Below are 57,671 nucleotides of genomic sequence, written 5' to 3' on the forward strand. Positions count from 1 at the left end.
TTTGCGTTTAAAGCAAACCAAATCTAAAGCCCGCTAATCAATAAAAAAACGCTAGCACGCAACGGATCTTAAACCGAATACTGAAAATCATGTGGTTCTCTGTATTTGAAGTGTTGAAAACAGCGCTTTGGCCGGTCCTAACGTCACATTTCCCGAAATAGCCTAATCTCATTCACCAATTAACTTACCTTGCAGCGCTTACTTTTGGGCCAGCAGTGCACAGTAACTGAGGGAATGGGATGTATCGTATTGCCAGTGAGTACCATATGGTGAGGTCGTGGGTATCCCGCCTGGATCGATCAGCGCGCCTGCGTTGATTATTATCTTTATAAGGGCAACAGCGTAAGCAACCGTGGAAGACAACTGAATGGTGTAATTGAGTCCCGCCCGCTCGTGTCTATCGGGACGTACTTCCTGCAGAACACAGGTTAGAAGATGTGGCTTTGCAATACCGGCACTCAGACCGATTACAATCAACTACAGATCGAGAAAAGAACAAACCCGCTCCGGTGCTGCTCATTAAGACAAGAACGTATAAAGTTCACATACTCATTGGTTGAAGAATGGAGCTGATGATGGGCGCGCGTCAGATACCGCAATCAGACGCTTCTGAGCTTACAATCAATCCAATATTCCACCCCGCAGCCAAATGGCGTTTGGTTGTGCAACAATTCTGGAAAGAGTGGAGTGTAAATTCCACCACTGGTGACGGTCATTGTCAACAGTACCATTGTGGTTCATAAAATCGCAGATCTAACGAATATGCATTGAGCGTCACCAACTCATTTTTGTGATTACAACACGCTTAGGCCTATTAGAGTATCAGTTCGTTTAGAGCTGGCCATAGTTGTCAACGTTCAGAATCGGTAGTTTGGTGCGCGTTGCACTAAGATGGATTTAGGTGTCCAGTTTAACGCAGACTTTCAAAGGTGTTTTCAAATGCGCTTATATCTCGGCATTGCACTCGTTTTGTTGCCTAATATTGCTTTCGCTGAAAGCGACAAAGACAACATCTCCTATGTTTGCGACCATGATAACGTGATTGAGATCATCACGTCACAGGACGATCCGGACCGTATTATTCTAAATGCCTTTGGCCGCGAACGCACGCTCAAGAGGAATACATCCGCTTCACAGAATAGCTTTGTGGGGGAGGGTTATGAGATTTCATTCGCAACAAGCCTCGAGAAGATCGCCGTTACGTCCGACGGCGCAACATTGAACTGCAATGTGGATGCAGTTGACTAAAGTTTGCCGCGCAAGCGCGTGGGATCAAACCCCAGTGGATTGAATAGAAAGTGCTCCTCCAGCTCGGCGGAGCACTGAAGAGCAATGATTGTATTGCAGGTTTATGGCCAAGTGTATTCAATGTGAAACTGATATTATCAATATATTTCAAAGAGATGGATAATCACATCCCGCGCTCGGAAATAATGGTCTCAGTCTGAATTCACTTTGAGATGATTTTCCAATCCATAGCCGCCATTTTCCTTGTGTCACTCGCAGCATTGATCCGCATCGACGGAACTAGAACAGCGAGAAATGCGGCGCTCCCAAGCGCCACCAGCACAGAAGGTTTGGCGTCAATGTCGATTGTTGAATATAGGAACTCCCATAGCGATTTTGACGTCTCGGCAGACCTTGAGTTTGCAAATACCGAAAAATTTGCTCCCCAAATTCTTATTCCAATCTGGCTGATGATGGTTCTTGGCTGCCTAATATTCTGGATTGCCGCCATCCGGTTTGGCATATCCGCACTTTAACATGAGAACTGATATTCCGCTGCTGTAAGAGCGGGATAGTCGAGATGGTTGCTACAACAACCAATGAGCGAGGTCTCAGATCCCTCAAACGGCTGAGGTCTGGTACTCCCGACCGGCATAGGCAAGCCCCGCAACCCCGTCGGTCTGGAGGCATTTTTACCGTCGATTTGTTCGACCCTGATCATGCGCTGACAACGCAAACGGAAGGAAGTCAAAATGAAAAAGTTGATCGTATCTGCAATCGCAACTTTGGTTCTTGGTACTGCCACTGTGTCGGCTGCCGAACTGGAAGAGAAAAACATTTCGCTGGCAACCGCCAACGAAATAGCAAGCGAGGCCGTTAAGGCTTGCGCAGCTAAGGGCTATAACGTCTCTGTTTCGGTCGTTGATCGTGCTGGGCTGCTCCGCTCTCTGATGCGCGCAGACAATGCCGGGCCACACACGGTTGAAGCATCGAAGGCAAAGGCATTTACCGCTGCTTCATCGCGTGTTCCAACCAGCATGATGGCTGAGAATGTTCAGAAGAACCCTGGTGCAGCTCAGCTTGTGTCAATTCCTGGCTTCCTCGTTCTGGCTGGCGGTGTGCCTATCAAGATCGGTGATGAAACCATTGGTGCGGTTGGCATCGGCGGCGCACCTGCAGGCAACATCGACGAAGCCTGTGCAGTTGAAGCCCTTGATATGATTAAGGACAAGCTGAAGTAAAACTTGACGACATAGAAGGTAGCATATGACGTGCTGCCTTCTGGGTTCAAGGCGGACTAAATCTGTTAAGCACGTATTCCTATCAGTCCCGAAGCAATGTCTCGTCGCGATGGCGATATCGACCTGGCGGGAGAAAGTCTGATGACTAATATTGTTACGCTTCTTGTTCTCTCCTCGTTTTTCTGGGGCGCGTCCACTGATGATAGTGTCGAGTATACCAGCACAATAGAGCTGCAGAAGCTTGAAGAAACACTACTTCGCAGCTTGCCAGCCTCTCGTCACAACCAGTTCCACGAAGCAAAATCTGCATGGCAGACCTATAGCGATATTGAATGTCTCTATAGAGAGTTAAATTTTCCGATGTTGACTACGGTTGAAGAATGCAACCGTTCAATGGTGCATAAGCGGGCAATAGAAGTGCGCCATCACTTGCGATGGTTGCATGGCTTGCCCGGCAATGTGCAGTGAGAATCCGATGTTGTTGCGTTTCATTTGTTAGTAATTTTACTGTTTACTGCCTATCTCAGAAATGCCTGATCTCGGGAGACAGATGGAACGTCTGACCAAAATCGATCACCGGACGATGCGAACCTATTGGTTTGCTGCGGCATTTGTCATTCTGATTGCATCGCTTGGCGCAACGACGATCATTTATCGTGACTACACAAATCGTATAGATAGTGCAGGCCAGCAGGTCATGTCGTTGGCGCAGGCCCTCGCCGAGTATACAACGCAGGTCTTCGCGAAACTTGATGCGCTCAGCCGAGCAGTTATGGAAGATCGGGCTGACAGAATTGTCCACGAGGGGCTGTTGTCCGAAGTCATGCGCCGCCGCGCTGCCGCCGAGCCAGCTGCGATGGGAATTGCAATCGTAGACAGGACCGGTCGTGTATATGCGAGCGGCATGGACGAATATCCGATCGGCCGAGATCTAAGCCGTACAGTGGATTTTGAAGTGCTGAGCAGGCTGGGTGCTGCTGATTTTTACATCAGCAAGCCTTACAAATCCGATTTGAGTGTGCCTGGCGATTTTAGCGGATGGGCGATGAGCTATGCTCGCCGTATTAGCGACAGCAACGGCAATTTCCATGGTTATGTTCTCATTATCGTGGATGAAGCCTATCTTAACGGTTTCTATAGCCAACTTGATCACCAACCAGGCATGGTCTTCGGATTGATGGGAACGGACGGCACAATTCGCGCGTCGAGTTCACCTGCTGTGGTCGGGCAAAACGTTGCATCCTTTATTCCAGAGCAGTTGGCCGCCGGTAAGGGCATCAGAATTAACCCTTCAGTCAAAACAGGCATGGAGCGCATCTTTGCCTATTACCGTTCATCGGCCGCACCTTTGGTAGCTTACGTCGGCCTGCCAACTGAACCGATCTATAAAGCCTGGTTGACTGCATCCTCTGTTATCGTTGCGGCACTTGTGGCTCTCTTTGCTGCCCTCGGTGTTCTCGGCGTCATTCTCGGCAAATACATGCGCAACAAGAGCTCACTTATGAATGTGATGATCGAAGCAGCGCACCAACGGCGAGAAAAGGAATTTCTGGAAACTATCGTCAACACTGGCGGTGTTTTGATGGCTGTAACGGATGTCGCAGGGCGTTTTATAGTCGCCAACCAAGCTATGCATGAACTCTTCCCTGAAACCGAAATGTCGAAACTGGAAGAGGGGGCGATTTCACAACCGCTTGGTGAAAAGCTGTCCGTCGTCACTGACAACCTTCCTTGGCAAGCTGTGAAAAACATTGTTCTGGCAGATGGGCGAAAGCGAGCTATTTCCTGGTCTGTCTCACCAATTACAACCAGTGACGGTACGATCAAGAATCTTGTGGCGGTTGGTCTGGATATTACCGAGCGTCGAGATGCGGAGTTGTCGATTTATCAGGCGGGAAAGCTCGTTACGCTGGGTGAGGTCGCGACCGGCATCGCCCATGAAATCAACCAGCCTCTCGCGACGCTTGCAATGGCAGTCGACAATCTTCACGCACGTGTTTCCGGCGGCAATCTTGATCAGACGATGATTGTTGATGGTCTTGATATTGCGAGTAAACAGATCGACCGCGCGGCCAATATCGTCCGTCATATGCGTATTTACGGGCACCGCAGCGATGGATCGCTGCGTGCGGTTGACCCTGCGGAAGCTATCGAAGGGGTGCTTACCATTGCCGGTACACAAATTGAAAATCAGGGCATACTAATCCGGAAAGATTATCGCGCCGGTGATTACCGGATGATGGCTGATCTTGTTCTCATAGAGCAGATTGTTTTGAACCTGCTTCTTAATGCGAGAGACGCTATTCTCGAAAATCGCCTACACAATGATACTCTGAAGGATAAAAGTGGCGACGACTTTATTGCCATCAGCGTTGAGAAATCCGTAGATAATATGATTGCAATTGTTGTGGAGGATTCTGGTCCAGGTATTCCTGCGGCTAATCTGGATCGCTTGTTCGAACCATTTTTCACGACCAAGCCTGTTGGCAAGGGAACAGGGCTAGGCCTTTCACTCAGTTATGGCATGGCGCGTGATATGGGCGGTCGGCTGGAAGCAAGCAACGGTGCCGAAGGTGCAGAGTTTCGGCTTATCCTTCGTGTCGCTAAGCACGATGAGGGTGAAGGAAGTAGAGAATGAACAATACACCTGCCAACATCACCGTGCTTTTAATCGATGACGAAGAAGCCTTGCTCGACGTTTTAGGCACAGCATTGACAGACGCGGGATACAATTGCCTGCGTGCGTCTGCGGCCATGGCTGCCCTCAAACTACTCGATAGAACACCAGAGATTGACGTTATTGTAAGCGACATTCGCATGCCGGGGATGGACGGTATAGAGTTACTCCGGAACATTCGCGAGCGATATGCGGATCGAAACTGGCTGCAGGTTATTTTCGTGACCGGCCATGCGACGCTCGATAACTCGGTCGAAGCCTTGCGGCTGAATGCGGTCGATTTCTTGCATAAGCCAGTAAGGCGCGTGCCGTTTCTGGAATCCGTGGGGAGGGCGGCTGCAAAAGCTTTTGAGCAGCGGGAAAAAGCTTCTCAATGGTCGCAAGGTCATGAGCGGCTGTCGCGGCTGATGCAGGAGGCACAACAGCTGGGTGCCATGTTGGAAACCTTCCAGCCACAGCCGGCAAATAATACGTTGTTGGGGGATCGATCAACGCTGGTGCTGTCCGATAAAGCGCCGGAAGAACTTGCAAATGTCCCGTCGAAAGAGAGAATGCTGGAGCTTCTTCGCATTAGAGATATCAAAACCCGCTATTTTTCAGACAAGCTATTTGTCGATCCTGCCTGGCACATGCTGCTCGATTTGATGGAAAACCATCTTCAGGATAAGCAGGTTTCAGTTTCCTCGCTCTATATAGTGTCGGGTGTTTCCGCTGCGACGGCATCGCGCCGTCTCGAAGAAATGGATGCCGTTGGCTTGGTTCGCCGTTGGCTTGATCCTGACGATGGAAGACGCCAGTTCGTAGCTTTGTCTGAACGTTCTGTGGAACTTATGACATCGTATCTGTCTGCTCTCGATCAGCAGATGCAGGGAAAGCCGCAGTAAGGCAGCATTCTTATTCAAGTTGAACTGAAAAACATCATTGAATATCAATTGCATGATGAAAGTTCACTCGGAATTTCCCTTGTTCCCTTTCATTCTGAAACCATCTTGGCATGAAGTTTAGGCTTTTCGCAGCCATTTACGCTGTGACCGGTAAGTTCATGTGAAATTACTTTTCCCAAAATGTGCACTTTCGGTCGATGGTGGACGATGTGCTGGACAGGGCTCGAATTACTTCACACCTGGCTCCGATGCTTGTCTCTCGTAGAACCAGATCGATGGTGGTCTGAAATGTTTCCGCGGGAATGCGGACATGCGAAGGATTTTGAAATGCTGAAGCAGTTCAACACACTGATTGCAGGCGCTACTCTGGCAGCTGCCAGTGCTGGCGCGGTATTTGCAGCTGATGACAAGATGGCGGCGTCGCTCGGCAAGGGTAAGGTGATTACCGTAAAGACCGTGTCGGATGATGGAAAGGGCGCAGACTTCTCCATCTCGTTCAACGGTTTCCAAAACACGATGAACCGCGTCAATGAACTGATGAATTAATCAATTCAGCTTCCGTCCTCTTGAGGACGGACAGCGGCTGGAAGGGCCGAATTCCCGCCGGTTTGCGGTGCTTCCAGTTCGCAGAATTCAAAAACCTCACAGGCAGAGACTGTCAACCGCTCTCCGAACGGCTCGGAATGGGACGGCTTGCGCCTGATTGTGCCGGAAAGACCGGCATCTCCCGAAAGGAATTACAAAATGCCAATCTCCCATGGCTCATTAGAACCCCTTCGTCTTGGTCGCGTAACTGGCAGGTTCATTTCGGCAAGCGTTGCGCTTTTTGCTGCTTCTACCGTTTTGTCGGGTCCGTCGCATGCCGGTAACGTCGCACCAGGCGACACTGTCACGGTTGGTGCAGGCGATACAGCTGAAACCTGGGACATACAGAACGATGCAACCCTAAACGTCACTGTCGGTGGTATGATTCAGCAAACGGGTGTTTTCGGTACGCTCAACATGAGCGGTGCAACCGCTACACCAACCGCGGCACCAAGCGGCTACACGATTAATGTATTCGGCGGTAAAGCCAACATTGTAAACTCGACTATCACCGGTCCTGGCGGTCTTGGTATATCCGGATTCTTCGGGGTGCCGGGTTCAGCTGCTGTCACTGACAGCGCGATTGAGGGTACATCTCAGGCAGTTCTGGTTCAGCATGGCAGCACGCTCGATATGACCGGTGGCACAGTCAAGGGCGGTACGCACGGTTTCGAACTGATTAACGGCAGTGATGTCACCATCGACGGCACGACCATCACGTCGGGCGGCGTGGGCATTCTGGCTTATGCAGGAACATCACCGGGCGCCATCGGTTCTTCTGTCGATGTTCGCAATGCAAAAATCGAAGCAGTACGGATTGGGGTCGATCTTCAAGATGGTTCCAATGCTGATATCCGCAATACAGAAATCACGACCACCGGCAGCGATGGGTTTGGCGTCCGCAGTGTGGCCAGCGCCGCCAATCTTGTTGATACAACAGTTAGTACGCAGAATGCGCACGGCATTGTTGTACAAAACGGCGGATCGGTTAATGCGACTAATGTGACAGTGATGACCACGGGGTATATTGCCCACGGCGCAACCGCGATTGGTGCTGGTTCGACTATCCGTGCTTTCGGCGGAACTTATTCGACATCCGGGATTAACGCGGCTGGTATCGAAGCACGCAACGGTGGCCACGCGGTTATTGGTTATGACCCTCGTACGGGTGCTGGCACGGTTATCCATACGACTGGAAACAGTGCTGTCGGGGTTCTGCTGCAAAATGGAAGTTCAGCCGAGATTACTGGCGCGAGCATTGAAACCAATGGTAGCCATGAACAGCCATACTGGGCTGCGGCCGGCGTTCTGGCCATAGGCGGCAGCACGGCAACCATTACCGATACAGATGTTAAGACGACGGGAGATAAGGACGCCGGTGGTGTTGTCGCTGAAGGCGTTGGTTCTCATTACGACATGGTTCGCGGTAGTATTCATACCACAAGCGCGACGGCAGCAGGTGCGGTGACCTTTGATGGTGCTACAGCAAATCTGACCGATGTCACAATTGTTTCGGAGCAAGGACGTGGCATTACCGCTGGCGATGCAGGATCGGTTTTGACCATGAATGGCGGCAGCATTCTGGCTAAGGGAAGCGGGAATGAACAGTCGGCCGTTCTGGCTGTACGCGGAGCGACAATCAACGTAAACGGCGTATCAGTGCGATCTGAAAATTCCAATGCGCGCGGTTTGCATGCTTTCAATCCCGGTTCAGCCGTTAATGCCGTCGGCTCTGTCATCACGACGCTGGGTACGGGTTCGCATGGCGGGTTTGCAAGTGGCGGTGGCTTTGTCGCAGTGACGAATAGTAATGTGATCACTGAAGGCGTCGGCTCTCATGGTCTGGTTGCGCAGAATGACAGCTCTGTTGCGGCGACCGGCTCTGTAATTAAGACGACGGGTGCTGACAGTGCGGGGGTCTATCTGCTGAACGATAGTTCGGCGGTTCTGGACAAGACCTCTGTCGTTTCAGAGCAGGGCCCTGCACTGCAAACAGCTGGCGGCAGTGTCGTTTTTGACTTGAAGAACGGCACACAGGCAATTGGCGGCAATGGCACGGTTTTGACGGCGGCATCTGGCACGACGACGACCTTGACGGCGGATGGAAAGTCCTATCTTGGCGGCGACATGGTTGCGGAAGCAGAGGATGCGGTGATCGATGCCTCGTTGTCGAACGGCAGCCTGTGGCAGGGGGCGGCCAAGGGCCTGACGAGCGCTTCGGTTGACGGCACCTCGCATTGGCTGATGACAGGTTCGTCTGATGTAGGCTCACTTACCAATGACGGCACGGTGGAGTTCGACGCTGCCAATCCCTACAAGACGCTGACTGCAGCTACGCTTAATGTGAATGGCGGTTCGTTTATTCTCAACACTAAGCTGAATGAGGGCGGTGCTGCGAGTGAAACGGATAAGATCGCTGTGACCGGTGATGCGAATGGCATTGGCATGATCAATATTCGCAACAATGGTGGAACAGGCGCTTTTACTGGCACTGGTACGGCCGATGGTATTCAGGTTGTTCAGATTGGGGGTGCAAGTGACGCGGAATTCCAGCTTGGTTCAGCAGCGGTCGTTGGTATCTATGACTATCAGCTGAAGAAGGCCGACGGCCAGAACTGGTATCTGCAGACTGAAGGCAACGATGTCGTTGACCCAGGTGATGGCAGCGGTGGAAATCCGGGCACGGGTCACGTGGTCGATATCGTTCCCGGTTACAACATTGCTCTGTCTGCTGCACAGAACCATGTGTTGACCACGCTCGATACTTTCCATGAGCGTTTGGGCGAACTGCGCTCGGAAGACTTAGAGGATGGTTTTCATGCCTGGATGCGCGGTATCGGCAAGACTGGTTCTTATTCGCCAAAAAGCATCACTGGTTATAATGGCCATGGCTTTGACATGACCACTGCCGGTGTGCAGATCGGTGCCGATTATTCAAAGGGTGATGTCTTTGTGGCTGGCGATAAGCTCACAGTCGGCATCTTTGGTGAATATGCGAATTCCAGCTTCGACGTCCGTGGCCGCACAGCCGATGGTTCAATTTCCTCCAAAGGTCTGGGCGGCTATGTAACATGGCAGGAGAAAGCCCCGACGGATCGCAAGCCTGGAGCGGGCGCCTATGTAGATGCCGTCGTCAAGCATGACTGGCTCGACTTCGGCGTGAATGCCAAGTCTGTATCGGGTTTTGATTTGCGAAATGGCTATAAGGGCAAGGCAACCTCCGCGTCTATTGAAACAGGCTATGGCTTTGATCTTGGCAACAATGTTGTGCTTCAGCCACAGGCACAGCTCACCTATTCAAAGATCAGGGCAAACGGCTTTACCGACAATTACGGCATTGCCGTGCATGGTCAGGAAGCGGAATCGCTGATCGGTCGTGTTGGTGTGCGCCTTGAAAAGACCTTCTACTTCGGTGACGAGGAAGAGATGTTTGAAGTTGCCCCTGCCAAACCGATAAAGCCTGCAAATAGCGCGAAGGGTAAAAAGGGCGCAAAGGCAAAGACGGTTATTGTTCCTCTGCCGGAAACTCCGAAAAAGAAAAAGTTTGTGAAGTCGGTCACAACCTTCGCCGACGCCAATGCCAAGCATGAATTCAAGGGCAAGAATGGCCTGGTGGCTTCAGGCACGGGGATCGGCAATGATATGGGCGGCGCACGTTATGACGTCGGTGTTGGCGTGGTTGCCCGTGTTTCGGAAAATGTCAGCCTGTTCGGTCGCGGCGCAGTCGAGTTCGGTGGTTCCACCAATGTCGCCGGCAAGGTTTCGGGTGGTCTCAAGATTACCTGGAAATAAGCCGAGGCTTTGTTTTCAAGATATAAAAAGGGCGCTCTACCCAATGGGGAGCGCCCTTTTCTTACCCGGACGACTTCGAACACTGCATGACTAGTGCAGCAGGAAGCGTCATAACGGGAGGTGTCCATTAATTGGTATTGGACTTGGTGAGTTTCAAGACCTCAAAGATCGAACGGCTTACATAACGGCCAAGGCATCAAGAAGGACCGTTTCAGTTCCGGTCTTACCGGACTTGAAAAAGAACCGGGTCTGTTGATTATCATCACTCTCGCAAAAACCCGTTCCGATGCCATTATCAGGGAAAGCGCGAAGCCGCTTCAAGCCAAGGCGCTTTATGACGCCGCCGGATGTTTCGCCGCCCACCACAATAAGCTTGTCTATGCCAAGTTCGGAGACGGCTGCAGCCAGTTCCGATATCAGCCGCTCGCCTTTTTCACTGGCGCCGCGAACACCCAACTCCGCCTGAATTTCTTTCACGCGCGTGTCGTGCACTGTAGTGGATATAAGATAAGGCTGTTTTCCATGGTGAGCTCTCGCCCATTGTATCGATTTTGAAACCATCTCTTCAACGCTGCCATCCTTTATGAGGTCAAGCGTTAACACTGGATACTTGGCGGCAAAGACGGCAATCTGCCCATCTGCAATAGGACCAACGGTTCCAACCAGTACGGCTGCCGTGCCGTTACTCGGTGATGGCGGAGCAACAGATATGGCTGGTTTAGGCGCAAAACGGTCGATACCAAGCTGGATGAGAACGGCATCGGAACTGACCATTGTCGGTTGCATCCGCGCCAGTTCTGCAGCGATTTTTACATCGCCATCATCGCTTGCATCGACGACGCAGTAGCAGGTGCCTTCTGTTGCCATCGCATCAAGATGTGCTTGTGCTGTCTCTTTGCCTTTGAGTAGAACGGAGTGGGGCAGAAGGCCGACCGGTTCGGCTGTCTGCTTGCCGATGAAGCGAACCATGTCGGGATCGTTCATCGGGGTGGCAGGGTCATAGCGTTTGACAGATTCGGAGATGAGACGGCTTCGGTAGAAGAGATAGCCATGATGTACCGTAGCATTGAATTTTGGGAAGCCGGGGCAGAACAAAAGACTGCTTGGATTGTAGCGCGCACGCAATGTGTCAGCAGCAGGCCCCACATTTCCCTGTTCCGTTGAATCGAAACTGGCGCAGACTTTGTAAATGACCTGATCACATCCAATCGCATCGAAAGCGTCGGCGGCGCGGGTAATCTGCAAACATGCCTCTTTCGGATCGGCGAGGCGTGTTCTTCCAGCCCATATGACGACAGTTTCACCTTCACATTCCCGGATTGCGTCGATTTCGGTTACTACCGCAGTTTTGATGCCTGCTGTCTCGTAATAGGCTGCGACCATCAACGCGCCAGTCATGTCGTCGGCAATGATACCTAGAGTGGCTGTGTTCCCCATTTTTATCCTCATGTAAGGCCATACCCAACGCTGCTTCTATAATAATGAAATTTAATTCCAAATAAGTATCATTTTGATAGACCACGTCAATTGCCGGGATTATGAAGTTGGAGCACATCCCGAAAAGTGTGAGGCGGTTTTCGGATAAGAGTGCGTAAAGCCGAACAATGAGAGCGCCGATCTGATTTAATCAGATCGAAACGCGCTCTACGCATCATCAAAAATTCTTGGCTGCAAACAGATGGGGAATACACGATGCCAACCGACTACGACCAGAACCTTACTGCGCGCCGCGCAATTGTGGATGCGATGCGCCATATGGAAAACAAGGGTTTTAATCACGGTAGCAGCGGCAATATCAGCATTCGTGAGGGCGAGCATGTTTGGGTGACGCCAACAGGCGCCACATCGCTTATGAAGCCCGAAGATATGAGCCTTGTGTCGGTCGAAGGCGAGCATCTGGCAGGCAAGGTTCCATCCAGCGAATGGCGCATTCACACAGAGATCATGCGCAATCACCCCGAAGCGGGTGCCGTGATCCACTCGCATGCAGATAATTGCGTTGCGCTCTCTTGCTTGCGTAAACCGTTGCCAGCTTTCCATTACATGATCGCTTCTTTTGGCGGCAGTGAGGTACCCTGCGCTGACTATCGTGTGTTCGGATCTGATGCTCTGGCCTATGAAATCGTTCGTGCTATGGGCAATCATCGCGCCTGTCTGATGGCAAGTCATGGGATGGTCGTTTGGGGCCGGGATATGGCTCACGCGACGCTTCTGGCTGAAAAGCTTGAAACTCTGGCGCGTCAGTATATTTTGGCCTGTCAGGTCGGAGATCCGGCTCTTCTGAGCGAAGACGAGCTTGATGAAGTGCGTGCACGCTATGGATATTATGGCAGCAAACCGATGCCTCGTTGATAAGCAATCGCGACAGGCCCGAATGCAACATTCGGGCCTGAATTGATTTATCAGTTACGCCGCAGCTGGTCCCGTTTCCTGAAACCGGTCGAGCACATTGCGGGTAATGGTGGTTGTGTAGGCGCAGTTGCGCTTTAGGCCCATCACCCACTCACAAAGCCCTGCGGTTACCACTTCCCCATCGCCCTGCTTCATTGATACGAGCATTCCAGCGCCGTGGGCCAATCGCTTTCGCGCGGATTCATAGCCATCAGGAGCCATTTCGCAGATGCCTTGCAGATCGCTATCCCGAACGTAGTAACGATGTCCCTGGCCGTCGAGTTCGTACTCGTAGATCGAAGCCGGTGTCATGGCCAGAATCTCGATCTTCTCGGTCGGCACACCATGTTCTTCCACGGCATATGGGAAGCCATTCTTGAATGAATAATTGAGGCCATCGACTTCATATCCGAAGATCTGTGCCTCGTGGCCGAAGATGTCGGCATAGCGCAGATGTGTGCCTTCGAAGATCCAATGCTCGGGTTGATAGACAGTAAGTCCGCGTGAGCCCCGTGGAGAGAAGCCACCCCAGCTGCCGTACATTCCGTTTTCGCCGTTAACGCCAACTGTTGATGCGCCGGGCCAGTTTACGGCGCCGCTTGCCCAGTTTGCCGTGCACAAGTGTTTCTGATCGGTCTGCATGATGGGGTCTTGCGTGGGTGCTTTGGTCTTCCAGCACACTTGCGTCTGCCCATCGTTCTCAAGCCGGATTTGCCAGAGAAAGTTGCCACCAAAGCGTGCGAAATTCCCGCCGCGTGCGACAAATTCTTCGACGGTCTTGCGCATGTCCCACGACCAATATTCATCATGGCCAATGGTCACAAGACAATTGTAATCATCGAGGATTGAAGGATTGTAGTGGAGGTCGGTTTGAGTGATGTAGTCTATCTGGTAGCCCGCTGCTTCAGCCCATGTCACGAAATACCGCTCGTATTGCGCATAGCCAGCAGAAGAATAAAACTGTGAGAAGCCCATCGTATAACCCCATTCCTTGGATGGGTAACGAGTTGCATCGCCCATGTCCTGCCAGACTGGATTACAAACGCGCGCGGCTCCCTCCGGTAGCCAGAACATCCCTTTGGACCATGGCCGGCGCAGGCTCAAGATAGGTGAACCCTCGTTCTTTTGGGGACCCCATGTGCCAAAATAGTGGTTGGCACCGCCCCAATCATTATAGGCTGTCCAGGTGCCGGTTGCGAACATGAGAAGAATGCGACCCGAGCGGGTTTTCGTCGTGGGGCGCACAACGACAAAATGATGCTGGACGAAGTGTTCGCCATCCGGGCGCATACATGTCGAGACAACGCGATAAAAACCGGAGCGAGCATCTTCGGGAATCTTCCAGCGATAAAGAACCGGCCAGTCGCAACCATCCATATAGGCGGTTTCCGATGTTTTGGTGAAGCTTCCGGGAAGGTCGAAAGCTTCGTCCATCATCTGGGGCTCATGGCTATCCCGATATATCTGGATAGACCATGTCTTGGCAGTGGTGGAGCCATGAAATTCGACGGTTTCGCCGGGATCGTAAGACATTTTTTCGGTATAGACGAAGACTTCGGGAAGGTTCGGGTCTTCACGCGGAAACTGATAGCGATAATCGGAGAGGAAGTGCTCGTCCGCATAGCCTTTGCGAACTGCCCAAGGCTTGATCGCGTGTGGTCCCATCTCAGGAAATTTAAACTTGTCGCGCGGCATTTCGGACTTCCTCCTTCAATCACAAATTTTGATGGCTGTTCAATATCGAACGATCACCCGCTAAATCGGCTTCGCCGAGATTTTCTCGTTCGTATTGCAGAAGGCGCTTCAAAAGTGCGGCGCCTCCTTCGATGAGGTCAAGCTGGACGGCGAGACGCAAGGCGTAACTATCGCGATTACTCAAAGCCGTGATGATATTTTCGTGCTGATGACGCCCCGGATAGGTTGGCTTGGCTGTAGGGTAAAGTTCCGACACAAGCGGACCAACCCTGATCCAGAGGCTTTCAAGCACATCGATAAGATGCGCCATGCCGCTTTGCTTATAGAGCGCAAAATGGAAATCCGAGTTGATCTGCAAGGCCGCTGGCCAATCCCCGTTGCGCTCGGCTTCGGTCAGCTCACGATGGATGGCCTCCAGCTTTGCGATGGTTTCGTCTGAGATATTCGTCAGCGCGTGTTCCGCAGCGAGAGGCTCAAGGACGAGCCGCATTGCACGGATTTCTTTGTATTCTGCAAGGCTCAGGCGTCGTACGCGAATATAAAAACGCGGTTTGATTTCAATCGCGCCTTCGCGTGACAATTGCATCAGCGCTTCGCGGACAGGCGTTTCCGATGTGCCCAGCGACAAAGCCAGTTGACGAACCTTGAATCGCTGATGCGGTTTGAACTGCGCGCGCAGCAGCCCCGATTTGAGCTGCTGATACACAATGTCAGAAAGGTTGTCTCGATCGTCGCCCGCCTGTTCGCTCACGCTTTGTCCTTATCTGACGGAGATTGCCTTGAAGGCATCCTCCGTTCGCGAGAGAGCATCATCGATCACCGCATCCGTGTGCGCGCAAGATATGAACATGTTGTGCTTGTGGTGCAGATAGACACCACGGTTTAAAGCTTCGCGGCAGAAGCGAGCACCAAGTTGCGCATCTGTGTCGCCGACGAATTGCACGAGAGGCATTGCGGCAGGTCCGGTTTGCAGAAGTTCAAATCCGTGAACACGGGCTTGTGCATCCAGTCCGTTGCGGAGGCGTTCGCCCGCATGTTTCATGAGCGCTGGGCCATCAATGCGCTTTAGTTCTTTAATGGTAGCAACCGCGGCAGCCATAGATGCTCCCGCATACCAGAACGAGCCGGTCATATAGGCCTGTCCCGCAGCTTCGCGAAAGCGGTTGGTGCCAGTGATGGCTGCAAGCGAATAACCATTGGCAATTGCCTTGGAATAGGCCGCCAGATCCGGCTCAACGCCTGTGCCACGCCAGCTTCCGCCAAGATCGATGCGGAAGCCGCCACGAACGTCATCGAGAATGAGTGCTGCACTCACTGCATCGCACAGTGCGCGTGCCGTCTTTGCAAATTCAGATGTCGGGAGTTCCTGCGGAATGGCAAGGTCGTGCTTGAAAGCAGAAACAATGATTGCGGCCAGATCATCGCCGGCTTGTTTGGCTGCCGCTGTCAGGCTTTCAACATCGTTATAAACATAGTGGATGAGATGCGCGCGGTCTTCCGCTGTTACGCCCACAATCGATGGTGTGCACCATGGCACAGCACCGTGATAAGCGCCTTTCGCAACCAACACCTTGCGGCGCTTGGTGGCACCACGTGCAATGGTAACGCAGTTGGTCGTGGCATCTGTTCCGTTCTTTTGGAGCAATGCCCAATCTGCATGCGGCACTGTCTCAACGAGAAGTTCTGCAAGTTCGACTGCGTGGGCCGTCGGACCGTTGAGGCAGTCGCCTGCTTGTATCTGGCTGAGCGCTGCTGCATCCACGAGCGTGTTGCGATGACCCAGTATGATTGGGCCCCAAGCACACATGAAGTCGATATAGTTGCTGCCATTGACGTCGGTGACATGGGCACCTTCACCAGACGCAAAATATTGAGGGTAGCCCTCTGGGAGAGATGATGCGCGCTGATGTCCCCACATGCCGTTGGGGATGACGCGTTCGGCGCGCTCGCGCAGCTCAGCATCGAGATTGTGTGCGTTCAAGGTTTGGGCCGAAGTGGAATGCGCATGCATTGGTTGTCTCCCATTTGACGACGTTTTTACGCTCGTCACGTCGAATTATGATATATCAAAAATGATCCCGACAACGAAGATATGTCAAGATGGAATCCGTAAAGAGGCGCAAATATTATTGTAGTAGCGCATTTCGCGGAATATCTTGCGAAAATATCGGAGTATCGCGACGAAAAGAGGCGATTTCCGAGAGAAAACAGCAGGAAGATTGCGGTCTGGCCGATAAGTTTGATAAATTTGATATATCATTCTAGACAATGAAGTGGAATGCGGGTTAAGCTCACCCAACAACAAAAACATCAGGGGAAAGCATGGCTAGCCATAAAAGCACGCCCGATTCCGGGCTGGGCATCAGCATTCAGGGTGTGAGGAAGAGCTACGGAAGTTTCACGGCTGTTGACGATCTCGATATGGAGATTGCACCCGGTGAATTTCTTGCCTTGCTTGGGCCGTCTGGTTCCGGAAAATCGACAATCCTCATGATGCTGGCCGGGTTTGAGCGTCCCGATAAGGGACGTATCTTATTCGGTAGCAACGACTATACGCGCGTTCCACCGCATAAGCGCAATATTGGTATGGTGTTTCAGCATTACACGCTGTTTCCCAACATGAGTGTGCTCGACAACGTGGCTTTCCCACTTAAAACGCGTGGTGTGCCAAAAGAGGAGCGGCATCGTATCGCCCGCGAGGCGCTTGCCCGCGTGCGGCTTGCAGATTTCGCCCATCGCAGTCCGAAACAGCTCTCCGGTGGGCAGCAGCAGCGTGTCGCATTGGCCCGCGCTATTGTCTATTCGCCGCGTGTTCTTCTGATGGACGAACCTTTGTCGGCGCTTGATAAAAACCTGCGCGAAGAAATGCAGATCGAGATCAAGCGCCTTCATGCCGAACTAGGTATGACAATCGTGTTTGTGACCCATGATCAGGGCGAAGCGCTTACAATGGCTGACCGGGTTGCGATCCTGCAAGGCGGTCATATCCAACAAATCGCTGGTGCACGCGAACTCTACAATCGCCCGTCAAATCTTTTTTCTGCGAGCTTCATCGGTGAGATGAACTTGATACCCATCACATGGGATGGCGTGAAGGCGCGGGCTGCCGATGGCACTGTCGTTTCCATACCATCAGAAAATGTTATGGGCGCTCAATTCGGTGACGCGCTGATGGCGGTTCGTCCGGAGCGGTTGATACCTGCGGAGCAGGGGCTGGAGATCACCGTGCGTGACGTCATTTATGCCGGCCCAGATACTGCCATTCTGGGCACTATGGCCGATGGCACCGAACTGCGCGCACGTTTGGCGAGCGCTGCAATTTCCGACATTGGTGCCGGGCAAAAGCTGCGTTTAGGTTTCGCGCCTGAAGCCAGCCTCGTTTATTCCCGAGCGAGCTAAGCCGATGTTGAAAATGTTTTTCGAGCCGGACGGACGCAAGCTCTCGAAAGGCGGGATGCTTCTCCTGCTATTGCCTTTCTTCTCGCTATTGTTGCTGTTCTTTATTTATCCGCTGGTCAGCCTGCTGGCTCTGTCTGTTACGGAGCCGTCGCTTTCCTTTGATAATTATCAGCGGGTCTTCTCCAATCCGGTCTATCTGAATGTGCTCGGGCGAACCGTATTGATTGCCGCACTGGTCAGCGTGATAGCGTTGCTTATGGCTTATCCGATTGCCTGGCTTATGGCGCATTCGAGCGGTCCGAAGCTGATTTTTATAACCGCTTGTATCCTACTGCCGTTTTGGTCCTCGGTACTGGTGCGAACGGCTGCATGGGCTGTGCTTTTACAGCGCAATGGATTGGTCAATCAGGGGCTGCTTCAGCTTGGTCTTATCGATCAGCCACTCAAGCTGCTATACACGCAAACGGCCGTCCTGATCGCGATGACGCATGTTCTGTTGCCATTCGTGGTGCTGCCTATCTATGGCGCCATCCGCAATGTACCCCGCGACTATGCACGCGCAGCCGCCATTCTTGGCGCTGGTCCTGTGCGAACTTTCTTTGAGGTTATTTTCCCGTTGACCCTGCCGGGTGTGATGGGTGGCATGATCCTCACCTTTCTGACGGCACTTGGCTACTTTATCACTCCTTCGTTGCTGGGATCACCGAAGGAAATGATGATCGCAACGTTGATTTCCCAGCAGCTTCGCGAAACGCTCGATTGGCCTTTTGCAGCAGCTTTGGTCGGCATACTCACGCTTCTTGTTATGGCGGTTTCGCTGATCTTCGGTCGCGTCTTCAAGTTTAACCGAATGATGGGAGGCAGTGCATGAACACCCGCAATTTGCTCCTCAATGCCTATGTTTATTTGGTACTGTGCTTTCTCGTGGTGCCGATCCTCATCATTCTGCCAATGGCTTTCAGTGAAACGGATTACATCACGTTTCCGCCAAGAGGATTTACGTGGCAGTGGTTTGGAGCCTTCTTCCAGTCTGCGCAGTGGATGAGTGCCACCGCATTCAGCGCTCGGATTGCTTTCTTCACGGCAATCTCAAGTGCTGTAATTGGCCTTTGTGCAAGTTATGCAATTGTGCGCGGGAAGGGTGCGCTGGCAACGGTGTTCCAGACCTTGCTCATTGGTCCAATCGTCGTTCCGCATATCGCCTTGGCAATCGCGCTTTACCTGCTGTTCCAAAGCGTTGGGCTGACTGAAACCACGGCTGGTTACGTCATCGCTCATACGATTATCGCATTACCGTTCAGCGTATTCACGATTGTTGCGGCTCTTTCTCAGGTTGATCCTGCTTTGGAAGATGCTGCAATGTGCTGTGGTGCCAATAGGTTTATGGCTTTTCGTGCCGTTACGTTGCCGCTGATCTGGCCGAATGTTTTGTCGGGTGGGCTGTTTGCATTTGTCATTTCGTTCGATGAACCGGTGATTTCTTTCTTTCTGGCAGGCGTGCGCGACAAGACCCTGCCGCGCATGATGTTCGACGATATCGAACAAAATCTGACGCCGATTATCCCTGCGATTGCCGTGATGCTCACGCTGCTTTCAATCATCGTTCTGGTGGGTGCCGCCGGACTTCGGGCGCTTGCCATGCGCTCGCAACAGACTGTGTCTGAAGAATAAATAGAAAACTATATGTGAGGGAAACATGTTCAAGAAAACAACCAGACTATTGATGTGCGCCGGATTGCTGCTTGCCTGCGGAGCGTTGACCGCAAAAGCCGATAGCGTCGTTTATGCAACGACCGGTGGCCAGATGCGCCTGACGCTTGAGAAAGAGTTTTACGGACCTTTCAAGGAAGAAAGCGGTACTGATGTCGTACCTTTCGATATCGAAGTGCCGGACCAGTGGGCACGAGTCGAAGCCATGAAACGCACGAACAAATATGAGTTTGATATCGTGACTGCGACTGGTCCTGATCTGGTCGACAAGGCCGATCTTCTATTGACGATAGATTGTTCCAAGCTACCCAATGTTGAAACTAAAGGCGTTGAAGGTTCTTGCAAGGAAAAGGGCGTTGCCAGAACGACAGGCGGCATGCTGCTTGCTTATGACACGTCAGTTTACAAGGATAAGGTTCCTCAGACCTGGGCTGACTTCTGGGACGTCAAATCCTTTCCCGGCCCTCGTGGATTGCCTGATACCGGCGACCGTGACTGGTGGTTGCCTGCAATCGCCTTGATAGCTGATGGCGTGCCGCGCGATAAAATTTTCCCGATGGATCTGGATCGCGCTTACAAAAAACTCGATGAAATAAAGCCGCATATCAGCGTGTGGTGGAAGACAGGCAACCAGGTGGCGCAGATCATGCGCGATCAGGAAGTTGCCATGACCATGTCTTATTCAGGCAGAGCTTTGAGCGCGATGAATGATGGCGCGCCGTTCAATGTAAGCTGGAACGATGCTGTGATGGATACGGGCTATTTCGCGATCCTCAAGGATGCGCCAAATCCAGAAGGCGCATTGAAGTTCATCAACTATTTCTATGGTCATGCCGAAGGCCATCCAGCCTTCATCAAGACGGCCAATTATGCGACGCATTCAAAGGAAGGCGTGGCTTTGTTGCCTGAGGCTGAACAGAAGAATTACGCTACGTCACCGGATAACTACAAATTGTTGTTGGTGCCGGATTTCAAGTGGATCGGCGAAAATCGCAATATGCTGCGTGAGCGCTGGCAGAACTGGCTTGCTGAATAAGCAATGCTTCAAGCAATCTCAGGCCGACGCTCTTGTGGCGTCGGCTTTTGTTTGGATTAATCTGTATAGGCCGAGGACTTCAGGTGCCGGATGAGTGCCGCTCCACCCTCAAGAAGGTCCATGCGAATTGCCATGCGCAAGGCATAGGAGTCGCGGTCGCGCAACGCCGAGAGGACAACTTCGTGCTGGTGCGGACCGGCATAGGTTGGCATGGCGTGCGGATAAAGTTCTGAAAGTATGGGGCCGATACGCATCCAGAGCGCTTCGAGCACGTCTATCAGATGTTTCATGCCTGAGCGGCGATAGATGATGAAATGGAAATCGAAGTTGGTCTGCAGCGCCTCAGGCCAATCACCACTTTGTTCGGCGGCAATCAAGCGGTGATGCAGGTCTTCAAGTTGAAGGATATCTTCGTCAGTAATATGCGGTAAAGCACGCTCTGCCGCCATAGGTTCGAGTTCAAGACGCATCGCGCGAATTTCTTCATACTCGTCGGCCGAAAGTTTGCGCACACGGATATAATAGCGCGGCTTGATCTCAATTGCGCCTTCGCGGGAGAGCTGGATAAGTGCCTCCCGAACGGGCGTTTCAGATGTTCCCAGCGAGCGTGCAAGATCACGAACTTTAAGCCGTTGGAGCGGCAGGAGCTGCGCCTGCATCAGCTGCGATTTGAGCGTATTGTAAACGGTGTTTGATAACACCTCGCCAGATTCTGCCTGAGCTTCTTCCGCGATTGCGTCGTCGGCTTCAGTTAAGCTGCTGTCCGGTTCATTTACAAAGTTCATCAATAGACTCCAATTGCCGGACACATCCTTGTCGAGCGGCCGAATATATCAATTCAATGTCACTACTCAAATGCCCATATGTGTGCAGGCCAGAACCATCTGTGCATCAAGCATGGGCACACCATTGATGATCGTGCAGCCTTTTGCCTGAGCCAGTTGTAACAAGCGCGTCATCGGCGGATTGACGATTATATCCGATACAATCGTGTCTGGCGAAACATCCGAGAGAGCAATCGGAAGTTCGTCCTCTTCGGCCATACCAAGCGAAGTTGTGTTGACGATCAGATCGAATTGCGTACCGTGATGTGGTCCGCTTTTGAGCTTACAGTCAGGATAGGCGGATTGTATATCCGTGACGAGTGCTGTGGCTTTATTCTGGTCACGATTGGTGATCCATAGAGTTCGTACGCCTGCCTTGGCGAGAGCAAATCCCACAGCGCGTCCAGCTCCGCCTGCACCAAGCATCAACACAGTCATGTCTTTCGGTTCGATATTATTGTTGCGCAAGCCTTCGATAAAGCCAGGGCCGTCAATATTGTCCCCAACGAGACACCCACTTTCTTCCCGGCGAACAAAATTGACTGCGCCGATTTCTTGCGCGGCATCAGTCACTTCGTCAAGAAGAGGCATGATTGCGATCTTGTGCGGAATAGTCACTCCGAACCCGCTCACATTCCCTAGTTTGCGAATTGCATCAATGACCTGTGCAAGATCTTCTGGATGGACATGCAGGGGAACTGCCGCAGCATTTTTGCCTGTTTTGCTGAAATAGGTGTTGAAGACGTGGCTTGCCCGAACATGGCCGACCGGATGCGCGAGAACGAAAAGGATTTTGCTCTTGCCGGTGACTTCCATGGGTTAAGCCCTCGTCATTTCGCGTGCGATGATGATCCGCTGAATTTGCGAAGTACCCTCATACAGACGAAAGAGGCGCACATCACGATAGAAGTGTTCGACAGCATAGTCCTGCATATAACCTGACCCGCCATGTATCTGAACAGCGTGGTCAGCAATGCGGCCCACCATTTCCGAACAGTAAAGCTTGCAGCTTGCAGCTTTGCGGATGATGGCTGGGTCTTTGTCATCGAAAGCGCGTGCAGCATCAAGCACCATGCAGCGTGCGGCATAGGCCTCTGTGCTCATGTCCGCGAGCATAGCCTGTATCATCTGATGTTCTGCAATCGGCTTGCCGAATTGAACACGGCTTTTTGCGAAGTCGACGGCCTCGTCAATCAATCGCTCTGCCATGCCTGTGCATACGGAAGATATATGCAATCTTCCACGATTGAGCACTTTCATTGCCGTCTTGAAACCCCGGCCTTCTATCCCGCCGATGATATTTTCTGCGGGTACCCGAACGTTTTCCAGATAGACATCGCAGGTTTGAGTGCCGCGTTGCCCCATCTTGTGATCGGCTTTTCCAACGCTCAAACCGGGCGAGTTGCGGTCAACAAGAAAGGCCGTGACGCCGGAAGGTCCAGCTTCGCCTGTTCGTGCCATGAGAGTGAAAACTCCAGCGATCGGCGCATTGGTTATGAAGCGCTTCACGCCATTGAGAACGTAATCATCGCCGTCTCTTACAGCCGTGGTTTTAACAGCGCCTGCATCGGAACCAACATCGGGTTCCGTCAAAGCAAAGGAGCCGATAATCTCGCCGCTCGCAAGCTTGGGTAGCCAATAGGTTTTCTGGGCTTCAGTTCCGTCAACAATGATCCCTTGCGACCCGATGCCGTTGTTGGTTCCGATGACGGAGCGGAATGCTGGTGAGGTATAGCCGAGCTCAAAGCCGACGAGAACTTCTTCCTCCATCGTCAAGCCAAGCCCATCATATTCTTCGGGGATTGAAAGCCCGAACAAGCCCATCGCCCTCATGTCATCAATGACATCTTCCGGGATACTGTTTGTCTCTTCCACCTGTTTTTCGACAGGCATCAGCCGCTCCCGAACGAAGCGTCTGATCGCATTTATGAGTGATTGGAAGGTCTCCGGATCGCGGATCATAAGTTGCCCCTTCACGCGTGATTTCAACAAAGATGAAGCACGTCGCGTTTTGCAGAAATATCCTATTGCTAATGGAATGTTTCATAGATTAAAGTTCGAAACAATATAAAATGAAATTAAATTCCATTTGTAGTTTTGGCTGTGATTGGAGTTGGTTCAGGGGAAGTTAGGGAGAGGATGACCGAGCTTACCGATGTGGTGATTGAGAGCCGTCCGGCGACTGGTGTTGCTTTACTGGAGATCAATCGTCCAGAAGCACTCAATGCTTTGAATATGGATATTCGGCAGAAGCTGTCTGAAGCTGTGGATCGCCTTGCTGCTGATCGCGAAACGCGAGTTATCGTCATTGCCGGCAGAAGCGGAAATTTTGCCGCTGGGTCAGACTTGAAAGTGTTCGCGCAAACTGGTGCAGGAGAAATCCTTGCGCAGCGGCTTCACCGTTACTGGGAAAGTCTCGCGCGCTGCCCGAAGCCTGTGATTGCTGCCGTTGAAGGCTATGCACTGGGTGGTGGCTGTGAGCTTGCGATGCATGCCGATATTATCGTTGCTTCGCGGACTGCGAATTTCGGTCAGCCAGAAATCAAGCTTGGGCTTATGCCGGGCGCGGGCGGCACGCAGAGGCTTTTGCGGGCGATAGGTAAATACAAGACCATGTTATTGACGTTGACCGGCGAAATGCTTTCAGCCGTCGATGCCGAAAGCTATGGCCTTGTCAGTCGGTTGACGGATGAGGGAAAAGCGCTCGAGGAAGCCCTGAAGCTTGCCGGGAAAATAGCGTTGATGCCGCCGCTTGCGGCAGAGCAGATCAAAGAAGCGGTAATGTATGGTGAGGATGCGCCTCTGGAAACCGCTTTGAGACTGGAGCGTAAGGCATTCCAACTTCTTTTCGACACAGAAGATAAGAGGGAAGGGATCGATGCCTTCTTGTCCAAGCGCAAGCCAGAGTTCAAGGGGCGCTGAGATGGATGTGATGTCAGGCCCCATCAGAGAAGTTGGTATCATTGGCGCTGGGATTATGGGCATCGGCATTGCTGAAACAATGGCTGCTGCCGATTTGAAAGTTTACCTGTTCGATCAGCTTCCGGGCAAAGCAGAGACAGCGAAGTGCGACCTTTCAAAACGTCTGGACACTCGAGTTGCACGCGGGAAACTGGAAGCTGCTAAAGCAGCGAATACTCTGGACCAGATTATACCTATCAGCGCCTTGAAGGAGTTGGCTTCGGCAGATTTGGTTATCGAAGCCATTGTGGAAGATCTGGGTGTGAAGCGCGAGCTGATTGCATCCCTGGAAGCGCATCTATCGCCTCAAACGATTATCGCGACGAACACATCGTCTTTATCCGTCACTGCAATCGCGGGAAAAGCTGAAAACCCGCAACACGTGGTGGGTTTTCATTTCTTTAATCCTGTTCCGCTGATGCGGGTTGTGGAAGTGATCAAAGGTGCACTGACAAGTGATGCGGTCCTAGAGCGTCTGAAAGAACTTGCAGAGCGGATTGGCCATAGACCAGTCATGGCTGCTGATACTCCGGGGTTTATCGTCAACCATGCCGGTCGCGCCTATGGCACGGAAGCACTTGCGATGATCCGCGAAAGCGTTGCAGATTTCGCGACTATCGACGCTATTCTGCGTGATGCTGCGGGTTTCCGTATGGGGCCTTTCGAGCTTCTCGATCTGACAGGGCTTGATGTCTCCCATCCGGTCATGGAAGCGATTTACGGCCAATATTATCAGGAGCCGCGTTATCGACCTTCAGTGATTACGCGCCAGCGTCTTGATGCGGGCCTGCTTGGACGCAAGAGTGGACGCGGCTTTTATGACTACTCTGACGATTCAATTATGATCACGACCACTGATGAACAAGGCAGTCTACCAAAATCGGTGACGATCATCGGCGATACGCCCGAAAAAGCGCTGCAAAAAGTTGCGGAACTGGCAGGCGTTCAAATCAGTGATGATGCGCGTTCGAGTTCACTGGTTCTGATTGGTTTGATTGGCGATGATCTGACCTCGACAATCGTCCGCGAAGGCCTCGATGCGGCCAATACGATTGGTTTTGATCCGCTATTCGGCATCCACAAGCATCGCACGCTGATTGCTTCGCCGGGAGCAACTGACAATGCGCGAGAACAAGCTTTAGCTCTTGCGCAATCCGACGGTGTCAAAGCGTCGGTGGTCGAAGACACATGCGGAACTGTTTGCCAACGCGTGTTGGCAATGATCGTGAATATCGCAGCCGACATTGTTCATCAGAAGATTGCGTCAGTTGATGATCTTGATGCCGCGGTGCGTTTGGGACTCGGTTATCCGCATGGGCCGCTCGTATGGGGCGACAGGATCGGTGCGGATGTGATTGTCCGCATTCTCGATGCCATTCATGAAAGAACCGGTGATCCGCGATATCGGGCCAGCCTTTGGCTGCGTCGCAGGGCCGAACTGAAACTGTCGCTCGCAGAATACAATTAGGGAACCTTTATCATGGCCGAAAAAATTGATCTGAAACCTTCTGCGCCCTGGTATCGGCTTAATGTGACGGGGGAGGACTGGCGCGCTGCGAAAGCCAGTGATCTGTTGAAATGGTATAGCCAGATGAAGCTCATCCGGCGCTTTGAGGAAAAAATACTCGACTTTGAAAAAGCCGGACTGGTCCACGGACCTGCTCATGCCAGCATCGGACAGGAAGCGGCAGCCGTGGGCGCCATGTCGATGCTTGGTTCCGACGATCAGATAAATGGTACGCACCGTGCGCATCATCAGGTGCTCACGAAGCTGATAAACGCACAGACGCCAACTGATTTCGATATTCTTCAGTCTGATTTTACCGACGACATGAACGATGCCGTCTATCGTCTGATGGCGGAAATCATGGGGCTTAATCCTGGATATTGCGGTGGTCGTGGCGGCTCTATGCATATGCGTGACGCTGCATCAGGCATTGCGGGAACGAGCGCGATTGTCGGCGGAAATATTCCGCATGCCGCCGGTTATGCACTTGCGGACAAGCTTCTTGGCAGGAAAGGTGTATCGGTCGCTTTCTTTGGCGATGGTGCTTCCCTGCAGGGCGCTACCTATGAAGCGATGAATATCGCCGCATTGTATCGTTTGCCGGTGATATTTTACGTTGAAAACAATCTCTACGCCGTATCCACGCATATTCAGGATGCCACGCGCGAAACACGCATTGCGTCGCGTGGTCCGATGCTCGGCTTTGCCGGCATTGAATGTGATGGGATGGATGTTGTTGCCGTTCATCAGGCGATGCGTGACGCCTGCCGTATCATCGAAGAAGAGGGCGGCCCGGTCGTTATCGAAGCGCAATGCTATCGTTATCTGCATCAAAGCGGAAGCAAAGCTGGTAGCGATTTTGGTTATCGTACCGGCGAAGAAGAAGAAGAATGGAAGCGCCGAGACCCCATCGCACAGGCGGAGCGGTGGTTGAAGGAACTCGGCATTGCAGACGATGCCGAATTGGCCCAGATCGATGAAAAGGTGAGCGCTGCGGTGCAGACTGCTGGCGGACGTCTGACGGAGACTGCACCCGGCAGCAATGTTCTGCGTATTCCAGACGCCTTGTGGCCTTCGCCGCAGAGTGTCGATGAAGGCATCCTGGGTGACGGCAAAGAATTTGACGATGCTCGCTTTCGCGAAATTGAGGACTATTCTCCCGACGAGCTTGAGAAGGTACGTTTTGCTGCGGCAGCGTCTGACGTCATTGGTCGGGCGATGGAAAAAGATCCCACAATCATCGTGATGGGCGAGGATGTTCATCGCTTTGCCGGTGGTGTGAGTGGTTTTACCAAAAACGCGCTCGAACAGTTTCCCAGCAGAGTTCTGGCCATGCCGATTGCCGAAAATGGCTTTACGGGTGTTGCTTTGGGGGCGGCATTACGCGGGCTGCGGCCAGTCGTAGAAATCATGTTTGGTGACTTCTGTTTCGTTGCAGCCGACCAGATTGCAAACGGTATTTCGAAAGTCCGTCACATGTTCGGCGATGGGTTTCTCGTTCCGATTGTTTTGCGCGTTCGTGTGTCTCCGCATACGGGCTATGGTTCCCAGCATTCAGGCGATCCGTCGGCTTTGTTTGCGATGTTTCCGGGATGGCGCGTCGTTTCACCAACCAATGCCTTCGACTATGTCGGTCTGATGAACAGCGCGCTCCGGTCTAACGATCCTGTGGCAATTATCGAGCATGTCGAATTCTACCAGCGTGAGAGCTTGGTGCCCAAGGATGACCGTGATTATTGCATTCCGCTTGGGAAGGCGCGGGTGGTCAGGTCTGGTTCGGCATGCACCGTGCTTGCGACATCGGTGATGGTGCAGGCTTCGGTTAAAGCTGCCGACGAATCCGGTATTGATGCCGAGATTATCGATATGCGAAGCCTCGACATGACCGGCATCGACTGGGAGCTTATTGGTCAATCTATCGCTAAGACCAATCGTGTGGTGATTGCCGAGCAGGTCGCAAGCGGGTTGTCGCTTGGACGACATTGGGCCGCTGAAATCCAGCGGCGTTTCTTCAACGATCTTGACCACGAAATTCTTCATGTGACGGGCAGTTTGTCGTCGCCTGTAGTTTCGCTGGTCTTGAATAAGGCGGCTCTCGGGTCGGCGGAAAAAGTTCGGGCGGCGCTTGAACAAATCACGCGTACTGCCTGATGAATTGATCATAAAAAGAGAAAAACGAGGAACACAATGAAAAATGGGAAAACAGGGCTCAACCGCCTTTTGACGATGAATTTCAAAAGCGTGATGATGGCTGCAACGCTGTTGACTGCCGTTCCGGCAGCCTATGCGCAAAATGCGGATTCACTTGTTATCGCGCGTAACATGGACATCAATTCGCTCGATCCACACCGGACCTTCTGCGATACGTGCCAGATTTATGACTCTGCAGTCTATGAAGGTCTTCTGTCGCTGGACAAGGACAATAAGGTCATCCCAGTTCTCGCTGAAAGCTATACAGCTAATGGCGACCAGACTGAGTTTACCTTCAAGATCAATCCGAAAGCCATATTCTCGGATGGTGCCAAAGTCGAAGCCAAGGACGTCAAGTGGTCTTGGGAACGCCTGAAGAATGTTAAGGGTAGCCCGTCATTTCTCGCGGATACAATCGACTCGATAGAAACGCCTGATGAAGCAACGGTGGTTGTAAAGACCAAGGCGCCGAACTCGGAATTCTTCAACGTGGTGGCTTCGCCCTATTTCGGTATCGTCAACAGTAAGGTAGCGACCGAAGAGGCGAAGGCCGTTAACGGTGCGGATGCCGCTGAAAAGGATAATGCAGAGGCATGGTTTCTGGCCAATTCGGCTGGCAGTGGCCCATTCGTTTTGGCCGCTTACGAACCCAATTCCGAACTGCGTCTGAAGCGTAATGACAAGTATTGGCGCGAGGCTCCGAAGGTTGCGGAGGTCGTTATCCGTCAGGTGAAGGATGCTGTGGCGCAGGCGCAGATGCTTGAAAATGGCTCTGCTGATATCGCAATGCAGATTGACCCGGAAACGGCTAAAACCATTCGCAATCCGGATGTGAAAGTCGACTCCATTCACTCCTATAACTTTATCTACATCGCGCTTTCGCCGGGCGCAAAATCAAACGAAGTACCGCTGACGCCTGAAGTGCGTGAAGCAATTTCCACGGCCATTGATCGTGAAACTTTGCTCGATTTCATGCTGGGCGACAAAGGCCAGTTGATTGGCGCTGCTATTCCGATCGGCTTTCCTGGCGGCTCGGATCATAAAATCCCTGAATATAATCCGGATAAGGCAAAGGAACTGCTGGCGAAAGCAGGGCATCCAGATGGCTTCAAGCTTGAGGCAACCTATCCAAATCTGAATGTTTATGGCGTTGATTTCACTCAGATGATGCAGAAGATCCAGCAAGATCTGTCGAAGGTGAACATCAAGGTTGAGTTGCAGCCTGTTTCCTTTGCAACATGGCGTGAAAAGGTGAACGGAGACGGCACACCGTTGACGGTGGTCTATTATGCACCAGATTTCTACGGCACATCACAATATGTCGATGCGTTTGGCCTGGCCAAGGGCAGCCTATGGGCCAAGCGAGCCGGTGAAGCGCGTGACCCGTCATTCGTAATTGGCGATATTCAGCAGGTCATGGCTGATGCTCTCAAAGCGCCTGCCGATCAGGCAGATAAGGTGTGGTTTCAGGCTGGCGAGAAAATGGCCGCTGCCAATGTGATCATTCCGATGCTGAGCCCGGATGTCATTCTGGCCTACAACAACAAGGTGAACGGCGTTCGCTATTCTGCCTGTTGCAACCTGCCATTGGCCGAGATTTCACTCGCCAAGTAAGCTGAACAGTTGAAATAGAAAAGGCCGGAGAGTGATCTCCGGCCTTTTTTGTTCTATGCGGATTCCGTCAGCGGGCTGAATTTGCAAGCTCGCTGAGGATGCGCAAGGAAAGGCTGCGTTTTTCAAGGTGAGGCATGTGCCCGCACGCTTCAAACGCATGAAGGGCCACATTGTCGGGAAGATTGCGACTATGTTTGAATGGCAGGATGCGATCCTGTTTTCCAAAGATCACGCGAACCGGTATCTCCAGCGACGCGAGATCCTCGATAATCGAAATGGTCTGTGTGCCATCGGCAAAGAAGTGTTCGGCAAAAGCCGCCATCGCGTCGCTTAAGCGCCGATCCTGTCGTTGTTGTACGACCGCAGAAATGAAGGTTTCCGAGATGATATCCTTCACATGAACCAGCTCATGCAGCCATGGGGTGATGCTCTCTTTTGATTTGGCGCGCACGAAATTTTCGACAAATCCGACATTGATTTCGGCACCCAGACCTCCCGGTGCAAACAGCCCCAGAGCACGGATGTCGATATTGCCTCGAGCCGCCAGCCGCGCGCTGACGGTCGCACCGAAGGAATGCCCCACCATAATCGTTGCTGCGAGATTAAGTTGTTTGATAGTGGCTTCCACGAGGGCTGCAACCGCATCAAGGTCTGCAACGGCTTCAAGCGGCGAGGCGCCATGCGAAGGCAGGTCGATAGCGAGCAAAGGCTGCTGCCATTGGCTTCCCGCGAAAAGTCCACGCCAGTTGTTATGGTCGGACGCGAAGCCGTGCAGGAGCACCAGTGGTATGCCTTCACCCTTGCGCAACCAGACGGCGTTCAAGACAGTGTCACTATGAGAAGCGCTTGATTTGCCGCTGATTTGCCGTGGCAGAACATTACCAGTCTCTATTGCAGCGATGATATCTTTCTTCTGTATGCGCCCGCTCGGTCCACTGCCATTGATCTGTGAAAGATCAATCCCGGCATCGCCAGCGAGGCGTTTTGCAAGTGGTGTTGCAACCATTCTGCCGGTCTGTGTGGTGTTTGAACGGATATCCGATGCCGGGATCTCAGAAACCTCGTTTGGTTCAGGAGCTTGTTCGGCAGTGGTTTCCGAGGCGGGTTTTGATGGGGCGACAGAAATTACTTCGCCCTGTAAGAACAGGCTCGCGACACTTTGGCCGACGTCGATCTCATCGGAGGTCGATGGTTTGAGAATTTTCAGCGTGCCGCCGTGAGGGGCATCCACTTCAACAACTGTTTTATCGTTATCGATTTCAAACAGCAGCTGCCCCTGCCGTACCTCGTCACCGTCCTTTACGTGCCAACGTGAGATTGTGCCGGAATTGGTTTCCAGACTGACTTTTGGATATAGAATATCGGTGGCCATGAGATTTCCTGCATCAATCTACTACGTCGCCGCTGGCGATGTTAGGGTAAGGATGTATGTGAAAACGCGTCTGTATTGCCGATCAATCGTTCCTGCAGTTCAACGGTAAGTTGTCTGAGTGCTGGTCCGATTTCGGCGTAACAAGCGCCGCGCGGTGCAATGTCGGTGATGCCGCCGCAAGTGATTGCGACGAGCTGGGTTCCGTCGGTTGGCCGGAAAGGGATTCCAACAGCATTGATATAGCTGTACCAGTCGCCGCATGAAGCCACGAAGCCATCTCTTGCGAAGTCCTCAAGTGCGTGGCTGGTCAGTCGACGGATTTTCTCGGCATGTTCCGGTTCGGCAGCGAGCATTTGCTTGAGAAGAATCTCGCGCTGGGCTTCTTCCATACCGACATAATAGGAAAGTCCCATAGCTGTGCGCCAGATAGGCAATCTTGAGCCGACATTGAGACGTAGCGAGACGGGGTTTTCGGAGCGCGCATTGGCGATATAGACCATTTCGCGCTGCTCACGCAGGCCCATGGCCACGGCCACGCCCGTTTTTTCAGCAAGCTTTCGCATCAAAGGCATGGCCATATAGACGACAGCGTTCGAGCTCAGTCCCGAATAACCCAGCGAGATGGTTGCTGGGCCAATGCTGTAGCGACCGAGATTGTCGTCATAATTGAGATAGCCGAGATTGACCAAGGTCAGCGTCAAACGCGAAATCGTGGCTTTCGGCAATCCTGTACGGTCAATAAGCTCCTGATTCCCAAGCGAAATATCATTGGGGGTGAAGCTGCGCAAAATTTCCAGTCCTCGAACGAGGGCACTGGAAACCTGAGCGCTGTCTTTATCGAGGTCCACTGAACTGGGCTTCGCTCTTTTCTTCACGTTGTCTCCTGGACGATGTTGTCGATTTCAGTTTAAAGGAATGCGACTCCTGAAAATGAAATTTAATTTCATTTATATTGACGGCGCCAAATTTGCTTGTCAATACTATGCGCAAGGACGCACAAAAACTGCGCCAGATTTCCAGAATGGGAACCGTGCATGTCAAACTATCTCTTTAAGCGCCTCATTGCGATGCCATTTCTAATTCTGGGCATCGTCACTATGGCCTTTGCGCTCACCACGCTCACCAAAGGTGATCCGCTCACATCGATTGTGGCGGAGCAGCAAATGAATAATCCCGAGGTTGTGGCCGCCGCGAAGGCAAAATGGGGCCTCGATCGAAGCCTTCCCGAGCGCTACGTCATCTATCTGAAAAATCTTGTAACTGGCGATATGGGAACCTCGTTCGTCACAAAGCGACCTGTCAGCACGGATCTCATGGCGCGTTTACCCGCTACCATGGAACTGGTGTTGTCGGCGATGGTTCTTGGTTCCGTCGTCGGTATATTATTGGGAATTCTGGCAGCATATTATCGCGATAGTGCCATAGATCATGTGGCGCGCCTCTTTGCGCTGCTGGGTTCCTCTCTGCCAGTTTTCTGGTTGGGCCTCGCTGTTCTGTTTATCTTTTCGGTGAAGTTTGAGTTGCTTCCGGGGCCAGGTCGGCTTGATCCTCGTATGGCGCCACCCGTTGCTCTTACGGGCTTTATGACCATAGACAGTTTGCTTGCGGGAAATTTTGCAGCATTCAAAAATGCACTCGCTCACCTCATTCTTCCGGCAACGGTGTTGGGCTGGACAGTTGCTGGCACCATCTCGCGTTTGGTGCGCGCCAATATGCTGGATGTGATCGGGCGGGAATTCATTCTCACCGCAAGGGCCAAAGGTGCAGGTGAATTCCGCGTCGTGTTCCGCCACGCTCTTCGCAACATTCTTGTGCCGGTCCTGACGGTCATCAGCTACTCGTTTGCTTATCTTATTACGGGCGCTGTGTTGACCGAAACCATTTTTGCCTGGCCGGGCATGGGGTCCTATGCGGTTGAAGCTGCGCGTTCGCTGGACTTTCCTGCAATCATCGGCGTTACCATTGTTGGTGGTGTCATGTTCCTGGTGACGAACCTTTTGACTGACGTTGCCTATGTTCTCGCAAATCCGCGCGTTCGGTTGGGATAGGGGGAACAAATGGTTGCAACTGTAAATACTGTACCGCGCCAAATCAAAATACCTCGCTGGCTTACCCTGCCAGTTGCCATCGGCATCGTGGTTGTTGGCTTCTGGATCATCGCGACATTTTTCGCCCCCTATATGACACCTTACGATCCGCTTGATATGGTCGGGCGTCGTCTGCAGGCACCGAGTTGGTCTCACTGGCTTGGTACGGATGCCCTTGGACGCGACGTGCTGACGCGAACGCTCTATGGAGCGAAGCACTCTTTGCCTATTGCTCTTATTGTGGTGGCGAGCGCCGTGATTATCGGCGCTTTGGCGGGCGCAATCTCCGGCTATAAGGGCGGTTTCATCGGCTCTGCAATCATGCGTCTGGTCGATATAACATTGTCTTTTCCGCCAATGCTGCTCGCCATGGCCGTTGCCGCTTCGCTCGGACCGGGTCTGGAGAATGCTGCCATCGCAATGGTTATTGTTTGGTGGCCTGTTTATGCGCGGTTGATGCGCGCTCAGGTGCTGGAAGTGCGTGAACGCGAGCATGTGGAAGCAGCCATTGCATCGGGTGCAAGCAGCACGCGTGTTCTCATGAAGCATATTCTGCCGCTCTGCTGGACGCCGATATTGATCAGCGCGACGATGGATTTGGGACAGGTCATTCTGCTTGCCGCTTCGCTTAGCTTTATCGGACTTGGTGCAACGCCACCGACGCCGGAATGGGGCTCGATGATCGCGGAAGGTGCCGTCTATTTCTACAATTGGTGGATCGCCATGGGTCCGGGTATCGCCATTCTGACGATCGTTCTGGGGTTCAATTTCATCGGCGATGGTCTTCGCGACTATTTCGACCCGCGTTCGAAGTGATTGGAGAACAAGATGACAAATCCAAATGAGAACGCCAGTCTGTTTCGAATTGAGAACTTGCGCGTCGGTTTTGGTCGCGATGGCACAGTGCTCGATGCTGTCAGAGGCATCAATCTGGAACTGAAGCGCCGCGAGGTTTTGGGCATTGTTGGCGAATCCGGTTCGGGCAAATCCATCGGGATGCTGGCTTCCATCGGGCTAAATCCACCAAACTCAAAAGTCACAGGTTCGGTCACTTTTCTGGGTGAAGAGCTTGTCGGTAAATCACGCCGCGAAATGCGCAGTTTGCGCGGTTCAAAAATCGCTATGATTTTTCAGGACCCGCTTTCGTCGCTTAATCCGGTGATGAAGATCGGCGATCAGCTGATTGAAGCTTTGCAACTTCACCAAAGAAAACTAAACCGCAAGGCCGCAATGGCACGGGCTATCGAGTTGCTGGAACTTGTTTCCATCCCGCAACCGGATCAGCGGGTAAAGCAGTATCCGCATGAGTTTTCGGGTGGGATGCGGCAGCGTGTCATGATTGCTATGGCAGTTGCAAACGACCCGGAACTACTGATCGCTGACGAGCCGACCACCGCGCTCGACGTGACTGTTCAGGCGCAGATCATGGCAGTCTTGCGAGAGCTGCAAAACAAGCTGGGTCTGGGATTAATTCTCATCACTCACGATCTGGGTGTGCTCGCTGGTCACGCTGACCGCGTGGCGGTAGTCTATGCAGGCGAAGTGGTTGAAGAGGCGGATGTTTTCGAGCTTTTCGATAATCCTCGCCATCCTTATACGCGCGGTTTGATTGCTTCGATCCCTACGCTGAGCGACAGCGGCGGCAAGCTTTATTCCATTGAAGGTGCACCACCGGTTCTGGGTGCGTTTCCAACCGGCTGCGCATTTCATCCGCGTTGCGCCCACGCACAGGAAATTTGCAAAACAACACCACCCACATACCAGCATTTCGGACGCCATATATCGGCCTGCCACTTTGCTGAAAGCCTGCCTGCATACCAACGCAAGGCCGATATGCCGGTCACGAAAGAGGCCGTACTATGAATTCCGATTTTGCATCCCAGACGGCAACTCCATCCTTATCCGACGCAGCCCTTTCGGTTCGTAATTTGCGAAAGTCATTTCCAATCAAAGGTGGGACGATCTTTCAGCGTGACATTGCCGAGGTGAAGGCTGTCGACGACATTTCATTTGATCTGGCAAAGGGCGAAACCCTTGGTTTGGTCGGAGAATCTGGTTGCGGAAAATCGACACTTGGGCGCTGTCTGCTGCGCTTGATTGAGCCGACCAGCGGCGAGGTTCTCTTTCAGGGACAAAACGTGGCGCAGTTTTCGCCAAGAGAAATGCGTGCGGCGCGCAAGCATTTGCAATTTGTTTTTCAGGACCCGTTTGCTTCGCTGCATCCGCGTATGCGGATTGCGGAAAGCATCGCCGAACCTCTCCGTATCAGCGATCTTTCGCAGCCGCAGCGCAAAGAGCGAGTGGAAGAGATGTTGCGGCTCGTCAGGCTCAATCCAGAGCACGGCAAGCGGTATCCACACGAGCTTTCCGGCGGCCAGCGTCAACGTGTTGTGATTGCACGCGCCTTGGCGCTCAATCCGCAGGTCTTGGTGCTGGATGAACCGGTTTCAGCGCTTGATGTGTCTGTGCAGGCTGGTGTTTTGAACCTTCTTCAGGAAATTCAGGCTGAGTTTGGCACGTCCTATATTTTCATTGCCCATGATCTGTCGGTTGTCCGGCATATCTCGCACACGGTTGCGGTGATGTATCTTGGCCGCATCGTTGAAAAAGCTCCGGCCAACGAGCTCTATAGCCACCCGCTTCATCCCTATACGCAGGCTTTGATGTCGGCTGTGCCGCTCGCCGATCCGGTGATTGAGCGAAAGCGGCAGCAAATTCTCCTGAAAGGTGATGTGCCAAGCCCCATCAATCCGCCGTCTGGTTGTCCGTTCCGTACGCGCTGTTTCAGGGCGGAGGCAGTCTGTGCCGAGATCAGGCCTGAGTTGCAGATGCAGGGAAATGGCCATGCCGTGGCGTGTCATTTTCCGCAGGAATGGCGCTCGTAACAGTAATTTCGCCAATGAAGTTTGGCTATCAGCTCCCGCCGTTTGCGGGGTTGTTTGAGAAGGACGTGACCTTGACAATAATGAACGAGCTGAAGGTTCCCGTTGCGGGCGATAGTAACGCTGCTTTGCCACTGGCTGGAATAAAAGTTCTTGATCTCTCGCGCGTTCTTGCCGGTCCCTGGGCCACGATGAGTCTCGCCGATCTGGGAGCTGAGGTCTGGAAGATCGAAAATATTCAGGGCGGCGACGACACGCGTGCGTGGTCCGTTCCCAATTATAAGGGAGCGAGCACCTATTTTCTTTGCGCGAACCGCGGCAAGAAAAGTCTGGCGCTTGATTTGAAATCGCCTGAAGGGCTCAACATCATTTACGAACTGGCAAAGCAGGCTGATGTTGTCGTCGAAAACTTCCGAGCCGGAACCGTCGAGCGATTAAAGATTGATTACGATACTTTGAAGGCGCTTAACCCGGCGCTCATCTATTGCTCTATTTCCGGCTATGGCCAGACCGGACCTGAGGCTCAACGTCCGGGGTATGATTTTGTGGTTCAGGCTGAAAGCGGCTTGATGTCGATAACCGGACAAACCGACGGTGAACCGATGCGTATCGGTGTTGCTATGACGGATATTGTGGCTGGCATGGTCGGAACCCAATCCATTCTTGCGGCGCTCTATCAGCGCAAAACCACTGGTGTCGGGCAGTTTGTCGATATTTCATTGTTTGAATGCGCGCTTAATACGCTCATCAATATCGGCAGCGCACATCTGAATGGCGGCCATGTGCCCAAGCGCTTTGGCAACGCGCATCCGACTGTTGTTCCCTATCAGATTTTCGAATGCTCAGATGGTGCTTTTGCGCTTGCCGTTGGCAATGATCGTCAATTTGCTATCCTGTGCGAAAAGATTATCGATCTGCCTGAACTCGCAGCTGACGAGCGTTTTAAGACAGCAAGCGGTCGCGCCTTAAACCGGGCTGATCTGATACCGCCGATGGCAAAATGCTTCTCCAGCAATACGCGTGAATTCTGGATGGCTGAATGCTTGCGAATGGGTGTTCCTGCCGGTCAGGTGAAAACGGTCCCAGAAGCTTTTGAAAGCCCGAATGTATTGGCGCGTGAAGTCGTACAAACTCTGGAAAGCCCTTATCTGGGGCCGGTATCTCTGGTGCGGCCAGCGCAAGGGTTGGAAGCGCAAAAGCAGGCGTCTTACAAAGCGCCTCCGATGCTGGGTGAGGACAGTGTTTCTATTCTCGAAGACGTTCTCAATATGGACCAAAGCAAGCTGGCCGAGTTGATCGATGCTGGCGTCATTCACCAATATCAACCGACAGTTTGACAATAGGAGAGGACGATGGGACCTCAAGTGGAATATTCCGACGTACAGCTCTTCATTGATGGGAAATGGCGTGATGGGTCGCGTGGCGAGACGATAGAGGTTCTAAACCCTGCCACAAATGAGGCTATTGGCCAAATAGCCAAAGCCACGACCAATGATCTCGATGATGCACTGGCTGCTGCCGATCGCGGGTTTGAGATTTGGCGCAAGGTGTCGGCCTTTGATCGCTATAAAGTTTTGCGAAAAGCCGCTGATATCTTTCGCAGTCGTGGCGAAATTGTAGCCCATTTGCTGACGATGGAGCAGGGCAAGCCTCTTGCTGAAGCGCGCACCGAGGCTGCTGCTGCCTGCGATTTGATCGATTGGTTTGCGGAAGAAGCGCGCCGCAGCTATGGCCGTATCGTCCCACCGCGTTTTGCTCATGTGATGCAGACTGAGGTTAAGGAACCGGTCGGTCCTGTAGCGGCGTTTACACCCTGGAATTTTCCGATCAATCAATCGGTCCGCAAAATATCGGCTGCACTTGCTGCTGGCTGTTCCATTATTTTGAAAGCTGCGGAAGACACACCTGCTGCTCCGGCTGAGTTGGTGCGTGCTTTTGCTGATGCTGGTTTGCCAGACGGTGTCATCAATCTCGTTTATGGCGATCCGGCGGAAATATCGTCTTATCTCATTCCTCATCCCGTGATTAAGAAAGTGTCGTTTACTGGCTCTACACAGGTAGGGAAACAACTTGCGGCATTAAGCGGGTTGCATATGAAGCGGGCGACGATGGAGCTGGGCGGGCATGCACCGGTCATCATCATGGCAGATGCTGACGTCGATCAGGCGATCAAGGTTGCAGCCGCTGCCAAGTTTCGTAATGCGGGACAGATTTGCATCGCGCCAACTCGATTTCTGGTCGAAAAACCGGCTTACGAACGGGTCATTGAGGGACTTTCCAACTATGCAAGCGCGTTGAATGTCGGAAATGGTCTCGATGCAGAAACGACCATGGGGCCGCTGGTCAATGCACGCCGCGTCAATGCGATGGAACGCTTGATCGGCGAAGCAAAAGAACACAAGGCTACCGTGGTAACAGGTGGTGAGCGCATTGGTAATCGCGGTAATTTTTTCCAGCCAACCGTGCTGGCAGATGTGCCACGTGAGGCCGCGATTATGAACGAAGAACCGTTTGGCCCAGTAGCGCTGCTTAACAGTTTTCAGACGCTGGATGAGGCGTTGGGTGAGGCCAATCGGCTTAACTATGGTCTTGCGGCCTATGCATTCACCGGATCGTCAGCCAATGCCGCGAAAATCTCGTCGTCCGTACGCAGCGGAATGATCACCATCAATCATTATGGTCTGGCTCTGCCGGAAGTGCCATTCGGCGGCATCAACGATTCTGGTTACGGAACAGAAGGTGGTGCCGACGCGCTGGATGCCTATCAGAATACGAAATTCGTTTCGCATTTGCAGGCCTGAATACGCCCCAATCTTGTTGCTATGCCAGAACCATGAGACTTCAGAATGAGTGACGCCTATATTTGTGACTATGTTCGTACGCCCATCGGTCGCTTTGGCGGTTCGCTTTCGTCCGTGAGAGCGGATGATCTCGGAGCCATTCCGCTCCGCGCATTGATGGAACGCAATGCATCGGTCGACTGGGAAGCGGTTGACGATGTTATTTTTGGCTCGGCCAATCAGGCGGGCGAAGACAACCGTAATGTCGCACGCATGTCACTGCTTCTTGCGGGATTGCCAGTCGGCGTATCTGGAACCACGATTAATCGTCTGTGTGGTTCAGGCATGGATGCGGTTATCAGTGCTGCGCGCGCAATCAAGGCTGGCGAGGCTGAGTTGATCATCGCAGGTGGCGTCGAAAGCATGAGCCGCGCCCCATTCGTGATGCCGAAGGCCGATGCCGCGTTTTCGCGCAAAGCGGAAATATTTGATACGACTATCGGTTGGCGTTTTGTGAACCCGCTGATGAAGAAACAATATGGCGTCGAATCCATGCCTGAGACCGGCGAGAATGTCGCTGAAGATTACAATATCTCACGTCAGGATCAGGATGCTTTCGCGCTGCGCAGTCAGGAGAAAGCTGCCGCAGCACAGGCCAACGGGCGTCTTGCTCAAGAAATCGCCTCTGTAAGCATCCCGCAACGCAAAGGCGAACCAGTCGTTGTGGATATGGATGAACATCCGCGTGTCACAACGATGGAAGCACTTGCAAAGCTTGGAACCCCCTTCAGAGACGGTGGAACTGTAACGGCAGGCAATGCATCCGGCGTCAATGACGGTGCAGCCGCGTTAATCATTGCTTCTGAGGCGGCCATTAAGAAATACAATCTGAAACCTATCGCTCGTATTATCGGCGGGGCCACCGCTGGCGTTCCACCAAGGACCATGGGCATCGGCCCATTGCCTGCCACACGCAAACTTCTGGCACGGCTTGGGATCGCCATTGATGCGATCGATGTGATTGAGCTCAACGAAGCTTTTGCTTCGCAAGGGCTCGCTGTGTTGCGGGAACTCGGAGTTGCTGACGACGATAGCCGCGTCAATCCAAATGGTGGAGCAATCGCATTAGGACATCCGCTCGGCATGTCAGGCGCACGCATTACAGGTTCGGCGGCGCTTGAAATTTCGCTCACCGGTGGCCAATACGCATTGGCGACAATGTGTATTGGCGTTGGGCAAGGGATTGCGATAGCGCTGGAACGCGTTTGACCCAGAGGCGCGGATTTACACTCCGCGCTTAACAACTGCCTTGCCGGTTAAACGTCTTCGGCGCCCGAGCGGCTGATATGGCGTTTCAGCAAGGCGGCGGCGAATTCGAAATCCTTGTTCTCAATAGCTTCCAAAATGCCCAAATGGTCCATACAGGCCTTGCGGATGCGCTCTTCGCCCAAGCGGTCGAAGTCGGAATATTCGGTCATACGCCGCAGATGGTTCTGCCAGCGGACGGATTGCGTGAAAAAGCGATTGTTCGCCCACGAAACAATGGTTTCATGGAAATTTGCATTGGCATTGAACCACAGGTCGCGTGTGAGGCTTTGCAGCGGTAGAACTAGTATCTCTTTTTGCTCGCGTTGAAGGGCGGCAAGCTGGGTTGGGTCCGGTGCATACTCAGCTTGGGCAAGTGCCCCGCATTCAATCACCAGACGGAAAGCATAGCTTTCATTGACGGCACGCTCATTGTCGAGCGACTCGGCAAATCGCCAGCCATGGCCGGGAAGGCGTTCTGCCAGACCTTCCGTTGCAAAACGCATCAATACCCGGCGCACGGCACCACGTGTGGCGCCCAACTGGTCTGCAAGTTCAGCTTCGGACACTTCATCGCCGACCGTACCAGAGGCGCGTGAACTCATCAGGCGTCGGTAAAGCTCCTCAGCTTCGGATGGTGGAAGAAGCCTGTCGTTCAGCTCATCAGGTTCGGGAAGACGATGCAACTGATAGCCGCGATTTGGGGTCTGGCTGACAATGCCTTGCTGTACCAACAGGTTCAGTACCTGACGCACAGGCGAACGCGATACGCGAAGCTCCTTGGCAATTGCTGCATCAGACAGTCGGTCTCCAATATTCCAGCGGGCTGCAGATATGAGCGAGACCATTTTATGCGCGACTTCCGCCTGAAGACTGCTCAGGCCGGATTCGCCTTCTGTCGATCTCTTAATGTTCATATTCACGCCCGGCACCCCCTGAATGTGCGTTCCCCCATGAATTTAAGTTCAAAGAATACGGAATATTTCGCAATAGGCCATTTCTTTCTCGTAGTGCCTATCCCATTGGAAAGACAGGCTGACTCTGTATAGGAAGGGTATAAATCAAATTGTTCCATATTCTAATAAAAAACTATTGACTCCGCAATGATTGAATGTGAATTGTATTAAGAAGATGCAAAATACAAAAAATGGATCGAGAATGTCTATTACCCCATTTCCATTCATCACAGTTTCTGGCGCGCCGGAAGAGCGCGGTCGCCAATATGGGGTTTTGGCCAAAGAGCGTATCCGGCTAAGCGCGGGCCTTTACTCAGGCACGCTCGATGCGTTCGGTCTTTCGCCAGAGCGTAAGCAGAGCCTGATCGAGGATTTCGCAGGCAGGATCGAAGAATTCGACGCTTCTTATGTCGAGGAAATGCGCGGTATCGCCAAGGGGGCGGGTGTCCCTTTTGAGCAGATCGTCATGATCAATGCACGTACGGAAGTGGTTGCGATGGCGCGTGCGGAAACGGGCGCACCTGATCCGGAAGAGCAGGATGACGGTTGCACCGGCGCGCTCATCATGCCCGCCAAAAGTGCTTCAGGTAATCTTGTGCACGGCCAGAACTGGGACTGGCGTTCTGAGTGTGTAGAGACTGGTATCGTGTTGCGTGTACGCAACAATAACGGCCCCGATTTCGTTACTTTTGTCGAAGCAGGTGGTCTGGCGCGCAGCGGCTTTAATGAAGCCGGTATCTCGATTACTGCCAATTATCTTGAATGTGAGCGCGACTATAAGAAGCTTGGCGTTCCGCTTGGTCTCGTGCGTCGTAAGGTGCTGGAGCAGGAGCATTTTGCCAAAGCAATCAAAGCCGTGGCTTCGACGCCGAAGTCCTGCTCAAACAATATCATGATCGCCACCAGCGCGGGCTTTGGTATTGATTTTGAATGTGCACCAGATGAGTCCTTCCCGATCCTGCCGGAGAACGATCTTATCGTTCATGCCAATCATTGGGTAAGTCCGATTGCGCTGACCAAGCTACGTGACACGGGCATTCCATATGTGCCGGAGAGCTTTTATCGCGACTGGCGTGTGCGCCAGTGTCTTGAAGCCCATGGTGGCAAAATTGGCCGCAAGGAGCTGAAGGAAGCACTGTTCGACGACTTCCTGACACCTTATGCAGTCTGCCGCCCGCCACGTCCCGGCAATCACGACAATATCACGGCCACAGTTGCGATGGTGGTGATGGAAGCAGCGCTTGGCATGATGGAAATCGCGCCGCTGCCTGCTTTGAACCGCCAGTTTGCGACCTACTGTCTGCAGGATTATACGCCGCTACCGTCTGATGCCGCGCCACGCGCGAAATCCCTCTTTATCGAAGGCTAAAGAAATGCTGCGCTTTGCGCTCTCCAGAATAGGCATGGCCATTCCAACATTGCTGATTGTGGCGGTGGCTGTGTTTGTGATTGTCCGGTTGATACCGGGCGATCCTGCGGCTCTGATGCTGGGCGATTCTGCGGATGCGGCGACATTGGCTGCCTTGCGCGAACAGCTGGGGCTCAACCATAGCATCATGACCCAGTTTCTGATCTGGGGCGGCAATGTTCTGCATGGCGATCTCGGTGTTTCCATAGCCAACCAGCAGCCTGTGCTTTCACTGGTTCTGGAAAGGTTTTTGGTAAGCGCGCGTATTGTGTTGTCTGCTGTCGTGCTTTCCACGCTGGTCGCGGTTCCACTCGGTATGATCGCTGCATGGAAGCAAAACAGCCTGACGGATCTCACGCTTGTGACAAGCGCCACTTTACTGTTGTCGATCCCGGCATTCTGGATGGGCTTGCTGCTGTTGCTGGCATTTGGTCTGAAGCTGGGATGGCTGCCGATTGTTGGTTATGTCAGCTTCGGCGAAAATCAATGGAAGGCGTTTCTCTATCTGGTATTGCCGGTCACGACGCTGTTTCTGCATGAAATTGGCGTGATCCTGCGTATGGCCCGAGCATCGACGCTCGAAGTGCTGAACCTTGATTACATCACCCACGCACGCGCCAAGGGGCTGTCGGAAGCAACCGTTATGTGGCGCCATGCATTCCGCAATGCATTTGGTCCCACCTGGACATTGCTTGGTTTGATCCTTGGTAATCTGCTCGGCGGTATTGCTGTCGTGGAAACGGTTTTCACCATTCCGGGTCTCGGCAGGCTGCTGGTCGATGCGATTTTTGCCCGCGACTATCCGGTCATTCAGGGCTGCTTGCTGTTTACGGCTTGCGTCTATGTGCTGGTCAATCTGATCGTGGACCTCCTTTATCCGTTCTTCGACCCGAAGGTGACGGCGAAATGAAAAACATCTCTCTTAATGCCCTAATCGGCGGGGCTTTGACTGCAACGCTTCTGACAGTGGCACTCGTTGGTTCCGTCTGGACTCCGTACAATCCGCTCGCGCTTGATTTTACCGCACGTCTTGCGCCGCCAAGTGCTGCGCACTGGCTTGGTACGGATGAGTTTGGGCGCGACCAATTGAGCCGCCTGATGAAAGGCGCGTCCGCCAGCGTTTCGATTAGCGTTTTCACAGTCTTCATCGCCACCTTGGGTGGTGTTCTGGTTGGCGCAACTAGTGGCTTCTTACGTGGCTGGTTCGACCGGTTTCTAATGATGATCAATGATGCGCTGCTGGCATTCCCTGGCATATTGATGGCGCTAGGTTTGCTGGCCGTCTTCGGCGCAAACAAGAATGGCATCATCCTCGCACTGGCTCTCGCCTATATGTCTTCGGTTATTCGCGTTGTGCGCGGCACGGTACTGAGCTTGCGTGAACGAGAGTTTGTCGAGGCTTCCCGCGTCATGGGAAACTCGGAAATCTATACGATGGTACGTCATATCCTGCCCAATTGCCTTGCGCCCGTGCTGGTCATGGCAACGTCGATGTGCGGCTGGGCAATTCTCGCAGAAAGCTCGCTCAGCTTTCTGGGGCTGGGCGTGCCGCCGCCAGCGCCGACATGGGGCAATATGCTGGCCGGAAGCCGCAATTTCATTGAGCAGGCCGTTTGGCTTGGTATCTTCCCCGGCCTTGCAATTTCGTTGTCGCTGCTTGGTATTAATCTTCTTGGTGACGCGTTGCGCGACCGCCTCGACCCACGCATGAGGAAGCGCTCATGACTTCCGCACCCCTGCTCGAAATCGACAATGTAAGCCTGCGTGTTGGCGATAGCACACTGGAGATCGTCAAGCGTGCTTCCTTCTCCCTCAAGCGTGGCGAAATTCTTGGTATTGTTGGCGAATCCGGTTCTGGCAAGACGATGCTCGCGCGGGCGATCATGGGGCTGGTTCCGGCGTCCATTAAAACAAGTCATGGTGCGATCCGCTTCAAGGGGCAGAACGTATCAACGATGTCGCCAGCCGCATTGCGCGGCCTTCGTGGCGATGGCATTGCCATGATCTTTCAGGAGCCGATGACTTCGCTTACCCCGTCACTGACCATCGGGCGGCAGCTTGAAGAAGGGCTTGAACTGCACTTTCCAGCTGAGAAAGCGCAACATGCCGACTGGATTAGAGCCATGTTGTTGCGTGTTGGTATTGCCGATCCTGATCGGGCGATTGAGGCGTTCCCACATGAGTTCTCTGGCGGAATGCGCCAGCGTATCATGATCGCGTGCGCCATGCTGATGCAGCCTGATCTGCTGATTGCCGACGAGCCGACAACGGCGCTCGATGCGGTCATCCAGCGCGAGGTTATGGAGTTGCTGGTTGATCTCTCGCGGGAACGCGGAACGACCGTTTTGCTCATCAGCCACGACCTTCCAATGATCGCGCGATACTCCAATCGGGTTGTCGTGATGCGTCATGGCGAGGTGGTTGAAACGGGTAATACCGCTGATGTTCTCGCCAAACCGCAACATGATTATACCCGCAAGCTGCTTTCAACATTGCCAGTTCGGGGAGCTGCCCGTGTGGTGCCACAGGCAGAGCCGCTGATCAGCGTTCGCGATCTGGTTGTCGATTTTGAAGGGCGCGGCGGCTGGTTCAAGAAGGCTGGCGGCAAACGCGCACTGCATGGCGTGACAATTGATGTTTTGCCGAACGAGGTCGTCGCGGTGGTTGGCGGTTCAGGCTCGGGAAAAACCACTGCCGCACGCGTTATGGCCGGATTGATCAAACCGAGTGGTGGCAAGCTGCTGTTTAAGGGACAGCCTGTTGAAAGACGTTCGGTTCATTACCCCGACTATCGCTATCACACGCAGATGGTGTTTCAGGACCCTTACTCGTCGCTCGACCCACGCATGAAAGTGGGTGAACTGGTTGGCGAGGCACTGCGCTTCTCAAAAGAACTTTCGTCCAGCCAGAAAGTGGATCGTGTTCGCGAAACACTGGAGGACGTTGGCCTCGGTGGAGACTATGCCAATCGTTATGCGCATGAAATGTCGGGTGGTCAGCGTCAGCGTGTGGCGATTGCGCGTGCGCTTGTGCGCCGTCCAGCTTTTGTGATTGCCGATGAAGCCGTCTCGGCGCTTGACGTCACGGTGCGGGCGCAGGTTCTCGACCTCTTTGCCAAACTTCAGCAGAGCTATGGCTTTGGCTGTCTGTTCATCACCCATGATTTGGGTGTGGTGGAGCAAATCGCTGACCGTGTAGTTGTCATGAATGAGGGACGCATCATCGAGCAGGGGACGCGCGATGAAATCTTTGACGCGCCGCAAAACGACTATACCCGCCGTCTGCTGTCGGCCATTCCGATGCTCGAATTGACGGGCGAGGGTGGCGTCAAACTGAAATGGCGTGGCGACGGTGCAAATATGAAATCCGGGGAGGGGGGTGGTCATGTCCATCATTGAAGAACAGCCTGCAACCAAACGACAGGGTCATGGCAAAAAGCTCAGCTTCTATGATTTTGGTGCAACCACCTTTTTCGCAAGCCAGTTCGATCAGCGCTTCAGCTATTGCCTTTACGTGCCGGAAGATTACGACGAAGACGGCACGGAAACGCACGAGCTGATCATTATCGTCCATGGCACTGGACGCACCGCTGCGCAATATCGCGATCACTTCGCAAGTTTTGGGCAAAAGAACCGTTGCATCATACTGGCACCGTTGTTTCCCGCTGGCATTGCTGTGCAGGGCGATCTCGCCAATTACAAACGCATCGAGTTTCACGGCATTCGTTTTGATCATATTCTTCTGTCGATGATCGACGAAGTGGCGGCCAAATATCGCCTCAAGAGCAATCGCGTGATCATGTATGGTTTTTCGGGCGGTGGGCAGTTCTGCCAGCGCTTTTTCATGCTGCATCCGCAACGGCTCAAAGCCATTTCTATTGGTGCCCCCGGTGTCGTGACCTTGCTTAATCCCGATTACGACTGGTGGGTCGGCGTACGCGATGTTGAGGCTCGCTTTGGCTGTCGCATCAATCTTGAAGCGATGAAAGCGGTGACGGTGCAAACGGTTATTGGCGAAGAAGATACCGCCACCTGGGAAATTGCCATTCCGCGCGAGAGTGCCTTCTGGATGGATGGAGCCGATCTGCAGGGCGATTGCCGGATTGACCGCATTGAAGCACTGGCCCGGTCTTTCGAAACGCATGGCATCGGAGTTCGTAGAGACCGGGTGCCCGGCGTGGCACACGAACCTTTCAATGTTCTGGAGCCGGTGGAGGCGTTTTTCGCTGATGTTCTGAAGTCAGAAAGCTGACGTTGCAACAAAATCAAAAACAATAAGGGGAAATCAAATGTTTAATCCAACTTCAATACGCGCCGCATTTAGCATGGCGCTTCTTGGCCTTTGCGCCACATCCTTCCAAGCATATGCCGCAGATGACGAGACCTTACGCGTAGCTTTTCATTCCGATGTCGCGAGCATTAACCCCGGCGTCAACCGTGACGCCAATGCCGATGTGGTCGTCGCGCACATTGCTGAAGGTCTGGTTGCCTATGGCGATGATCTGGCGATCAAGCCAATGCTGGCTGAAAGCTGGACTGCAAACGCTGACCATACCGTCTATGATTTTAAACTCCGCCAAGGCGTGAAATTCCAGAATGGCAAAGAGCTGACAGCCAAAGACGTAGTGTGGAATTTCGAACGTTACCTGAAGCCTGAAACCGGCTTCCAATGTGTGAACCGCTATAACGGCAAAGTGGATTCCGAATTGCAGTCGGTCGAGGCTGTTGACGACAGCACGGTGCGTTTCAATTTCGCAGCGCCTGCGCCAAATTTCGTCATCACAATGGCGACCATCCAATGCACGCCATGGATATTGAGCCCTGAATCTGTTGATGCTGATGGCAAGTTTGTAAAGCCGATTGGTACCGGTCCTTATGCCTTTTCCAAATGGGAACGGGGCCGTTTTCTTGACCTCACCCGTTTTGACGATTACGCGGCGCTATCTGGTGCAGCGGATGGTTTGGCCGGTAACAAAAAGGGTCATATGAAAACGATCCAGTTTATGACGGTTCCCGATTCAAGCACGCGCACCAATGGTCTGTTGTCAGGCGAGATCGATTTCATCGATGAAGTTGAGCCGACAGGCGTCAAGGATCTGGAAGCAAAGGGCATGAAGGTGAATGTCCAGCAGACGCCTGCATGGATGGTGCTGCAAATCCAGTCAGATTCTGACAAGCTGAAAGATCCGCAGCTCCGTCAGGCGATCGCGCATTCTATCGACCTTAACCAACTGGCAGCGGCGATTGGCGAGGGCATGTACACACCGAATCCATCGGTCATCGCACCAAATACGATCTATTCGGATAGTCAGGCAGCTGCCTGGCCTGCTTATGATCCCGCTAAGGCACAGGAACTGCTTACCAAGGCAGGGTACAAGGGCGAGCCAATCAGTCTTCTGGTTGCCAACCGCCAGAACCGTGTACAGGTCGCCACAATTATTCAAGCGTTCCTTGCTGGATCGGGCATCAATGCGCAGCTTGAAGTGCGCGATTGGGCAACCCAGCTCGACCAGTATCGCCGTGGTGCATATGAACTTGCAGTCTTTGCCTACTCCGCGCGCCTCGATCCATTGTTGTCTTTCCAATCGATGATTGGTGACAAGAAAGCCGATGCTGCGCGTCAATGGGATGATGCAAAGGCGGAAGAGCTTCTCAAGCAGGTTTCAGCGACAAGTGATGTCGAGGAGCGCAAAAAGCTCTTCAACGAACTCAACAAGCTGATGGCCGAGCAGGTGCCGATCCTTGGTCTGGTAAATTTGCCATCCATTACGGCGACGGGCCCAAAAGTGAATGATTACAAGGGTTGGGCTGGTGACACTGACCGTTTCTGGACGGTTAGCAAGACGCAGTAACGGGCCCGTTGCTTAAGCTTATCACATCGGAATAATCCCATGACGTCCACATCGTTTGATTATATCCGGACTGACGCGGTCGGTCTGGGAGAGGCCATTCGCGCCAAAGTTCTGTCGCCGCGCGAGGCCGTTCAGGAAGCATTTGCAGCGATTGATCGGTGCAATCCTCAGCTTAACGCTGTCATTCATGAGATGCGCGATGAGGCCGAAGAGCAGCTTAAAACACTGCCAGAAGGGCCGCTCAGCGGTGTCCCGGTTTTGTTGAAGGATGATTGCCCATCCTATGCAGGCGCTGCCATGTCCTTTGGTTGCCGTGCGGCTGAAGGCAATATTTCTCAACGCGATCACGAGCTGGTTAAGCGCTATAAAGCCGCCGGTCTGGTCGTTGTGGGTAAGACCAATCTGCCTGAGTTTTCCTGCAATATTGCAACGGAATCCTCTTTGCATGGTCCGGCCCTCAATCCTTGGGACGTGAAGCGCAGCATTGGTGGTTCTTCCGGTGGCGCGGCAGCAGCGGTTGCTGCGCGTATGGTGCCTGTGGCCTATGGCAATGATGGAGCGGGCTCCATCCGCATTCCTGCGTCCTGCGGCGGTCTTTTCGGACTGCGTCCATCACGTGGCCGCGTCCCATGTGGTCCCGTCTCGACAGAAAATTGGGGCGGGATGGTGAGCCACCACGTGTTGACGCGCTCGGTTCGCGATTCCGCGATGATACTCGATCTGACAGATGCGCTAGAACCGGGCTCCCTCTATGCCGCACCGGCGAAGACGGATCTCTTTGTTAACAGTGCCAAAACCACTCCCCATAAGTTGCGCATTGGTGTCTGGCAGCAGTCTGATCTTCGTCATGATCTGGACGAGCAGGCAGTCGCAGCACTTGAGGCGACGATTGCGCTGTGCGAACAGCTGGGACATAGCGTTGTTCGGGTGAAGCCTGATTTTGACAGCGTTGCACTTGCAGATGCCGTACACAAACTGATTGCTGTCTACACTGCAATTGAAGTGGTTGATGTTGCAGCGACAACTGGCAAGCCCGCCAATGATCTCTATTTCGAGCCGTCCAATCTGGGATTGGCTGCCTATGGTGAGGGTTTGTCCGCACCGGAAGTCATTCAGGCGCGCCTGATTGCAAACAGCACGGCGCGCAGTTTCGGTCGCCTGTTTGAAGAATGCGATGTGGTTTTAAGCCCCGTTATGCCGGTCTCATCATTTCCGCTTGGAATACTCGACGTGCGTTCACCCGACTGGGAAGGCTTTGTTCGACAGTTTCTGGAACTCACGAGCTTTACCCATCCGGTTAATGCGGCTGGTTTGCCTGCAATGAGCGTTCCGCTGCACGAGACCTCCGATGGCTTCCCTGTCGGCAGCCAGTTCATTGCCCCCTATGGGTCCGAAAATCTGTTATTTGAACTCGCAGGCCAATTGGAAACCATGTGCCCATGGTCTGACCGCCTGCCAGCAATTCACGCCTGAAATCAAGAGACAAGCAATGCTCTATACAAAGCCCTATTTCCAGCCGTCCGATGTAAACGAGGTTTTCGATCTTGTTGACAGAACGGTGCTTGGCACTTTGATCACCAGCCACGAGGGAGGCGTTGCTATATCGCACCCTGTCTTCATGATGGATCGGACACGCGGTGAAAACGGAACGCTGGTCTCGCATGTCGCGGCATCCAACGATCATGTTGATTTTCTGAAGCGCGGTCTCCCCTCAATCGCGATCCTGATGGATGCTGGTCACTATGTTTCGTCCTCGTGGTATCCGGGTTATCCGGAAAGAGACAGTGCGCCGACATGGAGTTTTATGGTCGCTCACATTCATGGGGCGCCCAAAATATTGTCGGAAGCAGCGACCGCCAAGCATCTCCATGAGCTTGTCAAACACATGGAAAAGGGGCGGGACAAGCCATGGCAGATGAAGGAACTTGGCCATGGTGGTCTGGAGCGACGCTTGCCAAATATCGTCGGCTACGAAATACCGATTGAGAAAATGGAGATCAAGTTCAAGCTGGGGCAAGACGAGCGTTCAGCGGATATGAGCGCAGCTATCAAAAAATTGCGCGAAGAGGGGCGGGATGACGTTGCCGAAATGATGGCGCGTCACTGCAAACTTTAGAAATCCAGATGGGGGGTTTGAGTTGATGACGGTGCTGCACATTCCGTCCTGATCAAGCCAATTATCCAGCAATCACAGCCATAGCAGGCGGCCGGTTTTAGCGAGTTCCGGCAGCTTGTTCTCAGCACGACGGAAAGCCTCTTTCCGCCGAAAAACTCCTATTGCCTAAAATCAAAGGGGACACTACTCAAATGAAAAAAATTCTATCTGCATCTGTTGCTGTTTTGGCATTGTCACCAGCGGCGTTGGCTGCCGACGCGATCATCGCACCAGAGCCAGAATCCGTTGAATATGTTCGCGTTTGCGATGCATATGGCAAAGGCTACTTCTATATTCCGGGAACTGAAACCTGCCTGCGTCTTGCTGGTTATGTTCGTTACGATGTGAGTGGTGGAGACAACGCATATGCGCGCGTTCCAAGCACCAAAGATATGGACACTTATGCGCAACTGACCCGTTTCACCTTCCGCACATTTACAGGCACTGAAACGGAACTTGGGACACTCAAGACGGTCACTGAAGTGCGCTATCAATGGTATAATGGTGCAGACTCTTCATCGTCCGGTTCTCTGCGTTTGGGTTTCATTGAGCTTGGTGGCCTGCGTGTTGGTCTTGATCAGTCTGCATTTGTTACCTTCACCGATTATCTGGGTAATGTGCTGAACGACGACGTCATTCTGGCGGGTGGTTATCGCACCAACCTCATCAGCTACACCTACAAAAATAAGGAAGGTTTCTCCGCGACCTTATCACTTGAACAGGGTGGTAATACCGATGCGGATGTGGATGTCACCATCGATGAGTACATGCCGCATGTGGTGGGTGGTCTTAAATATGCGCAGTCATGGGGCAGTATTGCTGGCGTCGCGGCCTATGATGCGCGCAATGAAGAATGGGCAGGGAAGGTCAAGGTCGACCTCAAAGTGAACGACAAGTTCTCAGTGTGGTCGCAGTTTGCTTACAAATCCAATGATGATCACTACAAAGCCAATGCCAACGGTGAGGTGTATCGTATTGTAGACAGCTTCTACGGAACTTGGGGTGGTGATTGGGCTTTGTGGGGTGGTCTTGCCTATCAGGCAACTGAAAAAGCAAAGCTCAACCTGCAGGTTGGTTATGATGCCAGCGAAACCCTGATGGCGACTGGTAATATCAGCTATGCTTTGGTGCCGGGTTTTAACATCACGCCAGAACTTACCTATGTTCAATGGAACAACAAGCGCACCTCGCTTGATGGCCAAGATGCGCTTGGTCTGAAAGTGCGCTTTCAGCGTTCATTCTAATCGGTAAACGAGGCTCTGGCGCTGTCTGTATGCAGACAGCGCCAGAGCACATTCCATCAGACGCTGTCTTTAAAGAGGACACTCTGGTCGAAAAGGTAGCGATGGGAAAGCGGCAGGCTTGCAGCCCCCATTGCTTTGCCATGAACGCCTACTTTTCCTTCTACGATCTCAGGTGCTGAAAGCCCTTGCAGATCGATGCGCGTAAGCTCGAGTTTCGTCGCTTCAACGATCCGATGACGAACGCTTTCTGGTAGCCAGCCATCAATGATCGCCGCCGGAAAATCAATAACAGCTGCGGCGGCCACCGCAGCATGGGCCAGCCCGCGTGCTGCCAACGCGATCCATTCGTCGAGCAAAGCGCCGAAGTTTGACCACCGCTCAGGCGAGAGCCAGAGATCATCTGAAGAAATATTGTTCTCCTGCAACATGCGTTCGAGCACAAAGAGCGAGGCGGTGTCGATCAACTGCATGGTTTCGCGCGCGTCATTTGTGCTGCGCATGCGCATGGGCATGGAACCGAGTGCACCAGCATTGCCGGTACGTCCGGGATAGAGTGTGTTGTTCAAAACAACGCCGCCGCCAATGAACGATCCGATGGAGAAATAAACGAAATCGGTGAATTCAGGCCCGCGCCCGAATGTCAGTTCCGCACCACAGGCTGCTGTTCCATCATTCTGCAGGTAAACCGGAAATGGCAGGGCTGAACCGAAATCATTGATCAGATCGGCATCAAGCCAGGCATTCATATCGGCGGCAGGTGCACCCACTTCCTCCACCCAATTCCAGAGCTCGAAAGGGAGCGCGATGCCGAGCCCGGCAATCCTTTCACGTTTGTCTGCATCAAGTGCGGCTGTAAACGCTTCAATGCTATCGAAGGAGAACTTGCGGATCTCATCTGGCACAGGCCAGCGATAAGTAATGTGGCGGCGCTGGCGGATGTTGCCAAGAAAATCCATCAAAATGATTTCGGCGCTGCGACGACCGATCTTGAGGCCAAAGGAAAAGACACCGTCTGCGGCAAGCCGCATGGGCATGGATGGCTGCCCAACCCGCCCGCGCACGCGTTCGCCCTGTGTGATGAGACCATCTTTTTCCAGCTCTCGGATGATCACGGAGATGGTTTGTGCAGATAATCCCGTTTTTCGTGCAATATCGGCGCGTGCCATCGAACCATGTCTGCGCACAAGAGCAAGAACAAGGCGTTCATTATAAGCGCGCACGCCAATCTGGTTGGAACCGCGATTGATGCTTGCTCCGGCTTGGGCAAATTGCGGCACGGCGGAGCCTGCCACGGCTGGTCCGCCGCGTTGATCAGAACCACGTTCTGAATTGTGCCTGACCATAACCCCTCCCAGGTCCCGCCTATTCTAAAGCGTGATCCCGCGCTTTAGCTTTTTGTTTGTACGCACGTCTCCCAAAACCGGTCTCCTCTTTTGAGGGACATGCACTAACGTCGATTGGCCTATCTCATTCGATGCAGCAGAAAAAGCCCTCTTTTGTAGAACATATTAAATAAAAACATTAACTTAGACGGCGACTGTATTCGCACGACGCATTAGCTAAGTTCATTCTGACTGCCAGAGAGTGGCACAGCAGATTAATAAATCAAGTGGATTTATTAATTGACTCTCTCGGGAAGCCGTGTTTTGCTTCAGTCATGCCGGGGGAAGAGGAACCGGTTTCACTCTGGGAGGAGTTCATGAAGAAGACAGTTCTCTCGGCAGCATTTGCTGCCTTCACGCTTGGCGTTGCCGCTTCCGCAGTCGGGCCAGCCAGCGCTGCTGATGTTGGCGCGTGCCTGATCACCAAGACGGACACCAATCCTTTTTTCGTCAAGATGAAAGAAGGCGCGATTGCCAAAGCTAAGGAGCTTGGCGTTAATCTCAAGACCTATGCAGGCAAGATTGATGGCGATTCCGAAAGTCAGGTTGCTGCTATCGAAACCTGTATTGCGGATGGTGCCAAGGGTATCCTGATTACCGCTTCCGATACCAAGGGTATTGTACCATCGCTGCAGAAAGCCCGCGATGCTGGAGCGTTGATCATTGCACTCGATACGCCGCTGGAGCCAGCCGATGCGGCTGATGCCACCTTCGCAACAGACAATTTCCTCGCCGGTGAACTGGTCGGCAAATGGGCCGCAGCAACGCTTGGTGATAAGATCAAGGATGCGCGTGTTGCTTTCTTGAACCTCACTGCTTCACAACCAAGTGTGGATGTTCTGCGCGATCAGGGTTTCGCAGTCGGCTTCGGCATTGACCCGAAGGACAAGACCAAGCTCGGCGATGAAGATGATCCACGTATCGTGGGTCGCGACCTTACCGATGGCAATGAAGAAGGTGGCCGTCGCGCCATGGAAAACCTTCTCCAGAAAGACCCGACCGTCAATGTCGTTCACACAATCAATGAACCGGCTGCTGCTGGCGCTTATGAAGCATTGAAGGCAGTGGGACGTGAAAAAGACGTTCTCATTGTGTCGATCGATGGTGGTTGTCCCGGCGTCAAGAATGTTGAAGCCGGTGTGATCGGCGCAACATCGCAGCAATATCCGCTGCAGATGGCTGCCCTTGGCATCGAAGCGATCAAGAAGTTCGCTGATACTGGTGAGAAGCCCAAGCCGACCGAGGGTAAGACCTTTGTCGATACCGGCGTGGCACTGGTCACTGACAAGCCTGTTGAAGGTGTGGAGTCAATCGACACCAAAACTGCCCTTGGCAAGTGCTGGGGCTGAAGCATTTTCCAAAAATCGGAACCGATTTTTGGAAAGCACGATGCGCAAATAAAATGAGTTAGAGCGTCCTTGGGTAGCGCCCGAAAGGGCGCACGGCGCTCTAACGCCGGGACTATTTGCTTTAAGCATTCCCAGCAACACCGCTTCGTACGGTCGCTGGGAATGTTTTCAATGCCCTTCGCATCCGGCAGCTTTTCCGGGTGTTCTTGCACCAGATAGCAGGAGATTGACATGAGTGAGCCAGAGGCGACCTCCGCCCCCTTAAAGCCATCGATCCAGGAGTATGAAAGCACGCTGTCGCGAAGCGCGAGTGATGTTGCATCTTTTGATGATGGCGATCATTCGGTGCTCTATCGTCTCCGGCACTTTCTGCATCACAATCCAGCGGCTGTGCCACTAATTGTGCTCGTGATTTCGTTGCTGGTATTTGGCATTACGTTGGGTGGGAAATTCTTTTCTGCCTTCGCGCTGACGCTTATTCTCCAACAGGTTGCGATAACCGGCATTGTGGCGGCAGCACAAACATTGGTCATCCTGACTGCTGGTATCGATCTTTCTGTTGGTGCCATTATGGTGTTGTCCTCAGTCGTGATGGGACAATTTACCTTCCGCTATGGTTTACCTGCGGAAATTTCAATTTTGTTTGGTTTTGCGACCGGTGCGTTGTGCGGCTTTATCAATGGCTTTCTGATTGCATATGTCCGACTGCCACCGTTTATCGTAACTTTGGGCATGTGGCAGGTAATCCTCGCGACCAATTTCCTCTATTCGGCGAATGAAACCATTCGTGCGCAGGAAATTACCGCTGAGGCACCCATTTTGCAGTTCTTTGGTGAAAGCATTCGTGTCGGCGGCGCGGTCTTTACTTATGGCGTTATCGCCATGGTCCTGCTGGTGTTAGTGCTTTGGTTTGTCTTGAACCACACCGCTTGGGGACGTCACGTTTACGCTATTGGCGACGATCCGGAGGCGGCAAAACTGTCGGGCGTTTCGGTCAAGCCGATCCTGATGTCGGTCTATATTCTGGCCGGACTTATCTGCGCGCTAGCTGGCTGGGCAATGATCGGGCGACTTGGTTCTGTATCACCGACCTCCGGTCAGTTTGCTAATATTGAATCCATCACTGCTGTGGTGATTGGCGGAATATCGCTCTTTGGCGGGCGTGGCTCTATCCTTGGCACAATGTTTGGTGCCTTGATTGTGGGGGTCTTTTCGCTTGGGCTGCGCCTTTGGGGCACAGATCCACAATGGACCTATCTCCTGATTGGCGTGCTTATTATCGCTGCCGTTGCTATTGACCAGTGGATCAGAAAGACTGCCGCATGAAACCCTCAGTTACGCCTGTTCTTTCCGCACGTGGTCTGGTTAAGCGTTACGGACGCGTCACTGCCCTCGATCATGCCGATTTTGATCTTTATCCGGGAGAGGTTCTTGCCGTCATTGGCGATAATGGCGCGGGGAAGTCTTCGCTCATAAAGGCTTTGTCGGGTGCGGTTCGTCCCGACGAAGGCGAGATCATGCTGGATGGAAAGCCAGTGAGTTTCCATTCACCAATGGAAGCACGCAAGGCGGGCATCGAGACGGTGTATCAAAACCTTGCGCTATCTCCGGCCCTTTCCATTGCAGATAATCTCTTTCTTGGACGAGAAATTCGCCGCAAAGGGCCGCTTGGTTCATGGCTGCGGATGCTTGATCGTGGGGCAATGGAAAAGATTGCCCGCGAGAAACTCTCTGAACTGGGCCTGATGACCATTCAGAACATTGGCCAGGCCGTGGAAACGCTGTCAGGCGGACAGAGGCAAGGTGTTGCGGTTGCGCGCGCAGCAGCCTTTGGGTCCAAGGTCATTATTATGGATGAACCGACAGCAGCTCTCGGTGTTAAGGAATCGCGCCGCGTTCTGGAGCTTATTCAGGATGTGAAGGCGCGTGGTATGCCTATAGTGCTGATCTCACATAACATGCCGCATGTGTTTGAGGTGGCCGATCGCATTCATATCCATCGGCTTGGGCGCCGTCTGACGGTGGTTGATCCCAAGGAATATTCGATGTCGGATGCTGTGGCCCTGATGACTGGAGCGATGGCACCGCGCGCCGAGGCTGCCTGATCGTTGAACACGACATTGAGCGATAGCTGTGTCTTTCGACCTGGTTCAAGGGCGGAAGACACAATCCGCTTAAATTCACAAAATATCAGTCGAATTGAACATGTAGCCCTTACGAGAGGCTCGCAAACTGGTTAAACATGGCGCGAATTCTTTGGAAAAAATGTTCCAGAGAGGTGAAACCGTTACAAGGCTGGCCAATGTTTGAGTTTGATGACCCGCGATTTCGACCATTATGGACACGGGTATTAATCTCAGGAAGCTGTTTTGCCTGGACTGCATTCGAGTTCTGGATGGGCAGTGTCGGTTGGGCCATGCTTTTTGGTGCGATGGGCCTTTGGTCGGCGTTTCGGTTCTTCGTGACTTTTGATCCCGACAAGAAAAAGCAGGATTGAACCGGCAACTGGCCATTTAGGTTGCTACCGCACATTTGCGTTGAAACACCAAAATTCGCTTCAATATTTGAAATAGAGCGGGTTATCGACTCGCTTTCAGGTTTTCCGCATGCTTATCGAGTGCGGAGATGACGTAGCTTATCCGTAATTAACATCATTTTAAAACACATTATCACATTTAAATCGTTATAATGTTATCCACATCATTGTGATGATATCAGAACGGTGTTACGTCCTCCGTGTCTCAGCCCACTATCGGGCGTGTCTTGAAGACATCCGCATGGAGATTGCCAGTAAATGAATTCCGTTTCCCCCGCTTCCAACGTGCTGCAACTGTTTCTTCTTCAGGAGCAGGGCGAATGACGATGGCAGGAAATTTTGCGCCACTGGTTCTGGCTGGTGATAGTGATCGCGTCGACGCTCAGTCCGTCGGAGAATATCTCGATAACTGGGCAGGTCAGGACAACTTGCGCCTAGCGACAAGCAATTCAATCAAGGCCATTCTTGCAGGATCGGGCCGCCTTGCTGGCCGCATCGCCCGTGGTTCTCTTCCCGGCGATCCGGGCAAGCTGGTTGGCGTCAACAGCGATTCTGATCAGCAGAAGAGCATCGATGTCGGCTCGCACAATCTCTTCGTTGAATTGCTGATTGCGGCAGGTGCTGCATCGGT

At 52.9% G+C, this 57,671-nt stretch carries 49 protein-coding genes (1 of these 49 running past the window's edge); 38 read left to right on the top strand and 11 right to left on the bottom strand.

The features are described 5' to 3' along the window. Window positions 1-939: 939 nt before the first annotated feature. The 8 genes from QBD00_RS06775 (at window position 940) to QBD00_RS06810 (ending at window position 10,406) form a co-directional block, all read left to right on the top strand. Window positions 940-1,248: a hypothetical protein gene (locus QBD00_RS06775; protein ID WP_264231876.1), complete on the top strand. Its 309-nt coding sequence runs from the start codon at window positions 940-942 to the stop codon at window positions 1,246-1,248. 212 nt (window positions 1,249-1,460) lie between these two features. Then, a complete protein-coding gene (locus tag QBD00_RS06780; RefSeq protein WP_318578994.1) occupies window positions 1,461-1,763 on the top strand; it encodes a hypothetical protein in 303 nt (100 codons plus the stop codon). Between the two features lie 216 nt (window positions 1,764-1,979). After that, window positions 1,980-2,468 (top strand): heme-binding protein, encoded by a 489-nt coding sequence (locus QBD00_RS06785; protein WP_318578995.1) that lies wholly within the window; start codon window positions 1,980-1,982, stop codon window positions 2,466-2,468. A gap of 141 nt (window positions 2,469-2,609) precedes the next feature. Next, window positions 2,610-2,936 (top strand): hypothetical protein, encoded by a 327-nt coding sequence (locus tag QBD00_RS06790; protein ID WP_264231878.1) that lies wholly within the window; start codon window positions 2,610-2,612, stop codon window positions 2,934-2,936. Between the two features lie 82 nt (window positions 2,937-3,018). Then, window positions 3,019-5,106, top strand: coding sequence for an ATP-binding protein (locus QBD00_RS06795; protein WP_318578996.1), 2,088 nt, complete (start codon window positions 3,019-3,021; stop codon window positions 5,104-5,106). After that, complete coding sequence (locus tag QBD00_RS06800) at window positions 5,103-6,029, top strand: response regulator (protein WP_264231880.1); 927 nt, start codon at window positions 5,103-5,105, stop codon at window positions 6,027-6,029. Before QBD00_RS06795 ends, QBD00_RS06800 begins: the two co-directional genes overlap by 4 nt. A 327-nt stretch (window positions 6,030-6,356) precedes the next feature. Then, window positions 6,357-6,575: a hypothetical protein gene (locus tag QBD00_RS06805; RefSeq protein WP_264231881.1), complete on the top strand. Its 219-nt coding sequence runs from the start codon at window positions 6,357-6,359 to the stop codon at window positions 6,573-6,575. Window positions 6,576-6,773: 198 nt separating this feature from the next. Then, window positions 6,774-10,406, top strand: coding sequence for an autotransporter outer membrane beta-barrel domain-containing protein (locus QBD00_RS06810; protein WP_318578997.1), 3,633 nt, complete (start codon window positions 6,774-6,776; stop codon window positions 10,404-10,406). Window positions 10,407-10,583: 177 nt separating this feature from the next. Here QBD00_RS06810 and QBD00_RS06815 read toward each other — a convergent pair whose 3' ends face one another. Beyond that, on the bottom strand, window positions 10,584-11,804 hold the full coding sequence (locus QBD00_RS06815; protein WP_318579279.1) for a four-carbon acid sugar kinase family protein: 1,221 nt from the start codon (window positions 11,802-11,804) through the stop codon (window positions 10,584-10,586). 294 nt (window positions 11,805-12,098) lie between these two features. Between QBD00_RS06815 and QBD00_RS06820 the strand changes: the two genes are divergently transcribed. Continuing rightward, entirely contained in the window at window positions 12,099-12,758 is a 660-nt protein-coding gene (locus QBD00_RS06820) for a class II aldolase/adducin family protein (protein ID WP_318578998.1), read from the top strand. A 54-nt stretch (window positions 12,759-12,812) separates the two neighbouring features. On the opposite strand, the gene QBD00_RS06825 is transcribed toward QBD00_RS06820, so the two are convergent. Genes QBD00_RS06825 through QBD00_RS06835 form a run of 3 tightly spaced genes read right to left on the bottom strand, consistent with a single transcriptional unit; the run spans window position 12,813 to window position 16,503 of the window. Further along, window positions 12,813-14,492: a N,N-dimethylformamidase beta subunit family domain-containing protein gene (locus tag QBD00_RS06825; protein WP_318578999.1), complete on the bottom strand. Its 1,680-nt coding sequence runs from the start codon at window positions 14,490-14,492 to the stop codon at window positions 12,813-12,815. 19 nt (window positions 14,493-14,511) lie between these two features. Next, window positions 14,512-15,243 (bottom strand): GntR family transcriptional regulator, encoded by a 732-nt coding sequence (locus QBD00_RS06830; RefSeq protein WP_318579000.1) that lies wholly within the window; start codon window positions 15,241-15,243, stop codon window positions 14,512-14,514. 9 nt (window positions 15,244-15,252) lie between these two features. Continuing rightward, a complete protein-coding gene (locus QBD00_RS06835; RefSeq protein WP_318579001.1) occupies window positions 15,253-16,503 on the bottom strand; it encodes an aspartate aminotransferase family protein in 1,251 nt (416 codons plus the stop codon). A gap of 311 nt (window positions 16,504-16,814) precedes the next feature. On the opposite strand from QBD00_RS06835, the gene QBD00_RS06840 reads away from it, so the two are divergent. Genes QBD00_RS06840 through QBD00_RS06855 form a run of 4 tightly spaced genes read left to right on the top strand, consistent with a single transcriptional unit; the run spans window position 16,815 to window position 20,637 of the window. Beyond that, window positions 16,815-17,891 carry an ABC transporter ATP-binding protein gene (locus QBD00_RS06840; RefSeq protein ID WP_318579002.1) on the top strand — a complete coding sequence of 359 codons (1,077 nt, stop codon included), beginning with the start codon at window positions 16,815-16,817 and terminating at the stop codon, window positions 17,889-17,891. Window positions 17,892-17,895: 4 nt separating this feature from the next. Continuing rightward, window positions 17,896-18,762, top strand: a complete 867-nt coding sequence (locus QBD00_RS06845; protein ID WP_095445579.1) for an ABC transporter permease — start codon at window positions 17,896-17,898, stop codon at window positions 18,760-18,762. After that, window positions 18,759-19,562: an ABC transporter permease gene (locus QBD00_RS06850; protein ID WP_151092549.1), complete on the top strand. Its 804-nt coding sequence runs from the start codon at window positions 18,759-18,761 to the stop codon at window positions 19,560-19,562. The genes QBD00_RS06845 and QBD00_RS06850 overlap by 4 nt, the downstream gene beginning before the upstream one ends. A gap of 25 nt (window positions 19,563-19,587) precedes the next feature. After that, on the top strand, window positions 19,588-20,637 hold the full coding sequence (locus tag QBD00_RS06855) for an extracellular solute-binding protein (protein WP_318579003.1): 1,050 nt from the start codon (window positions 19,588-19,590) through the stop codon (window positions 20,635-20,637). A gap of 56 nt (window positions 20,638-20,693) precedes the next feature. Here the strand turns inward: QBD00_RS06855 and QBD00_RS06860 are convergent, their stop codons facing one another. From QBD00_RS06860 to QBD00_RS06870, 3 genes are all read right to left on the bottom strand, one after another. Next, the gene (locus QBD00_RS06860; protein WP_318579004.1) at window positions 20,694-21,422 is read right to left on the bottom strand and encodes a GntR family transcriptional regulator; all 729 of its coding nucleotides are present in this window, start codon (window positions 21,420-21,422) and stop codon (window positions 20,694-20,696) included. A 66-nt stretch (window positions 21,423-21,488) separates the two neighbouring features. Continuing rightward, on the bottom strand, window positions 21,489-22,277 hold the full coding sequence (locus QBD00_RS06865) for a shikimate dehydrogenase (protein WP_318579005.1): 789 nt from the start codon (window positions 22,275-22,277) through the stop codon (window positions 21,489-21,491). A gap of 3 nt (window positions 22,278-22,280) precedes the next feature. Beyond that, the gene (locus QBD00_RS06870) at window positions 22,281-23,423 is read right to left on the bottom strand and encodes an acyl-CoA dehydrogenase family protein (protein WP_318579006.1); all 1,143 of its coding nucleotides are present in this window, start codon (window positions 23,421-23,423) and stop codon (window positions 22,281-22,283) included. 177 nt (window positions 23,424-23,600) lie between these two features. Between QBD00_RS06870 and QBD00_RS06875 the strand changes: the two genes are divergently transcribed. From QBD00_RS06875 to QBD00_RS06890, 4 genes are all read left to right on the top strand, one after another. Further along, a complete protein-coding gene (locus QBD00_RS06875; RefSeq protein WP_318579007.1) occupies window positions 23,601-24,383 on the top strand; it encodes an enoyl-CoA hydratase in 783 nt (260 codons plus the stop codon). A gap of 1 nt (window position 24,384) precedes the next feature. Continuing rightward, on the top strand, window positions 24,385-25,890 hold the full coding sequence (locus QBD00_RS06880; protein ID WP_318579008.1) for a 3-hydroxyacyl-CoA dehydrogenase: 1,506 nt from the start codon (window positions 24,385-24,387) through the stop codon (window positions 25,888-25,890). Window positions 25,891-25,902: 12 nt separating this feature from the next. Then, window positions 25,903-28,080, top strand: a complete 2,178-nt coding sequence (locus QBD00_RS06885) for a dehydrogenase E1 component subunit alpha/beta (protein WP_318579009.1) — start codon at window positions 25,903-25,905, stop codon at window positions 28,078-28,080. Window positions 28,081-28,173: 93 nt separating this feature from the next. Continuing rightward, the gene (locus QBD00_RS06890; protein ID WP_318579280.1) at window positions 28,174-29,733 is read left to right on the top strand and encodes an ABC transporter substrate-binding protein; all 1,560 of its coding nucleotides are present in this window, start codon (window positions 28,174-28,176) and stop codon (window positions 29,731-29,733) included. A 67-nt stretch (window positions 29,734-29,800) separates the two neighbouring features. On the opposite strand, the gene QBD00_RS06895 is transcribed toward QBD00_RS06890, so the two are convergent. Both QBD00_RS06895 and QBD00_RS06900 read right to left on the bottom strand, forming a co-directional pair. Then, a complete protein-coding gene (locus QBD00_RS06895; RefSeq protein WP_318579010.1) occupies window positions 29,801-31,105 on the bottom strand; it encodes an acetoin dehydrogenase dihydrolipoyllysine-residue acetyltransferase subunit in 1,305 nt (434 codons plus the stop codon). Between the two features lie 41 nt (window positions 31,106-31,146). Continuing rightward, the gene (locus QBD00_RS06900) at window positions 31,147-31,980 is read right to left on the bottom strand and encodes an IclR family transcriptional regulator (RefSeq protein WP_318579011.1); all 834 of its coding nucleotides are present in this window, start codon (window positions 31,978-31,980) and stop codon (window positions 31,147-31,149) included. A 159-nt stretch (window positions 31,981-32,139) separates the two neighbouring features. Here QBD00_RS06900 and QBD00_RS06905 point away from each other — a divergent pair, with 159 nt between their 5' ends. The 7 genes from QBD00_RS06905 (at window position 32,140) to pcaF (ending at window position 40,123) form a co-directional block, all read left to right on the top strand. After that, window positions 32,140-33,153: an ABC transporter permease gene (locus QBD00_RS06905; RefSeq protein WP_191793087.1), complete on the top strand. Its 1,014-nt coding sequence runs from the start codon at window positions 32,140-32,142 to the stop codon at window positions 33,151-33,153. Between the two features lie 9 nt (window positions 33,154-33,162). Beyond that, entirely contained in the window at window positions 33,163-34,008 is an 846-nt protein-coding gene (locus tag QBD00_RS06910; RefSeq protein WP_264231897.1) for an ABC transporter permease, read from the top strand. 12 nt (window positions 34,009-34,020) lie between these two features. Next, window positions 34,021-35,055 (top strand): ABC transporter ATP-binding protein, encoded by a 1,035-nt coding sequence (locus QBD00_RS06915; RefSeq protein WP_318579012.1) that lies wholly within the window; start codon window positions 34,021-34,023, stop codon window positions 35,053-35,055. Continuing rightward, window positions 35,052-36,077: a dipeptide ABC transporter ATP-binding protein gene (locus QBD00_RS06920; protein ID WP_318579013.1), complete on the top strand. Its 1,026-nt coding sequence runs from the start codon at window positions 35,052-35,054 to the stop codon at window positions 36,075-36,077. Before QBD00_RS06915 ends, QBD00_RS06920 begins: the two co-directional genes overlap by 4 nt. 80 nt (window positions 36,078-36,157) lie before the next feature. Continuing rightward, the gene (locus tag QBD00_RS06925) at window positions 36,158-37,411 is read left to right on the top strand and encodes a CaiB/BaiF CoA-transferase family protein (protein ID WP_318579281.1); all 1,254 of its coding nucleotides are present in this window, start codon (window positions 36,158-36,160) and stop codon (window positions 37,409-37,411) included. 15 nt (window positions 37,412-37,426) lie between these two features. After that, window positions 37,427-38,875: an NAD-dependent succinate-semialdehyde dehydrogenase gene (locus QBD00_RS06930; protein WP_318579014.1), complete on the top strand. Its 1,449-nt coding sequence runs from the start codon at window positions 37,427-37,429 to the stop codon at window positions 38,873-38,875. 45 nt (window positions 38,876-38,920) lie between these two features. Continuing rightward, the gene (pcaF, locus tag QBD00_RS06935) at window positions 38,921-40,123 is read left to right on the top strand and encodes a 3-oxoadipyl-CoA thiolase (protein WP_318579015.1); all 1,203 of its coding nucleotides are present in this window, start codon (window positions 38,921-38,923) and stop codon (window positions 40,121-40,123) included. Between the two features lie 47 nt (window positions 40,124-40,170). Here pcaF and QBD00_RS06940 read toward each other — a convergent pair whose 3' ends face one another. Next, the gene (locus QBD00_RS06940) at window positions 40,171-41,076 is read right to left on the bottom strand and encodes a GntR family transcriptional regulator (RefSeq protein ID WP_151092581.1); all 906 of its coding nucleotides are present in this window, start codon (window positions 41,074-41,076) and stop codon (window positions 40,171-40,173) included. Window positions 41,077-41,317: 241 nt separating this feature from the next. Between QBD00_RS06940 and QBD00_RS06945 the strand changes: the two genes are divergently transcribed. The 9 genes from QBD00_RS06945 to QBD00_RS06985 all read left to right on the top strand — a co-directional run bounded on the left by QBD00_RS06945 (window position 41,318) and on the right by QBD00_RS06985 (window position 51,773). Then, complete coding sequence (locus QBD00_RS06945) at window positions 41,318-42,484, top strand: C45 family peptidase (RefSeq protein ID WP_318579016.1); 1,167 nt, start codon at window positions 41,318-41,320, stop codon at window positions 42,482-42,484. 4 nt (window positions 42,485-42,488) lie between these two features. Further along, complete coding sequence (locus tag QBD00_RS06950; protein ID WP_264231903.1) at window positions 42,489-43,433, top strand: ABC transporter permease; 945 nt, start codon at window positions 42,489-42,491, stop codon at window positions 43,431-43,433. Continuing rightward, window positions 43,430-44,248 (top strand): ABC transporter permease, encoded by an 819-nt coding sequence (locus QBD00_RS06955; RefSeq protein WP_264231904.1) that lies wholly within the window; start codon window positions 43,430-43,432, stop codon window positions 44,246-44,248. Before QBD00_RS06950 ends, QBD00_RS06955 begins: the two co-directional genes overlap by 4 nt. After that, window positions 44,245-45,921 (top strand): ABC transporter ATP-binding protein, encoded by a 1,677-nt coding sequence (locus QBD00_RS06960; protein WP_318579017.1) that lies wholly within the window; start codon window positions 44,245-44,247, stop codon window positions 45,919-45,921. The genes QBD00_RS06955 and QBD00_RS06960 overlap by 4 nt, the downstream gene beginning before the upstream one ends. Continuing rightward, complete coding sequence (locus tag QBD00_RS06965) at window positions 45,908-46,774, top strand: alpha/beta hydrolase (RefSeq protein WP_264231906.1); 867 nt, start codon at window positions 45,908-45,910, stop codon at window positions 46,772-46,774. The genes QBD00_RS06960 and QBD00_RS06965 overlap by 14 nt, the downstream gene beginning before the upstream one ends. Window positions 46,775-46,811: 37 nt before the next feature. Further along, a complete protein-coding gene (locus tag QBD00_RS06970) occupies window positions 46,812-48,374 on the top strand; it encodes an ABC transporter substrate-binding protein (protein ID WP_318579018.1) in 1,563 nt (520 codons plus the stop codon). Between the two features lie 39 nt (window positions 48,375-48,413). Continuing rightward, window positions 48,414-49,847: an amidase gene (locus tag QBD00_RS06975; protein ID WP_318579019.1), complete on the top strand. Its 1,434-nt coding sequence runs from the start codon at window positions 48,414-48,416 to the stop codon at window positions 49,845-49,847. A gap of 16 nt (window positions 49,848-49,863) precedes the next feature. Then, window positions 49,864-50,490, top strand: coding sequence for an FMN-binding negative transcriptional regulator (locus tag QBD00_RS06980; protein ID WP_318579020.1), 627 nt, complete (start codon window positions 49,864-49,866; stop codon window positions 50,488-50,490). Between the two features lie 191 nt (window positions 50,491-50,681). Beyond that, window positions 50,682-51,773, top strand: a complete 1,092-nt coding sequence (locus QBD00_RS06985) for a porin (protein WP_318579021.1) — start codon at window positions 50,682-50,684, stop codon at window positions 51,771-51,773. Between the two features lie 56 nt (window positions 51,774-51,829). Here the strand turns inward: QBD00_RS06985 and QBD00_RS06990 are convergent, their stop codons facing one another. Next, window positions 51,830-53,116, bottom strand: coding sequence for an ROK family transcriptional regulator (locus QBD00_RS06990; protein WP_318579022.1), 1,287 nt, complete (start codon window positions 53,114-53,116; stop codon window positions 51,830-51,832). Window positions 53,117-53,472: 356 nt separating this feature from the next. Between QBD00_RS06990 and QBD00_RS06995 the strand changes: the two genes are divergently transcribed. The 5 genes from QBD00_RS06995 to QBD00_RS07015 all read left to right on the top strand — a co-directional run. Next, a complete protein-coding gene (locus QBD00_RS06995) occupies window positions 53,473-54,504 on the top strand; it encodes a sugar ABC transporter substrate-binding protein (protein WP_191793093.1) in 1,032 nt (343 codons plus the stop codon). A 231-nt stretch (window positions 54,505-54,735) separates the two neighbouring features. Beyond that, window positions 54,736-55,830: an ABC transporter permease gene (locus QBD00_RS07000; protein ID WP_318579023.1), complete on the top strand. Its 1,095-nt coding sequence runs from the start codon at window positions 54,736-54,738 to the stop codon at window positions 55,828-55,830. Beyond that, window positions 55,827-56,609, top strand: a complete 783-nt coding sequence (locus tag QBD00_RS07005; RefSeq protein ID WP_151092606.1) for an ATP-binding cassette domain-containing protein — start codon at window positions 55,827-55,829, stop codon at window positions 56,607-56,609. Before QBD00_RS07000 ends, QBD00_RS07005 begins: the two co-directional genes overlap by 4 nt. Window positions 56,610-56,806: 197 nt before the next feature. After that, entirely contained in the window at window positions 56,807-57,001 is a 195-nt protein-coding gene (locus QBD00_RS07010; protein ID WP_210318262.1) for a DUF3329 domain-containing protein, read from the top strand. A gap of 359 nt (window positions 57,002-57,360) precedes the next feature. Further along, window positions 57,361-57,671: the 5' end (the start) of a class 1 fructose-bisphosphatase gene (locus tag QBD00_RS07015; RefSeq protein ID WP_318579024.1), read on the top strand. Its footprint extends 721 nt past the window's final position; only the first 311 of its 1,032 coding nucleotides appear in the window; the start codon lies at window positions 57,361-57,363; the stop codon falls past the right edge of the window.

It is taken from the genome of Ochrobactrum sp. AN78, from assembly GCF_029909885.1.
Taxonomy (GTDB): domain Bacteria; phylum Pseudomonadota; class Alphaproteobacteria; order Rhizobiales; family Rhizobiaceae; genus Brucella; species Brucella quorumnocens.

Excerpts from the sequence above, each read along its gene's own strand:
- QBD00_RS06790 (WP_264231878.1), top strand. The coding sequence starts at position 2,610 with ATGACTAATATTGTTACGCTTCTTGTTCTCTCCTCGTTTTTCTGGGGC.
- QBD00_RS06995 (WP_191793093.1), top strand. The coding sequence starts at position 53,473 with ATGAAGAAGACAGTTCTCTCGGCAGCATTTGCTGCCTTCACGCTTGGC.
- QBD00_RS06860 (WP_318579004.1), bottom strand. The coding sequence starts at position 21,422 with ATGAACTTTGTAAATGAACCGGACAGCAGCTTAACTGAAGCCGACGAC.
- QBD00_RS06895 (WP_318579010.1), bottom strand. The coding sequence starts at position 31,105 with ATGGCCACCGATATTCTATATCCAAAAGTCAGTCTGGAAACCAATTCC.
- QBD00_RS06925 (WP_318579281.1), top strand. The coding sequence starts at position 36,158 with ATGAACGAGCTGAAGGTTCCCGTTGCGGGCGATAGTAACGCTGCTTTG.
- QBD00_RS06920 (WP_318579013.1), top strand. The coding sequence starts at position 35,052 with ATGAATTCCGATTTTGCATCCCAGACGGCAACTCCATCCTTATCCGAC.
- QBD00_RS06825 (WP_318578999.1), bottom strand. The coding sequence starts at position 14,492 with ATGCCGCGCGACAAGTTTAAATTTCCTGAGATGGGACCACACGCGATC.
- QBD00_RS06805 (WP_264231881.1), top strand. The coding sequence starts at position 6,357 with ATGCTGAAGCAGTTCAACACACTGATTGCAGGCGCTACTCTGGCAGCT.
- QBD00_RS06890 (WP_318579280.1), top strand. The coding sequence starts at position 28,174 with ATGATGGCTGCAACGCTGTTGACTGCCGTTCCGGCAGCCTATGCGCAA.
- QBD00_RS06775 (WP_264231876.1), top strand. The coding sequence starts at position 940 with ATGCGCTTATATCTCGGCATTGCACTCGTTTTGTTGCCTAATATTGCT.
- QBD00_RS06975 (WP_318579019.1), top strand. The coding sequence starts at position 48,414 with ATGACGTCCACATCGTTTGATTATATCCGGACTGACGCGGTCGGTCTG.
- QBD00_RS06885 (WP_318579009.1), top strand. The coding sequence starts at position 25,903 with ATGGCCGAAAAAATTGATCTGAAACCTTCTGCGCCCTGGTATCGGCTT.
- QBD00_RS06915 (WP_318579012.1), top strand. The coding sequence starts at position 34,021 with ATGACAAATCCAAATGAGAACGCCAGTCTGTTTCGAATTGAGAACTTG.
- QBD00_RS06955 (WP_264231904.1), top strand. The coding sequence starts at position 43,430 with ATGAAAAACATCTCTCTTAATGCCCTAATCGGCGGGGCTTTGACTGCA.
- QBD00_RS06820 (WP_318578998.1), top strand. The coding sequence starts at position 12,099 with ATGCCAACCGACTACGACCAGAACCTTACTGCGCGCCGCGCAATTGTG.
- QBD00_RS06930 (WP_318579014.1), top strand. The coding sequence starts at position 37,427 with ATGGGACCTCAAGTGGAATATTCCGACGTACAGCTCTTCATTGATGGG.
- QBD00_RS06875 (WP_318579007.1), top strand. The coding sequence starts at position 23,601 with ATGACCGAGCTTACCGATGTGGTGATTGAGAGCCGTCCGGCGACTGGT.
- QBD00_RS06910 (WP_264231897.1), top strand. The coding sequence starts at position 33,163 with ATGGTTGCAACTGTAAATACTGTACCGCGCCAAATCAAAATACCTCGC.
- QBD00_RS06840 (WP_318579002.1), top strand. The coding sequence starts at position 16,815 with ATGGCTAGCCATAAAAGCACGCCCGATTCCGGGCTGGGCATCAGCATT.
- QBD00_RS06850 (WP_151092549.1), top strand. The coding sequence starts at position 18,759 with ATGAACACCCGCAATTTGCTCCTCAATGCCTATGTTTATTTGGTACTG.
- pcaF (WP_318579015.1), top strand. The coding sequence starts at position 38,921 with ATGAGTGACGCCTATATTTGTGACTATGTTCGTACGCCCATCGGTCGC.
- QBD00_RS06985 (WP_318579021.1), top strand. The coding sequence starts at position 50,682 with ATGAAAAAAATTCTATCTGCATCTGTTGCTGTTTTGGCATTGTCACCA.
- QBD00_RS06870 (WP_318579006.1), bottom strand. The coding sequence starts at position 23,423 with ATGATCCGCGATCCGGAGACCTTCCAATCACTCATAAATGCGATCAGA.
- QBD00_RS06845 (WP_095445579.1), top strand. The coding sequence starts at position 17,896 with ATGTTGAAAATGTTTTTCGAGCCGGACGGACGCAAGCTCTCGAAAGGC.
- QBD00_RS06980 (WP_318579020.1), top strand. The coding sequence starts at position 49,864 with ATGCTCTATACAAAGCCCTATTTCCAGCCGTCCGATGTAAACGAGGTT.
- QBD00_RS06905 (WP_191793087.1), top strand. The coding sequence starts at position 32,140 with ATGTCAAACTATCTCTTTAAGCGCCTCATTGCGATGCCATTTCTAATT.
- QBD00_RS06780 (WP_318578994.1), top strand. The coding sequence starts at position 1,461 with ATGATTTTCCAATCCATAGCCGCCATTTTCCTTGTGTCACTCGCAGCA.
- QBD00_RS06800 (WP_264231880.1), top strand. The coding sequence starts at position 5,103 with ATGAACAATACACCTGCCAACATCACCGTGCTTTTAATCGATGACGAA.
- QBD00_RS07010 (WP_210318262.1), top strand. The coding sequence starts at position 56,807 with ATGTTTGAGTTTGATGACCCGCGATTTCGACCATTATGGACACGGGTA.
- QBD00_RS06965 (WP_264231906.1), top strand. The coding sequence starts at position 45,908 with ATGTCCATCATTGAAGAACAGCCTGCAACCAAACGACAGGGTCATGGC.
- QBD00_RS06950 (WP_264231903.1), top strand. The coding sequence starts at position 42,489 with ATGCTGCGCTTTGCGCTCTCCAGAATAGGCATGGCCATTCCAACATTG.
- QBD00_RS06970 (WP_318579018.1), top strand. The coding sequence starts at position 46,812 with ATGTTTAATCCAACTTCAATACGCGCCGCATTTAGCATGGCGCTTCTT.
- QBD00_RS06815 (WP_318579279.1), bottom strand. The coding sequence starts at position 11,804 with ATGACTGGCGCGTTGATGGTCGCAGCCTATTACGAGACAGCAGGCATC.
- QBD00_RS06835 (WP_318579001.1), bottom strand. The coding sequence starts at position 16,503 with ATGCATGCGCATTCCACTTCGGCCCAAACCTTGAACGCACACAATCTC.
- QBD00_RS07000 (WP_318579023.1), top strand. The coding sequence starts at position 54,736 with ATGAGTGAGCCAGAGGCGACCTCCGCCCCCTTAAAGCCATCGATCCAG.
- QBD00_RS06960 (WP_318579017.1), top strand. The coding sequence starts at position 44,245 with ATGACTTCCGCACCCCTGCTCGAAATCGACAATGTAAGCCTGCGTGTT.
- QBD00_RS06795 (WP_318578996.1), top strand. The coding sequence starts at position 3,019 with ATGGAACGTCTGACCAAAATCGATCACCGGACGATGCGAACCTATTGG.
- QBD00_RS06940 (WP_151092581.1), bottom strand. The coding sequence starts at position 41,076 with ATGAACATTAAGAGATCGACAGAAGGCGAATCCGGCCTGAGCAGTCTT.
- QBD00_RS06945 (WP_318579016.1), top strand. The coding sequence starts at position 41,318 with ATGTCTATTACCCCATTTCCATTCATCACAGTTTCTGGCGCGCCGGAA.
- QBD00_RS06785 (WP_318578995.1), top strand. The coding sequence starts at position 1,980 with ATGAAAAAGTTGATCGTATCTGCAATCGCAACTTTGGTTCTTGGTACT.
- QBD00_RS07005 (WP_151092606.1), top strand. The coding sequence starts at position 55,827 with ATGAAACCCTCAGTTACGCCTGTTCTTTCCGCACGTGGTCTGGTTAAG.
- QBD00_RS06855 (WP_318579003.1), top strand. The coding sequence starts at position 19,588 with ATGTTCAAGAAAACAACCAGACTATTGATGTGCGCCGGATTGCTGCTT.
- QBD00_RS06810 (WP_318578997.1), top strand. The coding sequence starts at position 6,774 with ATGCCAATCTCCCATGGCTCATTAGAACCCCTTCGTCTTGGTCGCGTA.
- QBD00_RS06865 (WP_318579005.1), bottom strand. The coding sequence starts at position 22,277 with ATGGAAGTCACCGGCAAGAGCAAAATCCTTTTCGTTCTCGCGCATCCG.
- QBD00_RS06880 (WP_318579008.1), top strand. The coding sequence starts at position 24,385 with ATGGATGTGATGTCAGGCCCCATCAGAGAAGTTGGTATCATTGGCGCT.
- QBD00_RS06990 (WP_318579022.1), bottom strand. The coding sequence starts at position 53,116 with ATGGTCAGGCACAATTCAGAACGTGGTTCTGATCAACGCGGCGGACCA.